The organism is Specibacter sp. AOP5-B1-6 (assembly GCF_052376555.1).
GTDB lineage: Bacteria > Actinomycetota > Actinomycetes > Actinomycetales > Micrococcaceae > Specibacter.
Map to the genome: position 1 here is coordinate 1 of NZ_JBQSVT010000019.1, position 57,671 is coordinate 57,671.

The window sequence follows — 57,671 nt, forward strand, 5'->3', positions numbered from 1 at the left end:
ATGTTACTGCTGCTGTAGGAGTTGTTATGGAAACTAATGATGTGATCTATCAACGTGTGGCGGGGATGGATGTCTCGAAAAGGGATGTGAAGGTCTGCATCCGTGTGCCCTCGGTCCAGAGCAACCGGTACCATTCCGAAGTCACCACCTGGGGTGCGACGGTGCCGGAGATCATGGAGCTCAAGGAGTTCCTGGAAGCCGCCGAGCTTGAGTTGGTGGTGATGGAATCGACCAGTGATTACTGGAAGCCGTTCTTCTACCTGCTGGAGGAAACGGTCCCGGTGCAGCTGGTCAACGCCCGCCAGGCCAGGAACCTCCCCGGACACAAGACCGACGTCTCCGACGCCTCCTGGCTGGCCAAGACAGCGTCGTGGGGGCTGCTGGCACCGTCGTTCGTGCCGCCACCGCCCATTCGGGAGTTGCGGGATTTGACCCGTGCCCGCTCGACCGTCACCCACGATCACACCCGGGAAGTACAGCGGCTGGAAAAGTATTTGGAGAACACCGGCATCAAAATCAGCAGTGTCGCGAGCAAACTTGAATCGGTCACCTGCACCCGCATCCTGCGCGCACTGATTGCCGGGGAACGCGACCCGAAGGTCCTGGCCGAACTGGCCCGCGGGAAACTGCGGAACAAGTTCGCGGAACTTGAACAGGCCCTGACCAATGTCCGCTTCACTGACCATGATGCGTTCATGGTTGGCTTCTACATGGACCACCTCGATGCCCAGCGGGCCCGCCTTGCGGCCGTGGAAGAACAGATCAACGAGGCGTTCAAATCCTTAGAGGGAAAGATTGAGCTGCTCTCCTCGATCCCGGGAGTGAAGACCGCGATCGCTCAGGTCATCATCGCCGAAACCGGTGGCGACATGCGCGTGTTCCCGACCTCGGCCCAACTCGCCGCCTGGTCCGGAGTCGCCCCGGGCAACAACGAGTCCGCGGGCCGGCACAAACCAGCCTCCGTCAGGAAAGGCAACGTCTACCTGAAGGGAGCCCTCGGCCAGACAGCACTGAACATCGCCAAGCAAAAGCACGGGTTTCTGAACGATCGATACCGGCGCCTGGCCAACCGCAGAGGCAAATCCCGCGCCATCGTTGCCATGGAACACACCGTCATCACCGCCGCCTGGAACATGCTCACAGACGGTGCCTTCTACGAGGAACCAACGATCAAGCGCTTCACCGAAGCCAACAAGGACCGCACACGCCAACGAGCCATTAAAGAGCTTAGGCAGCAAGGATACGAGGTCACCCTCACCCTTGCTGCCTAACTCGCCCTATTTACGTATCAGATGAAGCGGGCTGGTTACTCGCCGGCGGAGTTGGAGCGGCCCATGAACGTCATGGGAACCCACAACGACAGGAAGCACAATCCGATGCCCAGGCCGGCCGGCACGAAGGCGTGCGCAAAGCTCTCCAGGCTCCAGAACGAGAAGGAAAAGATTCCGCCAAGGAACAATGCGAAGAACACGACGAACAAAACGACTGACTGCACCAGGCTGTTCTCGCGACGGTAACTGCTGTTGGACACGGTTCCTCCTTGCCCCATGGTGGGGAGCTGAGTGGGGGCACCGGGTGACCGGCGCGATGATCTACCCACAATCCTAGTACGGATTAGTAGGCAGCCGTGCCTGCGCCGCCTGTGACGATGGCGATGCCCGAGCTGGTGCCGATCCGGGTTGCCCCGGCCGCGATCATTTCCAATGCCTTTTCGCGGGTGCGCACGCCGCCCGAGGCCTTCACACCAATGTCGGGCCCCACGGTTTCGCGCATCAAGGCCACATCCTGGGCTGTCGCGCCGCCGCCGTTGAAGCCGGTGGAGGTCTTCACATAGTCGGCGCCGGCCTCGACAGCGGCCTGGCAGGCCAGGACCTTTTCGGCGTCGCTGAGCAGCGCGGTTTCGATAATGACCTTCAACAGCGACTCTTCACCGTGGACCACCTCGGCCACGGCGGAAATGTCCGACAGTAGCGCGTCCTTGTCCAGTGCGCGGGCCGAGGCGATGTTGATGACCATGTCCACCTCGTCGGCGCCGTCCATCGTGGCGCCGCGGGCCTCAAAAACCTTCACATCCGTGTTGTGTGTGCCCAACGGGAAGCCAACCACCGTGCACGTCAGCACACCGGTTCCCAGCAGCGCCTTCTTGGCGGTTTCCACCCAGACCGGATTGACGCAGACGGACTTGAAGTGGTGCTCGGCGGCTTCCTTGCACAGTTTCAAGATGTCGTCCCGGCTGGCCTGGGGTGCCAAAAGGGTGTGGTCAATGTAGGCGGCAAGTCCGGCGGTGTCATCCTGGGGTGTGGATGTGGGCTGTGGCGTCATGGTGTGGCCTTTCTGTGTGGTTCCGGATCTGTGTGGTTCCAGAGCGTTCGGTCCGTCAGCCAATCGTCCCATACACGTTGGGCTGACTGCGCAGCCGGTAGCCGCGCTTGAGCACCGTTTCGACAATGGCAGGGTCGGGCAGCGCTGCCCGCAGGCGGCTGATGGCCATGTGCAGCGCGTGGTCGGTGTCGCCCATGCCCAGCGCAGCGGACAGCTCGCCGTGAGAACTGATGGCCCCGTCTCCGGCCATCAGCACCTTCAGCAGCTGCAACGGGGCGGGTGCCAGCGGCACCGGCAGGCCGTTGACGCTCAGCGACTGCCCGCGGACCTCCAACACGGCACCGGCACTTTCCGCCCGCAGCGACCCGGTGCTTTCGAGGTGCTCGCACACCAACCTGATCAAGGCGCCCATGCGAAACCGTTCCGGGACCAGCGGGGTGATTCCGGCATGCAGGAGCGGGGCTGCCGTGACAGGTCCGACGGCGGCACTCACCACAGCGCCGAGGCCGTCCTTCCGCGCGGGGTCCCGACGCAGCGCCCGGCGAAACTCGGTGCCGCGGCCCAAGGCATCCGCGGTGCTCAGCACCGCGTCGACGGCCGGGGCACTGGTGAACGTGAGGACATCGAGCTCGCGGTTGATGACGGCCTCAACCAGCTGGGGCAGTTTGTCCGCGTCCTCCGCGGTGACCCAGCGGTACGGAGTCACCGTCAACACCCGGGCACCGGCGGCGCGCAGCCGCTCCAACGCAGCAACGTCCGTGTAGCCGTGCACCTGCACGGCCACGGTTTTGCCCTGGACACCGGCTTTGATGACGAGCTCCGTCAGGGTGGCGGTGGTTTCGTCGGCACTGATGCCGGCATCGTCCAGCCCGGCGGCCCGGACGGCGCCGCGGGCCTTGGGCCCGCGCACATAAATGGCGGAGGCGGCCAACGTGGCCAGCAGCTGTTCGCCTTGGCCGGCGGCATCGGCGGCCTCGATCCAGCGGCGCATCCCGTAGGCGGTGGTGACCAGGACGACGTCGGGACCGGCGGCAAGCACGGCTGCCGTTTCGGCACGCAGGGCGTCGTCGTCCGCCACGGGTGCGATCTTCAGTGCGGGTGCGTGCAGCACTTGGGCGCCTCGGCGTTCCAGCGCCTCGATCAAGTCGCCGGCCCGGCGGTGGGCCGTGACGCCGATCCGGAATCCTCGCAGCGGCGGGGCAGGCTGGGACGCCGGAGACTGAGACGCCGCGTGCTCGGGTGCCGCAGGCTCCGCAGGCGTGGCCGGCAGATGCCCGGACGGTGGTGTCGCTTGGTTCATGGAATCCTTCACGCTGATTGCAAACCGGCATCCGCGAGGAAGTTCGGGATGGCCAGGTCGTTCCCGCCGGCCAGGTTCACCACATCCCCGATGACGATGACGGCGGGGTTGCGGCACGTGGACGACGCGTCCACAATGCTATCGAGAGTGGCGGTGGTGGTGCGCTGCGCATGACTAAAACCGTTCTCCACGACAGCAATCGGCGTAACATTCGCCAGCCCGGCCAGGCGCAGCCCGGCAATGAGCGCGGGCAGGGTGCCGATTCCCATGAGCACCACGATGGTGCCGCCCAGGCCCGCCAGATGCGTGTATTCGTGGGCGGCCAGCGGGGCGTGGCCGGAGACAACCGTGAACAGGTGGCTGACGTTGCGGTGCGTGACGGGAATGCCCGCCGCACCCGGGACCGAGATGGCGCTGGAAATTCCGGGGACCACCGTGACGGGGATGCGGGCGGCCACGGCACCGGCCATCTCCTCGCCGCCGCGGCCAAACACGAAAGGGTCCCCGCCCTTGAGCCGCACGACGTGCAGGCCGTTCCGGGCGCCGTCGATCATCCTGGCCGTGATCTCTTCCTGCGCCACCTTGTGGTGTCCGGGCGTCTTGCCCACATCGACAAAGGTGGCGCGGGGTGCCAGTGCGGCCAAATCTTCGGTGGGGCCGAGCCGGTCAAAATACACCACATCGGCCGCAGCCAGGGCCTTGGCCGCGCGCAGGGTGAGCAAGTCGGCGGGGCCGGGCCCGCCACCGACGAGCGTGATGTGTCCGGAGCGTCGTGTGCGTCGGGTGGGCAGCATGGGTGTCACCTTTGCTTGTTGTGCGCGTCGGCGCCGCGGACGGGGATGTGGGTGGCGATCAGCACGGGGCCGCCGGAAGTGTCCGGACCGGACTTTTCAAGCTCCGTGGCCGGACGGATCTGGCCGCGTTCGGGGACAAACACGATCGAGTCGTCCACGGTGTCCGGGGCATTGACGAAGGAACGGAACCGGCGCAGGCGCTCGGGGTCCGCCAGGGTGGCGGCCCATTCGTCCTCGTAGTTTCCAACGTGCGCATTCATGGCCGCCTCCAACTCTGCGGCGATGCCGAGGGAATCGTTGACGACCACATCGACCACGTGGGACAGGCCGCCGTCGAGCTCTTCCTGCCAGCGGGCCGTGCGCTGCAGCCGATCGGCCGTGCGGATGTAGTACATCAGGTAGCGGTCGATGTAGCTGATGAGCGTGGCGTCATCGAGGTCCTTGGCCAGCAGCTGCGCGTGGGCAGGGGTGGCGCCGCCGTTCCCGCCAACATAGACGTTCCACCCGTCGGCGGTGGCGATGACGCCCACGTCCTTGCCGCGCGCCTCGGCGCACTCGCGGGCGCAGCCGGAAACGCCCAGCTTGAACTTGTGCGGACTGCGCAGACCCCGGTACCGCAGTTCCAGCTTGATGGCCATGGCCACCGAGTCCTGGACACCGTAGCGGCACCAGGAGGAACCAACACAGGACTTCACGGTGCGCAGCGACTTCCCGTACGCCTGCCCGGATTCCATGCCGGCGTCCACCAGAATCTTCCAGATCTCCGGCAGTTGTTCCAGCCGGGCGCCGAAGAGGTCGATCCGCTGCCCGCCGGTGATCTTGGTGTACAGGCCGTAATCCTGGGCCACCTTGGCGATCACGGCCAGTTTGTCGGGGGTGATCTCCCCGCCCGGGATGCGCGGCACCACCGAGTAGGTGCCGTCCTTTTGCATGTTGGCCAGCGCGCGGTCATTGGTGTCCTGCAGGGTGCCGCGGCCCTCGTCCAGGACGTAGGCGCTGTTTTGGCTGGCCAGGATGTTGGCAACAGTTGGCTTGCAAATATCGCAGCCGCGCCCGGCCCTGGCCGTCTCATCGGCACCGAAACGGGCCAGGATGTCGGGGAAACTGCTCAGCTCCAACGCCCGCACTGCCTCGAAGAGCTCCGGACGGGACATGTCAAAGTGTTCACACAGTGCCTTGGAGACGGTGATGCCCGATTTCGCGAGCTCGGCCTCCATGAGCTTCTTGAGCAGCGGCACGCAGGATCCGCACTGGGTTCCGGCCCGGGTGCAGGCCTTCAGGCCGGGCAGATCCTGGACGGGTGCGGCGCCATCGCAGCTGCCGCAGCCGTTGACGGCGTCGCGGATGGAGCCGGCGGAGACGTTGTTGCAGGAACACAGGATGGCGTCGTCGGGAAGTTCGACGGCGGGAGCGTCACCTCCGCCGGCTGCCGACAGGAACGCGCCCGGTCCGGCCGGCAATTCGCGGCCCAGCAGCGGGCGCAGGCTCGTGTACGGGGAAGCATCCCCAACGAAGATGCCGCCCAGAAGGGTCTTGGCATCGGGGCTCGTGACGATCTTTTGGTAGACGCCGCGGGCCGGATCGGCATAGACAACTTCGAGGCTGTCTTCCGTGCGGGCAAACGCGTCGCCGAAGCTGGCCACATCGACGCCGGAGAGCTTGAGCTTGGTGGCCGTGTCGAACCCGGGGAACGTGGCGTTTCCGCCGTGGAGGCGATCGGCGACGATCTCGGCCATGGTGTTCGCAGGCGCCACCAGGCCCAGGCACATGCCGTCAAAGCTGGCCACTTCACCAATGGCCCACACGCCGGGAACCGTGGTGGCGCAGCCGTCGGTGATGACTAGGCCGCCGCGGGCGCCCAGCTCGAAACCATGGCAGGCCACACCGTCGCCGTCCCTGGCCAATTCATCCCGGGGACGCACACCAACGGAGACAACCACTAGGTCAGCGGCAACCACGGAGTCGTCGGCCATCAACACCCCGGTGACCTGGCCGGCGTCGTCCGTCTGGACCGCGGCGGGGTACACACCGATGGCGGCGGCCATGCCCTTGGCCGCCACGAGACGGCCCAGCGCCTGGCCGGCACCCTCATCGAGCTGGGCATTCATGAGCCAGTTGCCGCCGTTGATGACCACAGATTCGGCGCCGAGCTTGATGAGTCCGGCGGCGGCCTCCAAGCCGAGCAAACCGCCACCGATCACGGCCGTCTTCACCGTGCGGCCGAGTTTCCCGGTCAGGGCCGCAACCTGCTGGTTGAGCGTCCACACATCCTCCAGGGTGCGGTACACATGGGTGTGCTCGGCCCCCGGAATGCTCAACCGGGTGGCGTCGGAGCCCGTGGCCAGGACCAGTTCGTCGTAGGGGTAATGGGACACCGCGCCGTCGTTCATGGTCAGGACGGTGCCATTGGCCGGATCGATGCCGGCCACTTCGGCGCCGCGAACAAGGGTGATGGAAGGGTGCTCCCACATCGAAAGATCGCCAAGTGTCAGATCGACATCAACGTCCGTGAGCGCCTGGCTCAAGGCAACACGGTCATAGGGATGGTGGATTTCCTCGGTGAGAACCGTGATGTGCCAGTTGTCCAGACCGCGGGAATGCATGGCCTCGACAAAGCGGTGGGCGGCGGGTCCGCCGCCGGCCACCACTACCTTGCGGGGGCCCGCAGCGGCGGGCGGCGTCGTGGTTTCCTGCGGGTGTGGCTGGTTCATGGCGTTCATGGCGTTCATGGCGTTCATGGCGGGGCCTTTCACTGAGTGGGCCTGGTGCCGGCGCCAACGTGTGCTTCCATGCTAGGAAAGCTGCGTTGCCCCGCTGTTTCGCTTATGTTTCGGCGTGTTAACTTTCACCTCACCGGCCCCGGCGCCAGGGTGGTGAGCCGGGATTAACCTCGCCGTCACATGGGCGGCCGGTGAGCGAAACATGCGCCGCTTAGTGTGGGATTCACGCCAACGGGCCCACGAATCGACGGGCCCGCAAGAGTAAGGAACGCCCATGGAAAAGCTGCTGGAAAAGCCCCGCACAGCCCACCAGTCAGGTACGGCCCCAACGCCCCGCACCGTCAGGCGCGCCGGTGCCGAATGGTTCAGGGTGTGTGAACTCCGGGACCTGGAGGATTCCTGGGGCGAGGCGGCGCTGGTCAACGGTCACCAGCTCGCGCTGTTCCGGGTGGGGGACAGGGACGTTTTTGCCGTCGCCCACGCCGACCCTGCCACCCGCTCCCACGTCATGGCACGGGGCATGGTGGGTTCGCGCGGAATCACCCACACGATCGCCTCGCCGCTGCACAAGGAGGTCTACTCGCTGGCCACGGGGGAGTGCTTCGGCAACCCCGCATTGCGCCTGGGCACGTACCCGGTGCGCGTGGTCGATGGTGCCGTTGAGGTGTCGCTCTAGGCGCTTTCCAGCCCCAGCGCGGCCTTTACGTCAAGCACGACGGCGGCCAGCGCCCGTTGCGCTTCAGCCCGGGCAGCGGTGAGTTGCTCCGGTCCGCCCACGGGCACAATCACCTCGAGGTAGCACTTGAGCTTGGGTTCGGTGCCGCTGGGCCGGACGATGACCCGGGTGCCGTTGTCGGTCAGGAACGCCACCCCGTCGGTGGCCGGCAGCTCGGCTGAACCCACCGACAAATCGGTGAACTGCGCCACGGCCGATCCGTCAAAACCGGCAGGAGGCTGGGCCCGGAGCCCGGCCATCATGGCTGCAATGCCTTGGGGGTCCTCGACCCGGATGCTGACCTGGGTGCTGGAGTGCAGGCCGTGGGCCAGTGCGAGGTCGTCAAGCATGTCGAAGAGGGTCCGCCCGGCAGCCTTGAGCCCTGCGGCCAGCTCCGCAATGAGCAGTCCCGCCGAGATGCCGTCCTTGTCCCGGACCAGCTCCGGAGCCACGCAGTAACCCAACGCCTCTTCGTAGCCGAAGGTCAGCTGCGGCACGCGGGAAATCCACTTGAAGCCTGTCAGCGTCTGGACGTGGTCGTACCCTGCGGCCGCAGCAATCCTGGCCAGCAGTCGCGACGAGACGATGGAGTTGGCGAACACGGGTGTGCTCGTGTTCGCCCCGCCTTCACGTGTGCCGGCCCGGTCTCCGCCAACCAGGTGTCCGCCGGCCCTGTCTCCGCCTGCGGCGCTGCGGCCCCTGGCCACCACGTGCGCGCCGAGCAGGGCACCCACTTCGTCGCCGTGCAGCTGGCGCCACTGACCGGTCGCGGGATCCAGGGCTCCCACTGCGGCCCTGTCGGCGTCGGGATCATTGGCCAGGACGACGTCGGCCCCCACCTGCTGCGCCAACGCGAACGCCAGGTCCATGGCGCCAGGCTCTTCCGGGTTGGGGAACGTGACTGTGGGAAATTCAGGGTCGGGGGCGGACTGCTCCGCCACGGCGTGGATGTCGGTGAAGCCCGCGTCGCGCAGCACGGCCAAAGCCGTCTCGTGCCCAACGCCGTGGAGGGAAGTGTGCACGATGCGCAGCTCCCTGTCGGGGAAAAGGGCGGGGTCGGCAAGGGCGGCCACTGCGAGCTTGTAGCCCGCAAGAAGCTCCTCGCCGGGGACCGTCCAGCCGTCGGCTGCCAGTGCGATGGCGGTGGTGTCGCCCAGCTCGGCGGTGTCGGCCGCGGTGGCGATGTGTCCGGCGATGAGCGAGTCGTGCGGGGCGACAATTTGCACGCCCCGGGCCTCTGCAGCCACGGCCCGGCCGCCAAGGTACACCTTGTAGCCGTTGTCCCGCGCCGGGTTGTGGCTGGCCGTGACCATCACCCCGGCCTCACAGCCAAGGGACCGCACGGCAAACGCGAGCACGGGTGTTGGCAGGGGCGCAGGCAACAGGAAAGTCTCGATCCCTGCCGCGGAAAAGATGGCTGCCGTCTCCCGGGCGAAGGCCTGGGAGTTGTGGCGGGCGTCGTATCCCACGACTGCCCTGGGCTGGTAGGCGGGGGAGGTTCCGGCGTCGCCCGTTTCCTGCAAGCCGGATCTTGACGGGTCCGTTTCCGGCGAGCCTCCCGCGGCCAGGGCCAGCAGGTGGGCAGCCACTCCCGCCGCTGCGCGCCGCACCACGACCCGGTTCATCCGGTTCGGGCCCGGGCCCATGGCGGCGCGGAGCCCGGCGGTGCCAAATTGCAGGTCGCCGGCAAAACTGTCCGCCAGCTCGGCCGCATCCGCAGGGTCGGTGCCGGCGATCAAGGCCTGCAGCTGCGCGGCAGTGGCAGGGTCGGGGTCGTTGGCGGCCCATTGCCCGGCCGCCGCCTTCAAGGCTTGGGCCTCGAGTGCGGCATTGGACTCGGAACGGCTCTCTTCAAGATGTCTCACCAGACCAATGTAGCCGCACGGGTGGCCAGTGCGCCGGACGTGCGTTAAAGTTTCGCGATGACGTTCGCCAGCAGTGACGAAATCCGGGGGCCGGCGGCCTGTCCGGCGGCAATGACTTCCTCATGGCTGAGCGGGGTGGGGCTGATGCCGGCCGCGAGGTTCGTGACGAGGGAGATGCCGAAGACCTCCATGCCGGCGGCACGGGCGGCAATGGCCTCCAACGCCGTGGACATGCCCACCAAATCCGCGCCGATGCGCTTGGCGTACTGCACCTCCGCGGGGGTTTCATAGTGCGGTCCGGTGAACTGGGCGTACACGCCTTCATCCAGGGTCGGGTCGACCTCGCGGGCCACCGCCCGCAGCCGGGCGGAATACAGATCTGTCAGGTCCACGAAGGTGGCGCCCTCCAGCGGCGAGGCGGCCGTGAGGTTGATGTGGTCGCTGATCAGCACGGGAGTGCCCGGCGCCCACGCCTCGTTGAGCCCGCCGCAACCGTTGGTCAGCACAAGGGTGCGTGCCCCGGCAGCGGCTGCCGTGCGCACGCCGTGGACAACTGCGCGCACGCCGCGGCCCTCATAAAAGTGTGTTCGGGCGCCGAGCACCAGCACGTTTTTTCCTGCCGGGGTGCGGATGGACGTGAGGGATCCGGTGTGTCCCACGACGGCCGGGGCGGAGAACCCTGGCACGTCGGCGGCGTCGAGCACTGCCGTGACCTCACCAATGAGACCGGCCGCTTCACCCCATCCCGAACCCAGCACCACGGCCAGGTCGTGGCTGGGCACTCCGGTGTGCCGGGCAATGTGGGCTGCCGCCTCGCGGGCCAGCTCGGTGGGATCGGTCTCGGCTTGGGATTCAAAGTTAGTCACGAAACCAACATACCGGCACCGGGTGCCGCTGCGCATCGGCCACGCGCAGCGGCCGGACGTTCCCGCCCACTTCGGCCGGGCAAGTTGGTGCAAAGTGCGAGCTAGGGAAGAATGAATGATTGTGACGAGCCAACAAGAATCTTCCAGCCCCTTTGCCCTTCCCAGCCTTGCCATCCTCGGTGGCGGACCCGGCGGTTATGAAGCCGCCATGGTGGCTGCCTCCATGGGGGCCAAGGTGACCATCGTGGAACGTGCCGGCGTGGGCGGCGCGGCCGTGCTGACCGACGTCGTTCCGTCAAAGACGCTCATCGCCGTGGCGGAAGCCATGAACCGCAGCGTCGATTCCACCGCAATGGGTGTGAATTTCAACGCCGAGGACGGCAACCCCAAAACCGTCATGCAGGCCGACCTCAAGCACATCAACGAGCGCGTGCTGCTGCTGGCCAAGGAGCAGTCAACCGACATCCGCCGCGGACTCGAGGCCGTCGGCGTGAAAATTGTGATTGGCACCGGCCGGCTGCTGGACAACCGGACCATCGAGGTGGACCGCGGCGAATCCAAGGAAATCATCAAGGCCGACGCCATCCTGGTCTCCGTTGGTGCCCACCCGCGTGAGCTTGCCACAGCCCAGCCCGACGGCGAACGCATCCTGAACTGGACCCAGATTTATGATCTTGACGAGCTTCCCGAGGAGCTCATTGTGGTGGGCTCGGGCGTTACCGGCGCCGAGTTCGCCTCCGCATTCAACGGCCTGGGCTCGAAGGTCACCTTGATTTCCAGTCGCGACCAGGTGCTGCCCGGCGAAGACTCCGACGCCGCCGCCGTGCTGGAGGACGTCTTCGCCCGCCGCGGCCTGCGCGTGCTGTCCCAGTCGCGCGCCGAGGCCGTCGAGCGCACGGCCGACGGCGTCATCGTCACCCTGGGCGACGGCAGCAAGGTCACCGGCACGCACTGCCTGGTCTGCGTGGGTTCCATCCCCAACACCACCGACATTGGCCTGGAAGCCGCAGGGGTTGAGGTCACGTCCAGCGGCCACATCAAGGTCGACGGCGTTTCACGCACCAGTGCGCCGAATGTTTACGCCGCGGGCGACTGCACCGGCGTGTTTGCCCTCGCCTCCGTGGCCGCCATGCAGGGGCGCATCGCCGTGGCTCATCTGGGCGGCGACGGTGTGCGCCCGTTGAAGCTCATGCAGGTTTCCTCCAACATCTTCACCTCCCCGGAGATTGCCTCGGTGGGCGTTTCCGAAGCCGACCTCGCCTCCGGCAAATACCAGGGCGACGTCATCAAGCTCTCGCTGCAAACAAATGCCCGGGCCAAGATGCGAAACGTCAACGACGGCTTCATCAAGATCATCGCCCGTAAGGGCTCAGGGACGGTCATTGGCGGCGTGGTCGTGGGTGCCGGCGCCTGTGAATTGATCTTCTCGATCGCACTGGCCGTGACCCAGAAACTGCACGTCGACGACGTCGCCAACACCTTCACCGTGTACCCGTCCCTGTCGGGGTCCATTTCCGAGGCAGCCCGGCGCCTCCACGTCCACATGTAACTAATTTGGACCGTGGGGCGCCACGTTGCCCCGTGGGGGACGCATGCGTGGACAGTGCGGGTGGGTGCACCTTTTGGCAGGATTTCCACCGCACTGGGACACTGTCAATTGGTTACTCGCTTCCCCCAGGCCACAACTGCGGCGATCCGCACAGCCGAAGTTGGTGTTGACGAATATGCTCCCTGGGCACTGCCGCTCGAGAATTTGTGACCCTGACCCGGGAACCAAGGATCCTTGGGGCGGTTCACATCTTGTTCGTTCAGACGAAAGGTAAGATTCGTTGGCAGTGCCCCGGATCTGAGTGAGCGTCGGGGAAGTTCGCCACAGCGGAGACGGCCATTCAGCGCACGGCGGGGTCCCGCCGTCGTGCGTGGGCGGCAAATGAAGAGATGTGTATCACAAGTAGGTTAGCGTTGACTGTATGAGCACATCACCCGCAGGCCGCGGCCGAACAGCTGCCCCGGCCCGTCGAGAGACCTTCTCCTCGCGAAAACTTTTTATACTCTCAGCAATCGGCTCCGCAGTCGGCCTGGGCAACATCTGGCGATTCCCGTATGTCGCCTACGAAAACGGCGGCGGCGCCTTCCTGATTCCCTATTTGGTCGCACTGCTGTGCGCCGGCATCCCGCTGCTGTTCCTCGACTACTCGATCGGCCACCGCTTCCGCGGCTCCGCACCGCTGTCGTATCGCCGCCTGCACCGCGCAGCCGAACCGATTGGCTGGTGGCAGGTCTTGATCTGCTTCATCATCGCCATCTACTATGCCGCGATCATCGCCTGGGCGGCGATGTACACGTGGTTCTCGATCACGAAGGCCTGGGGCGACGACGCCGAAGGCTTTTTCTTCAACAACTATCTGCACAGCGCCGACCAGGCAGGCTTGTCCTTCGACTTCGTCTCCAGTGTCTTCTTCCCCATGCTGGCAGTGTGGATCGTGGCCATCGTGATCATGGTGGCTGGTGTGAACAAGGGCATCTCGCGCGCCAACGCGGTGTTCCTGCCGCTGTTGGTGGTCATGTTCGTGATTCTGGTGGTGCAGTCGCTGTTCCTTGACGGTGCCATGGTGGGTTTGAACGCGTTCTTCACCCCGAACTGGGAATCCCTGCAGAACCCGAGCGTGTGGGCTGCAGCCTTCGGCCACATCTTCTTCTCACTCTCCGTCGCCTTTGGCATCATGGTCACCTACTCCTCATACCTCAAGCGCAAGACCGACCTGACCGGTTCCGGCATGGTTGTCGCGTTTGCTAACTCGGGCTTTGAGATTCTCGCCGGCATCGGCGTCTTCGCCGCCCTTGGCTTCATGTCGGTGACCTCCGGACAAGCAGTGGATGAGGTTGCCTCCGGCGGCATCGGGCTGGCCTTCGTGGCCTTCCCGACCATCGTCTCCGAGGCGCCCTTTGGTGCGGTGCTCGGCGTCTTGTTCTTCGGGTCGCTGGTCTTTGCCGGCCTGACCTCCCTGATCTCCATCCTGGAAGTCATCGTGGCCGCGTTCCAGGACAAGCTGGGGTGGAGCCGCAAGGGGGCCACCCTGGTGGTCACCATCCCCATCGCCTTGATCTCCATGATCCTGTTCCCAACCACCACGGGCATCCACCTGCTGGACACCTCGGATGCGTTCGTGAACCAGTTCGGCATCCTTGCCTGTGCCTTGGTGACGGTCATTGTGGTCTCGGCCGGGCTCAGCAGCCTGCCGCGCCTGCAGAAACACCTGAACCGGACCTCCAGCGTGAAGATGGGCGTAGGGTGGCGCATCCTCGTCGGCGGCATTGCGCCGGTGGCGTTGGGCTACATGCTCATCAACGAAATCCAGACCAAGAGCACCGAGCAATATTCGGGCTATCCGGCCTGGTTCAACGGGGTCTTTGGCTGGGGCATGGCCGGTGCGCTCATTGTGGGCGCCCTGCTGCTCTCGCTGATTCCGTGGAGCGAGAAGTCCAAGCTCAAGGATGAAGAGTACGACGAATTCAACGCCGCCGAAGAGCTCGATGGCGACGTGGACAACAACCGTGAAGAGGTGAAGTCATGACCCCGGTAGCAATCGCAATGATGATCATCGCCATGGTGACGGTGTGGGGCGGTCTGGGCCTGGCCCTGTGGAATCTCGCCCGCCACCCGGAAGACGAAGATGAGCTTCCCGGCCCCGACGAGATGCCGCACGAGCTCTAGCCCGTTTTTGCTTTTCATCTGACCCGCAAAAGTGGTTGCTGAATCAACGGTTATCGACTGATTCAGCAACCACTTCTGCGGGTCACTTCCATGACTGGGCGGTGTGGCTGGGTGGGTGCTGGTGGCGTCCTGCCTGTTGGCCTGGGCGCCCGCCTCAGGCCGCTGCCGGGGCGAAATGGGACTCGATCAGTGCCTTGAGGTCCCCGTGGCAGCCTCCGCAACCGGTGCCCGCGCGCGTGGCGGCCGAAATGTCAGGCACGGTTGAGCAGCCTCCGGCCACCGCCGCTGTGATGGTTTCCTCGGTGACGCCGGCGCAGCGGCACACGGTCCTGGCCGGGTCGGGCTGCGCCACCACCGGCCCGTCCGGGCCGTCCAGGCGAAGCAGTGCCGACCGGTCCGCCGGAAGTTCCGCCCCGCGTTCAAACAACAACGTCAGTTCCGCTCCCGTGCGCGGCATGCCGACGCTGACGAAACCGGCCAGAACACCCCCGCGGGTGCTCATCTTCACGTATTTCCCGTGCCCGGGATCGGCCCACAGGCTCACCGCCAGCCCCGGCACGTCGTCGAACGGACCGGCCGCAACATCCCCGGCGGCCGCCACGTCAACGCCCCGCGCCTTGAGCATCATGACAGGTGCCCGTTCGCGCGGCAGGGGGGCCGCCGCCGTCGTGCCGCCGGCCAGGTGCGCGATCAGGTGTGCCGCCAGCCATTCGGCCTGCCGCCAGCCCGGGCCGATCAAGCCCAGCGGCCCGGTGCTTCCAGCGCAGTCGGGGCAGGATGCGTCCAGGCAGCGGACTTGCGCACAATCGCCGATGGCAAAGATGTTTGGATCGTGGTGGGCTCTCAGCTGGTGGTCCACCAGAATCCCGCGATCAGCGGACAGGCCGGCCCCGACCGCCACGTCCACCCGCGGCCGCACACCGCAGGAAAGCACCAACAGCCCGCCCTCAACGGCGCCGCCGCCATCCTGCAGCAGGGCCGAAAACGCCCGAACACCGTCAGCTCCCGGACGCAGCCCGACGCCGACGGCACGGGCATTGGGAACCACGTCGATGCCCCGGGCGCGCAGGGCTGCTGCCACCGTGTGCCCGGCCCCTGCGTCAATGCTGCGCCCCAGCGCATGCGGCCCGTGATGGACAACGGCAACGTCGGCGCCCTGGTCGCGGGCGGCCAGTGCGGCCTCCAGGCCCAGGATTCCGCCGCCCAGCACCACAACCCGCTGCCGGCGTTCGACGGCGTTGCGCAGCACCGCGGCATCGGTCAGGTCGCGCAGGGCCGTGACACCGCGGGGCAGCGGAACCCGGGCGGCCGGGTCCGGGTTGAGCCCGTGCAGGGGCGGCACCACGGGACGGGCGCCGGTGGCAAAGACCAGTTTGCTGTAGTTGATCCACGCGCCGCCCGCCAGAAGGACGCCCTGGCGGGCCCGGTCAATGCGAAGCACCCGTGCGTTCAGGCGGACGGACACCCCAGCGGCTGAGAGCTCGGCGGCGTCGGACACTGAGATGGCTGCGGCCGTCGTCCGGCCCACGCCAACATCGGCCACCAGGACCCGGTTGTAGGCGGCGGAACTCTCCTCGCCAATGATGGTCAGCGCCAAGTCTCCGCGTCGCACACCGGGCAGCAGTTCGTCAGCGAATCTGGCGGCCACGGGTCCGTAGCCCACGACAACAACATGCGGGGCTGTGCCTGTCATAACGACTCCTCACATGCGACGGATGCGGGAGGGGCTGCCGTGACGGTGACGGAGCTCGTCTTGAATTCGGGCATGCCGGAGATCGGGTCCACGGCCGCACTGGTGAGCAGATTGGCGTTCTCGTCTCCGGGAAAATGAAACGGCAGGAACACCGTGTCGGTCCGCACCGTGGTGCTGAGTTTTGCGGTGCACCGGACCGTGCCGCACGCATTGGCGATGGTGACCGGTCCGCCGTCGACTATTCCCCGCGACGCTGCAGCCAAGGGATGAATGAGCAACTGTGCATGCGGAACGGCGTCGTGCAGAGCCTGGACACGCCGCGTCTGGGCGCCCGACTGGTAGTGCTCCAACAGCCTGCCGGTGGCCAGGGCGAGCGTGGCGCCGGCAAAAAGCGGGTCCCGTGCCGGGGCCGCGGCGGGGGAGACGGGGGTCAGCACGGCCCGGCCGTCCGCGTGGGCAAAGGCGTCAACGAACAGCCGGGGGGTGCCGCGGCTCCCGGCCGGGTAGGGCCAGTAGGCCTCGGCCCCGGCGTCGAGCAGCGCGTAGTCAATGCCGGAGTAGTCGGCCAGACCGCCGGCGGAGGCGGCCCGCAGCTCGGTGAAGACGGCTTCCGGGTCGGGGCTGAAAGTGCCGGGGGCATCGAGGCGCCGGGCCAGTTCGGCCATGATCCACAGTTCCGAGCGCGCCCCCTCGGGAGGCGCGACGGCGGCCCGGCGGCGCAGCACCCGGCCCTCAAGGTTCGTCATGGTCCCCTCCTCCTCGGCCCATTGCAGGACGGGCAGCACCAGATCAGCCTCCCGCGCCGTTTCCGACATGAAGAAATCACACACCACCAAAAAATCGAGCCGCCGCAGCCCCTTGACCACTTCTGCGGCGTTGGGTGCCGAGATGGCCACATTGGCCCCATGGATGAAGAAGGTGCGCACGCCGTCCGGCCGGCCCAGGGAGGCCAGCAGTTCGACGGCGGGCACTCCGGGACCGGGGATGGCGTCCGGTTCCACACCCCACACCTTGGCAACGTGGGCGCGGGCGGCGGGATCTGTGATTTTGCGGTAGCCGGGCAGCTGGTCGGCTTTTTGGCCGTGTTCCCGGCCGCCCTGGCCGTTGCCCTGACCTGTCAGGGTGCCGCAGCCGCTGGTGGCGGAGCCCGGCAGGCCCAGCAGGAGGGCCAGATTGATGGCAGCGGTGGCGGTGTCCGTGCCGTCCACATGCTGTTCCACGCCACGGCCGGTCAGGATGTAGCTGCCGCCGCGCTGTGCCCCTTCCGCCAGCAGGCGGACTGTTTCCCGCAGCAGGTGCACGGGAACACCTGTCACCGTTTGCACGCGCTCGGGCCACCAGGGCGCCACGCTGCGGGCCAGGGCCTCGTAGCCGCGGGTGCGGTTGGTGATGAAGTCCTTGTCCGCCCATCCGTCGTGGATGGCGATGTGGCACAGGCCCAGCAACAGGACCAGATCGGTGGCGGGTACTGGCTGCAGGTGCAGCCCGGCGCCGTCGGCCGTGAATTCCGCGGTGGCGGTGCGCCGGGGATCCACCACGACCAGGCCCCCGGCTGCCCGCGCCCCCTGAAGATGCTGGACAAACGGCGGCATGGTCTCGGCAACGTTGGAACCCAGCAGGAGCACGGTGTGGGCGGTGTCCAGGTCGGCAACGGGGAATGGCAGGCCACGGTCCACGCCGAATGCCCGGTTGCCGGCGGCCGCCGCCGAGGACATGCAGAACCGGCCGTTGTAATCGATGCGGGAGGTGCCCAGCGCCAATCGGGCAAACTTGCCCAGCTGGTAGGCCTTCTCATTCGTCAGGCCACCGCTGCCAAAGACGCCGACGGCGTCCGGGCCGTGCGCGGCGCGGGTTCGTTGGACCTGCGCTGCGATCAGCTCCAGAGCCTCCTCCCAAGCCACCGGGCGGTGCAGGCCGTCCGCACCGCGACGCAGGGGAGTCGTGACGCGGCCGGGGTGGCCCAACAGCGCGGCCGAGGTCCAGCCTTTCCGGCACAAGCCGCCGCGATTGGTGGGAAAGTCGCGGCCGCTGATGACGGGTTCGGGGGCTGGTGCCGCCGCACCGGTGGCCGCCGGGGTCACCGTCATTGCGCATTGCAGGGCGCAATAAGGGCAGTGCGTGTCAGTGCCTGCAGCCTTGGCAGCTGCTTCGCCCGGGGCCCCTGCTGGGACTGTGCCCGGCCGAGGTTCGGCGGGACCCGCCGCCCCGGCTGGGAGGGGCGGCACCGGCGTCGTGCCTGGCATTCTCTGTGAAGTGCTCACTAGACCCGCCCCAACGATGCGGCGGACGAGGGCCGCAGGTACACGGCCCAGGTGAGGGCCATGAGCGCCAGATAGGCAACGACGAAGCCGGTGAACGCGCCCTCGTAGCCGCCGGAAGCCTGCCGGGAGGCGTTCAGGACCTGCGGCACCACGAATCCGCCATACGCGCCAATGGCCGAGATGATGCCCAGAGCTGCGGAGCCCTTTCGGGTGGCGCTCATCTGGCCGCCATCACCGGAACTGGAACCGGAACCGGAGCTGGAACCGGAACCGGAACCGGATCTGGAACCGGAACCGCCGGGGCCCTTGGCCCGCAGTGCAAACACCATGGGGATCATGCGGTACGTGGAGCCGTTTCCGGCGCCGGCGGCCGCGAACAGCACCAGGAACAGGACCAGGAAGAGCGGAAAGCTGCCCAACGGCAGGGTCAGGAGCTGCGCCATTGCGGCCAGCGCCAGCACGCCGAAGCTGGCGACGGTGACCCGGGCGCCGCCCCACCGGTCGGCCAGCCTGCCGCCAAGGGGACGGGCCAGCGAGCCGACCAGCGCGCCCAGGAACGCCAGCGAGATCACTGCCGGGCCCAGCGCGATGCCCACGCCGGCGCCAAAGGAATCCATGATCAGCTTGGGAAACACCGCGGAGAAGCCAATGAACGATCCGAAGGTGCCGATGTAGAGCAGCGCCAGGAGCCACAGGTGCGGCTCGCGCAGGGACGCCAGCGAACCGGCAAGGTCGGACCTCGCGCTGGCCAGATTGTCCATGTAACGCCACGCGCCCCACGCCGCGATGAGGATCAGCGGCACCCACATGAGCCCGGCCAATGGCAGGCCCACCGTGCCGGCCGCCAGCAACGCGACGGCGAGCGGCACCATGAACTGTGCGACGGCGGCACCCAGGTTTCCACCCGCGGCATTCAGCCCCAGCGCCCAGCCCTTCTCGCGGGCCGGGTAGAAGTAGGTGATGTTGGCCATGGAGGAGGCGAAGTTGCCGCCGCCCAGACCGGCCAGGGCTGCGACCGCCAGCATGGTGCTGAATGGTGTGTCCGGGTTGCCAACGCACCACGCCATGCCAAAGGTGGGGATGAGCAACAGCAGGGCCGAGATGATGGTCCAGTTGCGTCCGCCAAACCTGGCCACCATGAATGTGTAGGGGATCCGCAGCGTTGCGCCCACAAGGGACGGGATCGAAATCAGCCAAAACAGTTCCGCTGAACTAAACGAGAAGCCTGCGCCCGGCAGAAACACCACAACGATCGACCACAGCTGCCACACCACGAATCCGAGGAATTCGCAGACGATCGACCAGGCGAGGTTGCGCTTGGCGATGGCCCGCCCGGTGCTTGCCCACTGTGCCGGATCCTCTGCATTCCAGTGATGCAGCCACCGCCCGCGCGTGCTCGTTATGGTGGCCCCGCCATTTACGGGTGTGGCTTCCCTCGTGGACGCCGGTGTGGTGTCAACCGTGCCGCCCGTACTGTCCGCAGTCATGAAAACCTCCCGGTTGCTTCGCCGTGTTGGCACCCTCCGGTGCCGCTGTGTGCAGACACTGTGTGGAGGCGCTGTGCGGTGTCTCCACGGTGTTTGTCTGTTGCACCTTCAACGGTAGGGACGTGGCGTTTCGGGGCCGGTCACGAGGTGTGAAATCGCGGTGACGTTTCCCTAACCGCGCCGCGGAAGCGCTGTTAGGTGGCTGCGAGACAGCTCCGTGCGTCCATATGCCAAGACGATTGTCCAGTAGGTGGACATTGGGGTAATCTTGAAAACCGCAGAGTGAAGAGAAAACGCCTTGTCGCAGCTGTTTGACAGTCATTTGTCTGTTAGGTTGACTGTTTGTGCGTGAGACACAGATCACGTACACGCGGACCGTTCGACAAAGAGCGGCAGGGCCCCAAGAGAAAGCCACCCCATGAGCACCTCCCAAAAAGTGGAGCCGGCAGCCAAAGCCAACACCAAGGGCCGCGTCATTGTCGCCAGCCTCATTGGCACCACCATCGAGTTTTACGATTTTTATGTTTACGCAACCGCGGCCGTCCTGGTCTTCCCGGCATTGTTCTTCCCGAACGCCGACGCCGCCACCGCGCTGCTGAGCTCATTCGCGATCTTCGGTGTGGCATTTGTTGCCCGCCCGCTGGGTTCGATCGTGTTTGGCCACTTTGGTGACAAGGTGGGCCGCAAGGGAACACTGGTGGCGTCCCTGCTGACCATGGGCATTGCCACGTTCCTGATCGGCTGCCTGCCGACGGCGCTTGTGCCCGGCTGGGTGTTTTGGGCCCCGGCGCTGCTGGTTGTCATGCGGTTCCTGCAGGGTCTCGCCCTGGGTGGGGAGTGGAGCGGCGCCGCGCTGCTGGCCACCGAAAATGCTCCCGACGGCAAGCGGGCCATCTGGGGAACCTTCCCGCAGCTGGGTGCCCCCATCGGGTTCATCCTGGCCAACGGCATCTTCCTGGCCATGAGCTTTGGCCTGTCAACCCAACAGTTCCAGGCCTGGGGCTGGCGCATCCCGTTCCTGCTCAGCGCCGTCATGGTGATGGTGGGCCTGTACGTTCGCCTGAAGCTGGTTGAAACCCCCGCGTTCCAGAAGGTTGTGGACCAGGGTGAAGTGTCCAAGCTGCCGGTCGGCCGCGTGTTCAAGACCAGCTGGCGCCCCTTGATTCTTGGCACCTTCGTCATGCTCGCCACGTACGTGTTGTTCTACTTGATGACGACGTTCACGCTGTCCTACGGCACCGCGGCATCGTCCCTGGAGTCCGCCAAGGCCAAGGCGGAAGCCGGAGGGAAGCCAATGACCGCCGATGCCATCGCGGAATGGGTTCCAGGCCTGGGCTACACCCGCAACGAATTCCTGATCATGCTCATCATCGGCGTCGTGTTCTTCGGCATCTTCACGCTGGTCTCCGGGCCGCTGGCCGAAAAGTACGGCCGACGCAAGACGCTGCTGTGGGTGACCGGAGGCATCATCGTGTTCGGCCTGACGTTCGTGCCGTTGTTTGGTGCCGGTCTGGCCGGCGTCATGACGCTGCTCATCCTGGGCTTCAGCTTGATGGGACTGACGTTTGGCCCCATGGGCGCGTTGCTGCCTGAACTGTTCCCGACCAACGTCCGCTACACCGGATCCGCCATCAGCTACAACATGTCCAGCATCCTGGGTGCCGCTGTTGCCCCGTTCATCGCCGTGGCCCTCTGGCAGTCCGCCAACGGCAGCCCGGTGCTGGTCGGCGTCTACCTCTCAGCCATGGCGGTGCTGACCTTGATCGCCCTGGTCATCATGAAGGAAACCCGCGACCTGGAATACACCTCCAACGTCAGCTGACCCCTTAAGGAACTGTGTCGCAGTTGTTGGACGTGGAAAGCGCTTTCGAGCGATTTTTCATCCAACAACTGCGACACAGTTGTTTAATCAGGCGGTAGACCCATGCAGGGGCGGGCCGGTCAGTCTTCGATGGTGGCCAGCACGGCACCCGCGGAGACGGTGTCGCCGGCTGCCGCGCTCAGGCCCGCGACGGTGCCTGCGCGGTGGGCCGTGAGCGGCTGTTCCATCTTCATGGCCTCAAGCACCACGATCAAATCACCCTCTGACACCACATCGCCGTCGGCCACGGCCACCTTGACGATGGTGCCCTGCATGGGGGAGGTCAGCGCGTTGCCGTTGGCGGCGGCCGTTCCTGTGCTGCGGTTGCGCCCGGCCTTCTTGGCCTTCTTTGCGCCGCCGTTGGCTGAGCCATTGCCAACCGAGAACGACGACGGCAGCGTCACCTCAAGCCGTTTGCCGCCCACCTCGACGGTCACGCTCTGGCGCGTTCCGGCGTCGTCCATGGAACCGGAAACCCCGGCGAGGTCGAAGGCCGGGATGGTGTTGTTGAACTCGGTCTCGATCCAGCGGGTGTGGGTGCTGAAGGGTTTGCCGCCGGTGGGGGCGAAGGCGGGGTCGACGACGACGGCGCGGTGGAACGGCAGGACGGTGGGCAGACCGCCGATCTGCATTTCTTCCAGTGCACGGCTGGAGCGCTGGAGCGCCTGCTCGCGGGTGGCGCCGGTGACGATGAGCTTGGCCAGCATGGAATCGAAGTTTCCGCCGATGACCTCGCCCGCCGTGATGCCGGAGTCGACGCGGACGCCGGGGCCGGTGGGCAGGGTCAGCGTGGTGACGGTGCCGGGTGCTGGCATGAAGCCACGGCCCGGATCCTCGCCGTTGATGCGGAACTCGAAGGAGTGGCCGCGGACCTCGGGGTCGCCGTAGCCGAGTTCCTCGCCGCGGGCGATCCGGAACTGCTCGCGGACCAGGTCAATGCCCGTCACTTCCTCGGAGATGGTGTGCTCCACCTGCAGGCGCGTGTTCACCTCGAGGAAGGAGATGGTGCCGTCGGTGCCCACGAGGAATTCGCAAGTGCCGGCGCCAACGTAGTTCGCTTCCTTCATGATGGCCTTGGAGGCTTCGTAGAGCCGGGCGTTCTGGTCCGCGCTCAGGAACGGGGCGGGGGCTTCCTCGACCAGTTTCTGGTTGCGGCGCTGCAGGGAGCAGTCCCTTGTTGACACGACGACGACGTTGCCGGCCGCGTCGGCCAGGCACTGGGTTTCCACGTGGCGGGGAGCGTCGAGGAAGCGCTCCACGAAGCACTCTCCGCGGCCAAAAGCAGCGACGGCTTCACGGACTGCGGACTCGTACAGTTCGGGGATTTCCTCGCGGGTGCGGACCACCTTGATGCCGCGGCCGCCGCCGCCGTAGGCTGCCTTGATGGCCAGCGGGAGGCCGAATTCGTCGGCAAAGGCGAGGACTTCCTCGGTGGATTCCACCGGGTTCTTGGTGCCGGGAACGAGCGGGGCACCAACCTTTTCGGCGATGTGCCGTGCCTGGACCTTGTCGCCCAATGCGGCGATGGCCGCGGGGGACGGGCCGATCCAGATCAATCTGGCGTCGATGACCAGCTGCGCAAATTCGGCGTTTTCGGCCAGGAAGCCGTAGCCGGGGTGCACCGAATCGGCGCCTGACCGGCGTGCGGCGTCGATGATTTTTTCCATGACGAGGTAGGAGTCCGCTGCCGTGGCGCCGCCCAGGGCGAAGGCTTCATCGGCCATGCGCACGTGGAGGGCTTCGCGGTCCGGCTCGGCGTATACGGCCACGGAGGCGATGCCTTCATCGCGGGCGGCCCGGATGATGCGGACGGCAATTTCGCCGCGGTTGGCGATCAGGACTTTGCTCAGCTTTTGTGCCGGGGCAGATGGTGAAATGCTCACTGACGGACTCCTTCTATTCTCAAGAGAGCCTAGCGTGAATATGTGGATTTTCCTCACACATCATGGCGTTTATGCGTGTGCACGACGATTACTTTGTGGGGTTCCTACAATATTCGCCGGTGCTACCCGCCGGCGATGAGGCGCAGGGTTGCCATGTGGTGTTCCCATGCCTGATGTCCGACGGCGGTCAGCCTCACCGAGGTGCGCGGGAACTTGCCAACAAAGGCCTTCTTGATCTCAACGAATCCGGCCTTTTCAAGGGTTGAGAGCTGCTTGCTGAGCACCGAATCGCTCACCTGGATGGTGTTGCGCAGGTCCTTGAAATCCATGGTTTCCGTTTTGGCCAGGGCTGCGGCGATGGAAAACCGGACGGGCTGGTGCAGTACTTCGCTGAGTTCATGGCGGGGGTGCTGTTCCTGCGGGGCTGGCTGTTCTTCCGGGGCTGGCTGTTTGCTCATGCGCGCAACTCCCTGAAGGCGGCGGCCACGCCAACGGCTGCCAGAACGACGGCTGCGCTGATGTAGAACTCCAGACTGCCGTTGGGGAAGGCCAGGGCACCTGTGGTGATGGCCGCGCCGTACAGCACAAAGTAGGCGATGAGCGATGTGGCGAACCGCTTGGAGAAGCCCGTTTTGGTCGTACGCATCATGAACGTCCAGGTGAGGGCCGTGATCATCGCCCAGGCGGCGACGCTCATGGCCATCAGCTGTGCGCCGTAACCCGTGTGCGCAACGATGTGAAATCCGATCATCATCATGGAGCCGATGATGGCCAGGGAGTTGAAGACCATGGCTGTGGGCCAGCCGGCGGCATTGGTGGCTGTGGTGCCGATGCCTTCGGCCCGGGCGAGGAGCTCGCGGGCTTCTTCTGCGGAGGGGGAGGTGCCGTGCTGGCTCATGGTGCGCCTTTCGGTTGGGTCATGCTGTTTGATGACTCAACTATACGAAACTACTTTCCATGCCGTCAAGTACTTTCTTTGACTATGAGGTTTGGAGGCGTCGGTTTTGCGGTGGATGCATGGAGGCGTCGGTTTGGCGGACGATTGCCGGTATCGGAATGACGCTTGAAATTGAAGGCCCGGGGAGGCGATGACCCTGACTGCGCCCACAATTCGGTCGGACTACGCCCACAAGTCGGTGATTGCCACTCCGTGCTTGGCCAAAAGCCGGCGCAGCGTCGAAATGGACAGTCCCACCACCGTGTGGGGGTCACCCTCGACGCCCGTGATGAATGCGCCGGCAAGTCCGTCAATCGTGAACGCGCCGGCCACCTGCAGCGGTTCCCCCGTGGCCACATAGGCGTCGATCTCGGCGTCGGACACGTCCTCAAAGGTGACCACGGCGCTGGTAACTTCGCCGTACCCGACGGGAGAGCCGCCGTCGGCCGTGGAATTGGCGGAAACAAGCCAGTGGCCGGTGTGCAGCACGCCGGACCGGCCGCGCATCAGCCGCCAGCGTTCCCGTGCCACAGCGGGCTCCCACGGTTTGCCGTAGGGAACGCCGTCCAGCTCGAAGACTGAGTCGCAGCCAATGGCCAGCGATCCGGACGGGATGGACGCGGCGACGGATTCGGCCTTCGCCCGGGCCAGCAGCAGCGCCGTTTCACTCGGGGTTACTGGGCCGGCCGCGGCGGTGGCGGCGTCCTCGTCGACGTCGGACACCTGGACTGTGTGGGCGATCCCCGCATCGGCCAAGAGCTTGGTGCGGGCGGGGGAGGCGGAGGCCAGGATCAAGGATGGGGTCATGGTTCAAGCCTAAGTGGCCTTGCTCTCTTCTGCCGCCAGAGGCGCAGGCAGCCTTGACGCGAGATGGTGAACGGTGGTTCACTAGATGAGGTGAATGAGCGTTCACCCTTTGATTTTTGCGTGCAGAGAGAAGCCAGTGTCGTTGCAATCCCGTGTCCACCAAGCCACCCAGAGCGCCAGTAAACCCAAGCGGACGTCGCTGGTCATAGCCATCCTCTGCCTGGCCGGAACCGTGGTGTCGCTGCAGCAAACCATGGTGGTGCCGCTGCTGCCGGACTTCCCGCAGATCCTCAACACCTCCGCCGGCAACACCTCCTGGCTGGTGACCGTGACGCTGCTGACCGGCGCCGTCGCGACGCCGATCATTTCCCGGCTCGCGGACATGTTCGGCAAACGCCGGATGATGGTGGTCGCGATGGTCGCGATGGTGATTGGTTCGCTCATCGCCGCGGCGGGCGGAAACCTCGTCACGCTGCTCGTGGGCCGCGCGTTCCAGGGCCTGGCCGTGTCGCTGATTCCGGTGGGCATCAGCATCATGCGCGATGAACTGCCGCGCGAAAAAGTTGCCTCCGCCGTGGCCCTGATGAGTGCCACACTGGGCATCGGCAGCGCGTTGGGACTGCCGATGGCCGGGGTCATTTACGAACACTTGGGTTGGCAGGCGATCTTCTGGATTTCCGCCGGGATTGGGGTGCTGCTGATCATTGGCGTGCTGCTGGTTGTGCCGGAATCCGCGCTGCGCACCAAGGGAAAGTTCGACGGCGTGGGTGCAGTGTTGCTGACAGCGGCACTGACAGCGTTGTTGCTCGCCATTTCCAAGGGCGGCGAGTGGGGTTGGACCAGCGAACCGGTGATCCTGCTGTTCATCGGGACGGTGGTGTTCCTTGCCGTGTGGTTCCCCTGGGAGCTTCGGGTCAGCCAGCCGATGGTGGACCTGCGCACCTCGGCCCGCAGGCCGGTGCTGCTGACCAACATCGCCTCCATCCTGGTGGGCTTCTCCATGTATGCCAACATGCTCAGCACCACCCAGCAGCTGCAACTGCCCAACGTTGGCGGCTATGGCTTTGGGCTCAGCATTGTGATTGCCGGGCTGTGCATGGTGCCCTCCGGGCTCGCCATGGTGGCTTTTGCGCCGATTTCCGCAGGGATCACCAAGCGGTACGGCGCCAAGATGACCTTGATCGCCGGTTCGTTGATCCTGGCCGTGGCCTATGTGGCGCGTGTCTTCCTCACCGGTGAGGTGTGGATGGTGATCCTGGGTGCGACGCTGGTCAGTGTCGGCACTGCGATTGCCTATGCGGCGATGCCGACGCTGATCATGCGGTCGGTGCCGATCACCGAGACCGCGTCGGCAAATGGGCTGAACTCACTGTTGCGGGCCGTGGGCACCTCGACCATGTCAGCGGTTGTCGCCGTCGTCCTGACCTCCAAGGTGGTCCATGTCGGAGGTATTGCGCTGCCCACGGAGGACGCCTTCCAAACGGTCTTCTGGGTTGCGGCCATCGCGGCCCTGCTCTCCATCGGGATTGCCGTGTTCATCCCGCGCATCCAGACGGCCCCCGGGACTACTGCCGGCAGCGTCAGCGGTGTGTATGTTCCCGGACGCAAGGAAGTTGGCAGCGCCGGACCCCGGGTCGGTGCCCCAGCCACCCAATCTGTGCCAGCCACACCTGTCCCAGCCACCTCCGCGCCAGCCACCGCCGCGCCGGCCACCGAAGCCGTGGCAGCGGGCGCACACGGCACGCGAGGCAGACACAGCGCTGAGTATGCTGAGCACATCAAAGGCACCGAAGGCGAGATCGTGGTCAGCGGCACCGTTGCCGGCACCGGACGGAAACCGATTCGGCAGGCCGTGGTCAACGCCCTGCACATCAACGGGGAGCCTGCGGACTGGAGCCGGGCCGACAATGACGGGCGCTACTCCCTGATCCTGCCTGATTCGGGCAGATACCTGCTGGTGTCCAGCGCCGACGGCTGGTCGCCCACATCCCAGGTCCTGGAATTCGCTGAAGCTGCCAGCACACACGACATCCGGCTCACCCAGCGGCTGACGCTCTCGGGTAAGGTCGGTGATGGCGCCCACGCCATGGACGGCGCCCTCGTGACTTTGACCAAAACGACAGGGGAGTTTGTCATGTCGACCTTCAGCGGCAGCGACGGCCGGTACGAGGTGCCGCTCCCTGCTGTGGGGCGCTACATCCTGACCGGCCTCGATCCGGAGGGGCGCAGTGCCGAATCCCTGCCCCTGGTCCTTTCGGCACGGTCGGCTGTCATCGACATCGTGCTCCCGCACCGCGGTGAAACGGCCGACACTCCCGCGCCGGTGCTTGTCTGATGGCCCGGCCCAGCACCCGTGAGGCCGTCATTGACGCAGCCCGCAAACTCTTTGGCGAGCGCGGCTATACGGCCGTGACCGTCAAGGATGTTGCCGCGCTGGCCGGATATTCCCCTGCAATGGTCATGAAGGTGATGGGCAGCAAGGCCAAGCTCTATGCGGCGGCAGCCCCGGAAGTGCCTAGTTTTGACCTGGTTCAGGAGCGCGAGGAGCCGCTGGGCTTTTCCGTGGTCCGCAGGATCCTGCGCCGCCGCCGCGAGGGCGAGCCCGAGCCTTGGTCCATGGTGTCGTTGCTCGTCCAGGACGCCCCTGACCAGGAGGCGGCCCGCACTGAATTGCGCGGCAGGTACGTGCGCTGGGTGGCTGGGCAGATCGGCGATGACTCTTCGGAGAAACTAAAGTCCCAGCTCGTGGTGTGTGTGATCCTGGGTTTGGGTGCGGGCACACGGGTGCTGGGCCTGCTGGAACCGGATGTAATGCCCGACGAGCAGCTCATTCAGCAATACGGCGCGCTGGTTCAGGGCATCATCGACGACCCGGGCGGAGCGTGACGGGACCGCGCTGTCCCGCACCTGTATAGGCTGGACCGATGCGTCGATCGTTTGAAGAACTTGTGGCTGAGGCAAACTCGGTGTCCGTGGCCGGTTGGGACTTTTCCTGGCTCGAGGGCAGGGCCACCGAGGAGCGCCCGCCGTGGGGATATCAGGGGGTCATGGCCGCCAGGATGTCGGCGGCCAGGGCGTCGCTGGACTTGCAGACAGGCGGCGGAGAAGTGCTCGCCGGTGCGGCCGTGGTTCCGCCGCTGGCTGTGGCCACCGAGGCCTGGCCGCCCAATATCCCCGTGGCCACATCCCGACTGCACCCGCGCGGCATTGCGGTGGTTTCCGACAATGACCAACCGCCGCTGCCCTTTGCCGACAACGCCTTCGACCTGGTCACCAGCCGGCACCCGGTCAAGGCGTGGTGGTCCGAAATTTACCGGGTGCTGGCTCCCGGCGGGACCTATGTGTCGCAGCAGGTGGGCCCCGCGAGCGTCTTTGAACTGGTCGAACTCTTCCGCGGGACCCAGCCCGAGCACGTGCGCCGCAGCCGGCACTGGGACGACGCCGTCACGGCAGCCACTGATGCCGGGCTGGAAATTGTCAGTGTGCAGACGGCTTCGTTGCGCACCGAGTTTTACGACATTGGCGCCGTCATCTACTTCTTGCGCAAGGTCATCTGGATGGTCCCGGGCTTCACCGTGGAAGCACACGAAGGCAAGTTGCGGGAACTGCACGGCATCATTGAACGCGACGGCAAGTTCTCCGCCACCACCACCCGCTTCCTGATCCAGGCGCGCAAACCCTGACTTCTACATGCCAAGCACGACGCCGGCCCGTCTCGCCTATGCTGGGGGCTGGCTTACCGTTGGAATCAAGGAAAGGATGCGATATGGAAATCGCCATGGCCGGGGCCATCGTTGTGGCCGTAGTGGCTGTCATTGTGCAGAAGCGGCAGCAGTCAAAGCGTAACCGGAAGTGACACCCCTGCCCGAGTCTTGGGGTTTTCGCAGGCGGACCTAGCCGGCAGCAGGAACAAACCCGTCCACCAGCCGGGAACGGATCAAAAACCGTTTTCCTTCCGGGGACTCGACGGAGAAGCCGCTGCCGCGCCCGTCAACAACATCCACTGTCAGGTGGGTGTGCGACCAATAGTTGAATTGTTCCCTGGACATCCAAAAATCAAGCGGACCGCAGCCTGGCAGCTCAAAGCGTCCCAGCAGGATGTCGGCCTCCGCGGTGATGAAATCGCCCGCCGGGTAGCACATGGGCGAGGACCCGTCGCAGCAGCCGCCCGACTGGTGGAACATCAGCGGGCCGTGCCTGTCCCACATTTTTTGCAGCAGTTCCACGGCCGTGGCAGATAACGCCACCCGGGACTGTGTCTCGCCCGGGATGGTGATGGCGGCGTCCAAGGCATCGGGAATGGCGTCCATGGAAGTGCTCCTTATTAAAGGGTGGATCCCGGTTCCGGGCCGAAAGGGAGTACGGCCCGGAACCGGGGAGTTGTTGGCGCTCGGCAGGTGGTGGGAACGCTGGGCCCACGCCCGCGAGGGGCCCCTGCCGAGGAACGAGGCTGGGGAGCGGCGGGGGTTAGAAGAAGCCGAGCTTGTCCTCGCTGTAGCTGACCAGCAGGTTCTTGGTCTGCTGGTAGTGGTCGAGCATCATGGCGTGGTTCTCGCGCCCGATGCCGGAGGACTTGTAGCCGCCAAACGCCGCTCCCGCGGGGTAGGCGTGGTAATTGTTGACCCACACGCGGCCGGCCTGGATCTCCCGGCCGGCACGGTAGGCGACGTTGCCGTTGCGGGACCACACGCCGGCGCCGAGGCCGTAGAGGGTGTCGTTGGCGATGTGGAGGGCGTCGGCGTAGTCGTCAAACTTCGTCACCGCGAGGACGGGGCCGAAGATCTCCTCCTGGAAGATGCGCATGTCATTGGTGCCCTCGAAGATGGTGGGCTTGACGTAGTAGCCGCCGGCCAAATCCCCGGGGAGGATGTTGCGCTCGCCGCCGGTGAGCAGCTTGGCGCCTTCCTGCTTGCCGATGTCCATGTAGGATAGGATTTTTTCGAGCTGGTCATTTGAAGCCTGCGCCCCAATCTGGGTGTCGGTGTCGAGCGGGTTGCCCTGGATGATGGCCTCGGTGCGGGCGATCGCGTCGGCCATGAACTTTTCGTAAATGCCTGCCTGCACGACGGCGCGCGACGGGCAGGTGCACACCTCGCCCTGGTTGAAGGCGTAGAGGGTGAAGCCCTCGAGCGCCTTGTCGTAGAACGAGTCGTCCATGTCCATGACGTCGTCGAAGAAGATGTTGGGGCTTTTGCCGCCGAGCTCCAGCGTGACCGGAATCAGGTTCTGCGACGCGTATTGGCTGATGAGCCGGCCCGTGGTGGTCTCGCCGGTGAAGGCAATCTTGCGGATCCGCTTGCTGGAGGCGAGCGGCTTGCCTGCCTCCACGCCGAAGCCGTTCACGATGTTGATGACGCCTGCCGGCAGAATGTCGGCGAGCAGTTCCATGAGGACCAAGATGGAGGCCGGTGTTTGTTCCGCCGGTTTAAGCACGACGGCGTTGCCCGCCGCCAGCGCCGGGGCCAGCTTCCACACGGCCATCAGGATGGGGAAGTTCCAGGGGATGATCTGTCCGACCACACCGAGCGGCTCGTGGTAGTGGTAGGCCGTGGTGTTCTCGTCGATCTGGGTCAGGCTGCCTTCCTGGGCCCGGACCACCGAGGCGAAGTAGCGGAAGTGGTCTGCCGCGAGGGGGATGTCCGCGTTGAGTGTTTCGCGGATGGCCTTGCCGTTGTCCCACGTTTCGGCGACGGCGAGCAGTTCGACGTTCTCATCGATCCTGTCGGCGATTTTGTTCAGGACGGCTGCGCGTTCCGTGGCTGAGGTCGCGCCCCAGCTCGGTGCCACCTTGTGTGCGGCGTCGAGAGCAAGCTCGATGTCCTCTGCCGTGCCGCGGGCCACCTCGCAGAAAACCTTCCCGGTGACGGGCGTGATGTTCTCAAAGTATTCGCCCTTGACGGGGGCGACCCATTCTCCGCCGATCCAGTTTTCGTAGCGGTCCTTGAACGTGACCTTTGAACCGTCGGTTCCGGGTTGTGCATAAACAGCCATTGTTTAAACTCCTTTGCGGTGGGGGACATCTGCGTCCTTGGTTGGAAGCGTACGGGGAGCTACGTTGCAACCACGTTGCATGAGCTGGATCACACTTTCGTTAATGGGCGGGCCGGCGGGCTACAGCGTCAATGGGTCATTGCGTCGGTGCCTGGGGTGGGCGCCGGAATGCTCCTCTGCTTAAGTCCCGTGATGGTTGGCTCCCGGAAGTTTCCCGTTGCGGCACTGACTCAGGCGTTTGATATGTGGCCAAGGTGGCGTTTCTGGCGCAGACTGAGAACATGAGTAGAGACGCCGAGCTTTCTGTCAGCCAAGCGCGGAACCACTTTTCCGATGCCGTGAACCGAGCTGCGTTCGGTGGTGAGATCACCTACGTGACGCGCGGGCGCGGTCAGAAGCGCGCTGCTGCGATCGTGCCAGCCGAATTCGTTGAACACTACGAGGCGATGATCGACAGTGAGGACGGTCGAATCGCGTTGGCGCGATGGGCCGATCTCGACGCCGGCCACACCAAGGCTGTCCCTGCGGATGAGGCGGCCCGGGCCCTCGGATTGTGAGCGCCGACCGCGTCCACTCGGTGTCCGCCCTCTCGTTGGATTTCCAAATCTCTAACGAGTCCGCGTCGGCGAGTATCGCGTGGTTTACACGATCAAAGACACTGAACTCGTGGTTCTGGCCTTGCGAGTGGCCCACCGCAGCAGCGTCTATCGCCGACTCTGATGATTGCAGAGTGAGAACGCGGCAACATCGCCGCAACTCGTGGATGGACCTGTGAGTACTTGACTCGGCGTGGCGTGCCGACCAGGCAATCAAGGACAGCGCCACTACACCTGACGCCGCAAGGTTGTGACCCGGCCTGCGCTCCACCCCACAAACGGGCATGGTTAGGATGAAGGCATGGAATTTGTAGTTATTGCCTTGCTCATTGTGGCCGCAGTTTCCCTGATCTGGGCACAGTGGCTCCGGCCAAGGGACGGCAAAACCAAGCGTCAGACCAGGCCGGCCAAGGGAAACCAGGCCGCAGCCAAGTCGACCTACCAGCCCACCTTTGACACTCCCCGCGGGGATGCTGGAGGCCCGACGGCGTCACCTTCCGTCACGCTCACCGGCACCATCCCCGGAGGCAGCGAAGCAGCGGAACGCCTGGCCCGCGACATGTCCGCCCTGGTGAACGAGCACGCCCACGGGCAGCTGAGCGTTTCGCAGAGCTTCGAGGAAGTCACCACAACGCCCCTTTGGTCAGCAACCACACGCACCGGCGGTCCTGCCGGAACCACCGATTCCGGTCATGTCGGGACGACCCGGTCGGATGGGTCGGCAGTTCCCGTTGGGGCCACCTACACGGAAAGCTCCACGACACTTTCAGCGGAATTGACGGAGCGGGTCAGTGCCTTGGCGTCTGCCGGGAAAAGGGACGAAGCAGTCGAACTGCTGGCCAATGAAATCGGAGTGGACCGGAAAACTGCAGACCAAGTCTTGGAATTCATCGTCGGGAAATCCAACTAGCTGGTCAATGCCAGTCAGCCAGACCGACTCCCACCCCATGAACTAGACCTCCAGCGCCTCCACGTGGGCCACCACCGCGGACCGCTTGGGTGAGCGCGGCGGCAGGAGACGCAGAGCTGTGCGCCAGGCTTCGACGTCGTCCGCGGCCTCCGGCAGGCGCAGGTAGCCCAGCAGCACCTCGGGGCTGGCGTCGTTGAGGATGGCTTCACGGAGCTGGACCGCCACGCGGTTGCGGAGGCCCTCAATGGCAGGGGCCAGGGAGCGGGGCATGACCTCGCCGCGGTAAATGTTCAGGGCCAGGCGGTGCGCACCCCGGTCAAGGTAGTTGCGCACCTGCTCGGCATCAACCACGAGCGCGCGGGGCAGCCTGTACGGGCGGGAGTCGGGGACCAGCGTGGGTGCGACGGACAGCAACAGCTTGCGCAGCCGCACCATCTCGGCCCGGATGCTCGTCAGCGAGGTGCCCTCCGGGTAGACCTTGTCGGTGAGCTCCCCGGCGCTGAGGCCGTCGGGATGCAGGGCCAGGACGGCAAGGATTTCGGTGTGCCGTTCGCTGAGCGTCACAGCTTCTCCGGCAACATGCAGCAAGCCTTGGTCGCGGCCCAGGATCTGCAGGCTGTCGCGGTACAGCGGCTTGCCGGCAGCCGCCGGAACCCGGCCGGCCTTGCCCGAAACGCTCCGAAGGTCCGCGCGGCGCTCCAGGCGTTGAATGTGCAGATGGGCCTCCGCGGCAGCAACCGAGGCCTGCACCAGGGAGAGCGTGTTGGCGCCAACGGCGTCGGGACCGCCGGTGATGTCCACGATGCCCAGGACCGAGCCGGAGTCGGGGTCGTGCACCGGAACCGCAGTGCAACTCCACGAGTGGACGGCGGGGTTGAAGTGTTCCTGTCCCACAATTTGCACGCTCTTGCCCAGGACCAGTGCCGTGCCCGGCGCGCTGGTGCCCACGACGGCTTCAGACCAGTCGGCGCCCGTGGTGAAGTTGATGTTCTCACCGTCGCGGCGGGCAGCAGAGTCGCCCTCAACCCACAGCAGCCGGCCGTGTTCGTCGCCGACGGCAACCAGCAGGCCGGTGTCGTGGCTGGGCTGGACAAGCAATTTCGTGATGACAGGCATGATGGCGGCCAGGGGGTGGTCGCGCCGCAATTGTGCCAGTTCACGGCTCTCCCACACGACCGGCGGGGCGAGGCTGCTCGACGTGAGCCCGGCCGGCGTTGCCAGCGCCTTCAGCGACCGCTGCCATGAATCACGCACAAGAGGGCGCATCGCCGGGAGACTGTCAAGAAGCGGATGTGTCGGCGTGATGGCTTCTCCTTAACCTCGGCTCGGGTGCTGGCGGCGCAGTTGCCCAACTGTGTGCCGTGGCTCACCAGTCTAGTGCAACCCGCCGAAGCAACCTTAAACGCCGGGAGGCGGGCAATGCCGAAGCACTGCCCGCCTCCCGGTGTTACCGAACAGCAGGTGAAACAGCCGATGATTCCCGGCTAGATGGCGGGTTCCGGCTCCCTGACCGGAGCTGCCGCATCAGCCGGTGTAGACAAGGTTTCCAGCTTGGCGCCTTCAACGTCGACATCCGGCAGGATCTTGTCCAGCCACTTGGGAATCCACCAGGCCGACTTGCCGAGCAGGTGCATGGCTGCCGGAACGATGGTCATGCGCACAACGAACGCGTCGACAAGCACGCCAAACGCCAGCGCAAAGCCGAGCGGCCGCACCATTGTCAGGTGGGAGAAGATGAAGCCGGAGAACACGCTGATCATGATGATCGCGGCCGCCGTGACAACCGGTGCGGCATGCTTGAACCCGGTCCGCACCGCCTGCTTGGCCTCCTGCCCGTGGGCGTAAGCCTCCCGCATGCCCGAGGCAATGAACACCTGGTAATCCATCGCCAGGCCAAACAGCACGCCGATCAAAATGATGGGCAGGAAACTGAGCACGGCCGCCGGATTCGCAACATCGAAGATCCCGCCGAGCCAGCCCCACTGGTACACGGCAACCACGCCGCCAAACGCAGCAACCAGCGAAAGCAGGAAGCCCGCAGTGGCCAGCAACGGCACCAGGATGGAGCGGAACACCAGGATCAGCAGCAGCAATGAAAGTCCGACGACGATGGCCAGGTACGGGGGCAGCGCCGCTCCCAGCTTTTCAGAGACATCGACGTTCGCGGCCGTTTGGCCGGTCAGGCCGATGGCCACGTGGTGCTCAGCTTCGATGGCCGAGCCTTCCGAGCGCAGGTCATGGATCACCTGGACGGTGCTTTCACTGGCCGGGCCCTCGGTGGGGATGACCTGGTACACGGCGGTGCGAAGGTCCTTGCTGAGCGTAACGGGAATGGCCGCCTTGACGTTGTGGACCCCGCGCAGCTGGTCGGCCACATCCAGGTTCAACGCCGTGGCGCCGGCCTCGTCCAGCCCGGCGGGCAGCGAACCAACCACAATGATGGGTCCGTTCATGCCCTCGCCGAAGTTCTTTCCGGTGATGGAGTACGCCTGGTAGGCACTGGAATCGACAGGTTCGGAGCCGCCGTCGGGCAGTGCAAGCCGCAGGCCGGTGGCCGGAATGGCAATGACGACCAGGGCCAGGACCGCAGTGATGAGGGAAACGACCGGGTGCTTCGTGACGAGTCCGCCCCAGCCGCGGGCGCTGCGGGCAACGTCGGCGGCGTCGTCCGCTGCGGCCCGCTCGCCGTCGTTCATGCCCACGAGGGTGGCCTCGTGCTTCGCGGTTGCCAGGGAGTTCTTGGCCCACGCCTTTTTGGAGATGATCTTGGTGCCGATCAGCGACAGCAGGGCCGGGGTCAGTGTCAGGGCAATCAATACCGAGATGGCAACAGTTGCCGCGGCTGCAAGGCCAAGGATGGCAAGGAACGGCAGCCCGGTGACTGAGAGGGCCGCGAGGGCGATGACAACTGTCAGCCCGGCAAAGGTGACGGCGTTGCCGGAGGTGCCGGTGGCCTTGGCAACGGATTCGCGGATCTCCATGCCTGCCAGCAGTTGCTGCCGGTGCCTGTTGACGATGAACAGCGAGTAGTCAATGCCCACGGCAAGGCCCAGCATCAAGGCCAGCATGGGTGAGATGGAGGACATTTCAATGACGGTGGTCAATGCCATGGTGCCGCCCACACCGACACCAACGCCCACAATGGCCATCAGCAGGGGCAGGCCGGCGGCGACAAACGTCCCCAACATGATCAACAGCACTGCGGCTGCCACGGCAATGCCCACCACTTCGGAAATACCGAACAAGGAGGAAACGTCCTCGACGATTTCCTTGCTGTAGGAAACGGTCACGCCACTGGAATCCAAGGTGTTCAGCTTGTCCTGGACCCGCTGGCGGTTCTCCGGGGTCACAGCGTTCATCGACTCGGTGAACTGGATCTGGCCGATGGCCGCCTTGTTGTTTTCCGAGACAAAGAGGACCCCGGCAGCGGCGTCGGAGGCGCGCTGGCCAGCCACGAGCTCGGCCTTCTTCGCAGCCAAAGTGGCCTGCCCGGCGTCGAACTTGGCCTTGCCTGCCTCATACTGGTCCTGGCCGGCCTGCCACTGGGCCTTCTGGGCATCCAGCTGTTGCTGCGCCGCCGCGATCTGGGCGGTGGCCGCCGCGGCCTGCGGCGAAGCTGCCGGCAGTCCGGCGATCTGGGCCTTTTGGGTGTCGATCTGTGCCTGGCCGGCGTCGAGCTGGGTCTTCCCGGCGGCCAGTTCCTTGGCTGCGGCTTCCAGCGCCGGCGCTCCCGCGGCGGCCTGTTCCTCTCCGGCGGCCAACTGCTTGGCGCCGTCGGCCAGCTGGGTGGCGCCCGCTTCCTTCTGCGCCGTGGTCACGAACGGGTCGATGACGCCCTTGACAGTGGGAACCGTGGTCACAGTTTCCAGTGCGGCCGTGATGTCCTTCTTCTGGGTTGCCGTGAACGGTTCGCCGTTGGTGCTGGTGAACACCACAGCTCCCGTGCCGCCGGATGCCTCAGGCAAGTCGGCCTGGAGCTTGTCCGCCATCTGCTGGGTTTCGGTGCCGGGGATCTCGAAGTTGTTGGACATGGGGCCCATGAACAATGCTGCCGCGCCGCCCACCAGGCCCACAATGACGGCCCAGGCGGCAACCACCAGCCATGCGCGTCGGGCGGAGAACCGTCCCAGTTTATAGAGCCAAAGGGCCATGATGAATCCATTCTGTAAGAAGCCTGAGCGGGCGGGCGCAGGCAGGAAAAAATCTAGTTGTTGAAACCGTTGCGGATGTGGGAGATGGTGCGTTCGAGGAAGTCGCGCAAATCAACCAACGACTCGGGTGTGATGGTCGTTCCATGTGTCTGGAACCAAACCTGGAATGCGGCACGGCAGCTGCCGGTCACGGCACCAACCAGCGCATAAAGATACAGCTCGTCGGTGTCCGGGGGGAGACGCTGCCTGGCAACTTCGGTGATCTTGAGGCTGCACTCCTCCCAGGCCTGGAGCTGGAAACGACCCAATTGAGGGTCCTGGGTCAGGGCGAAGGTTTCGGCCAGAACGGCCAGGTCGCGGGCGCTGCCAACGGCAGAAAGGGCGATCTGGGCGGACACGAGCACAGGCTCGTCGGCCGGCCGTGCTTCCAACTCGATAATGACCTGGTCAAGGTAGTTCTGGGTGAAGCTGGCCACAGCCGCTTCAACGGAGGAAAAGTAGTTGAAAAAGGTGCGCCGGGAGACGCCCGCGGCGGCAGCAACGTCGTCGACCGTGAACGAGTTCAGGTCACCGGTGCGCAGGTAGTCCAAGGCGGCCGAGGCGATCGCCTCGCGGGTGGCGGCCTTGTTCAGCTCGCGGCGGGACGGCTGTGCTGCCGAAGCCGGTGCTGTAGAGGCAGGTGCTGGTGTGCCCGGATGCGGGGAGGGGGTATTTGCGGAAAAGCTCACATGACTACACTAAGTGCAAGTTTGCACTTAGTGCAAATTGATCGGCAGGGCTTCCGCGAGGGGTGCGGTTCTGCACGCTGTCCGGGTTCGCCGCTGCAGGATACGCCGCTGCTTGCCGCTAAACGCGCTGTCTCCTCTGCTCTCGGCCTGACCTAATGGGAGGCCCAAATAAACCTTCACCGGGACAGCGATATCCAGTGGAGCCATAAGCGGGCAACCCGTCAATCGCCCGCGCTCGGCGGCAGGTCATCGCGATCAGCTCTCACCGACACAGTGTCGAGTCGGGGATCGTTTATCAGTTGCCGAAAGATGGGCAGCTCGGCGGCCACGATTAACGAGTCCGGGTATAGCCGACCGCCCCATGCGAGACGCAGTTCGGCATCCCACGCGAACTCAGGGACCCTTCGTCCGGCCCTCACGTCGCCAGGACCGAGGCGTGCCTCGAAGTATTCCTCCCCGAACACTCGCCTTGGCGAGCTGGTGTGCGGTGCTTCGGCGTAGCCCGTCCAACGGAGACATTGGAGCCCGACAACGCCAATCGCATCACGAAGGGCGTTTGCGGTTTCTTCATCCAACTCGCCCATGCAGGAGACAAGACCGCGAACGGAAGGCTGTTCCTCGGCTATGTCTGCGGTCGCTTCAAACCAATCCAGCGAGGCAGAATGATCTTCTACCGCGACGTACCTGGACCATCGCACAATGTCTTTGCCATCATCGACAGTCGGATCTCGAAAAGGAAGGTAAAGGCGCAGCATCGGTAGGCCACGATGCGTTGCCGGGATGAAATCGCGCGCCTGAGTGGCCCATCCTGACTCTGCCAGACCCGCGGTCTCCTCGCCCATCCTGACATCATAGCTGGGCGGGTGTGTCATGTTCAGAAGTCGAGTCCATGGATGTCAGGAGTCGTGGTCACTTATCTGATTCGTCAGACGTGCTCTGCTGAGAATTTCAGAAGGTGTCAGCTCAGACGGCTCTGTTCGTGGGGTGAATCTTTGCCGGGACACTGACCGGGCAGGATCAGGCTTGCGGGCTGCCCGGAGTCTCGGTCACCGCGGCAAGGAAGATCGCCAAGGTGTCTGCTGCATCCGCGAGACAGTATGGGCGGATGGCAACGACTGGCCCAAGGGTGTTTATTTTCAAGTCCCCAGAAGCAGCATCCCACCTCGACTGGCCATGACCGCCCGATGCTTACGGTGTCCCGTACCCAACGCTCTGCGGGACATTTGGAATAGGGCCGATGTGCCCAGCTCGGCAAGGGCTGGCCCTTAGAGTGGAGTGATGACGGCACGTGCAAATGAAGCCCGAAGTATCTCCGATGTGCTCGCCGGGCTCGATGACGAAGGCGTGCGAAAGCTCATCGATGCTGCCGGGCCCGTTGGCGTAGGCATCGGGGGAACAACCAAGACAGCCTGCGTTGGTGAAACGACCGTCTTCGTGAAACAGCTCCCACTCACAAGCATTGAAGAGGCGGATCCAACCACTACTTCCAGTCGAGTCCAGCTTCCCTTTGTCAGCCACTACGGGATCGGAAGCCCTACCCACGGAGCCGGGCGAGAATTGGCGGCACACCAGGTGACCACCGAGTGGGTTCAGGCAGGAGCTGCGGATTTCTTCCCGCTATTGCTCGGGTGGCGGGTCGTTGATCTGAAGTGCGAGGCAGACCTCCGTGAATTTGATGGCGATGTTCCGCAACGCCAGTGGGGGATCCATTGGCCTCAAGTCAAGACCAAACTCACCGCGATGAAGGACGCATCCAAGAGCATGGTGCTCTTCCTGGAATACGTGCCCGAGACGCTGGGCGCGTGGCTGCGCAGGAGCCTGAACGACGGCGACGGGGAGGTCGTCTTCGCTGACGTGCTCGATCAGATCATCGAGGCCACGGCATGGATGAAGACGAAAGGGTTCCAGCACTTCGATGTGCATCCGGGAAACATCCTCGTACGGGAGGGCAGGCTGCTCCTCACTGACTTCGGACTTGCGCTCTACCGCGAGTTCGACCTCACACCGGCGGAAAGAGCCTCCATGGCCGAGCACGAAAGCTTCGACCGTGACACTGCCCTTATGCATCTGTTCCACTGGGTGCTGTTCGAGCTCGGATACACCTCCGGGCCACAGCGCCTGGCACTGCTGCGTGCTGCCGCTGCCGACCCCGATACGCCAGCCATGGATCCAGTGCGCGTGGCACTCGGCGGGAGCACCGACCTGATTGCCCAACATGCGAGTGCCGCTGTCTACATAACCGAGATGTTCGGTGCCCTGATGCACGATGCGTCCGCCACGCGGTACGACAGCGCCCACGACAGGAGCATTCAGCCATAGCTGCCAAATTGGTGGATTCGATCCTTCATGTCGGTGGCATTCCAAATAGAAACGCTGAGCGGGCATCGTCTGGCGGCAAGGACCTTCCTAGCTGGCGACAGCGGGGGTTGGGGCGTCGAACGCGAGCTTCACTCCGATTCCACCCAGGAGGGAGCCTGTCACCCGTTTTTGCCAGCGGATCCATTGCGGCTTGCGTTGCAGGAAAGCCGCGATTGAACCTGCGGCGAGGATGATTGCCCCATTCACGGCAACACCCACGCCGATCTGGATGGCTCCGAGCTGGAATCCCTGGGCAACGACGTGGCCCAAGGCTGGATCAATGAACTGCGGAATCACAGCCAGGTACAAAATTGCCACCTTGGGATTCAACAAATTCGTCACGAGCCCCATGCGAAACAGTTTCCCGACGGAGTCACGCGGCAGCTCGTTTGATTCAAAGAGTGATTTGCCGCTTGGACGGAGTGTCCTATAGGCCAGCCAGAGCAGGTAAAGGGCGCCCAGGACCTTGAGCGCAATGAATAACCACGGAACCACCAAGAAAACCGTCGCAAGTCCCAAGTTGGCCATGGCCATATAGACGACGAATCCAACGGCAGTGCCAGCCAGAGATGCCATGCCGGCACGCCGTCCCTGGCTGATGCTGCGCGAAACGAGGTAAACCATATTCGGCCCTGGCGTGAGTGCCATCCCGAATTCGATGAGGGCGATACCGAGCGCAGCGGTTAGCGAGATCACGTGATTCCCTTGCGAGATCGATGAGAGGTGCATCCTCATCGACGCTGGGTCATTAGAGTATGTCACGGTAGCGAGAACCCGTGAAGGTGAGCCATGCCAGCCCATCTCTGTCCTGTAGCCGGTCCCGCGCCGGCGCAAGCGCAACCAAAATTCTCCCCGATTGGGAATCCGCGTTGGCCCACCGCCCTCGGATTCCCGTATACCCGCCGGCGAAAAGCACGGTCAACGGGCGGGCTGTGTGCGGGACAGAACATCAGGGCCCACCCGGCGCATTCCTCTGACTCCGCCAGGCCTCAGTGATGATGCGCGCAACTGGGAAAGTGACACGAATGTGAGTATTCCGTGGATCCAGCTTGGACCATCGTCGCAGGTCACAGGAGTTCGCTGGTGACTAATAGCGTGGGAACCTACACGCGCCGGGCACATGTGCTGCCGGGCCGTGGCCCGCGCGCGCCGTGGCCCGAGTGTCAGCCCTGCGGGTTTTGCGCCAGATAGATGGACTGGCCGGTGGCTCCGGGCTGTCCTTCGCCCAGCGGGATTGCGAAGACGGCGGTGCCGTAGGCGCAGACCTCTGTCCAGTTTCCGCCCATTTCCGAGGTGTCGAAGCGGGTGGCCACAATGGCGTTGGCGCCCTTGGTCTGTGCTTCGGTGACCATGCGGGCCATCACTTCCTGCCGGCTCTCGTAAAGCGCCTGGGTCATTTCGGGCAGTTCACCGCCGCCAAGGGAACGAAAGCTGGCGGTGAACTGGGCGCCGATGTGTCGTGAGCGGACGGTCAAGCCCATGACCTCGCCGAAAATGGCATCAATCTTGTAGCCGGGGAGGTCATTGGTGGTAACGATGATCATTGCTGTCCTTTTCTCATGGCGGCTCGGGCATGCCATTTTCCGGGGGCCCGACGCTTTTGCTTCTGTCCTAGGCATCATACGGCGCAGAGGTTGCGGCGGGCTGGGTTTCGAGATGGATTTGGGAGCTGACAACACGGGCTGACAACACAAAGTCCCGCCCCGGTGGCTTTTGGCCACCCCGGGACGGGACTTGTCATGAGCTTCCGAAGCGTCGGGATCTGCCGGTTGGGGCAGCTTCAGTGGTCAGGCGTTGGCGGGTTCCCGGTTCGGGTCCACTGCGTTGGTGCCGCCCCCGCCGTCTACGTCCGCGCCGCCTGCGTCACTGGCGTCGTCGGCCGGGGTCAAGCCGGCGAGGAGCTCGTCGGCGTCGTCCGCGAACGGGTCGCCATTGCGGGGAGCGTTGTACAGGTCTTCGTCCAGGATGCCCTGGCGCTTGGCCACAATGGTGGGCACCAGCGCCTGGCCGGCCACGTTCAGGGCGGTGCGGCCCATGTCTATGATCGGGTCAACGGCAAGCAGAAGTCCGACGCCGGCCAGCGGCAGTCCCAGCGTCGACAGCGTCAAGGTGAGCATGACGACGGCGCCCGTTGTTCCGGCAGTGGCGGCGGAACCCAACACGGAGACCAGGACGATGAGCAGGTACTGGCCAAGGTCCAGCTGGATGCCGAAGAACTGTGCCACGAAGATGGCTGCGACGGCCGGGTAGATGGCGGCGCAACCGTCCATCTTGGTTGTTGCACCCAACGGCACAGCAAAGGAGGCGTAGGCGCGGGGCACGCCCAGATTGCGTTCGGTGACGCGTTGGGTCAGCGGCAGGGTGCCGATGGAGGAACGGGAGACGAAGCCCAGCTGAACTGCCGGCCAAACGCCGGAGAAGTACTGCTTGATGGACAGGCCGTGGCTCTTGACGAGCACGGGGTACACGATGAACATGACCAGGGCCAGACCAAGGTAGATGGCCACCGTGAACTTGCCCAGCGAGCCAATCGTGGTCCAGCCGTAGCTGGCCACGGCGTTGCCGATCAAACCGACCGTGCCGATCGGAGCGAGGCGGATGATCCACCACAGCACCTTTTGGATGACTGCCAGGGCTGAACCATTGAGCTTGAGGAACGGATCGGCCGCCTTGCCGATCTTCAGCGCCGCAATGCCAACCACAATGGCGATGACCAGGATCTGCAGCACGTTGAAGCTGACGCTCGTGGACAGTGCGCCCGAATCGGCGGTCTTCGTGGAGGCGCTCAGGCCCAGGAAGTTGGACGGGAACAAGCCGATCAGGAACGACCACCAGTCACCTGACTTGCCCGTGTATTCCGTCGGTGTTGCCGTTCCCGTGCCAGCTCCGGGCTGGAACACGGTACCCAGCACGATGCCAATGGTCACGGCGATCAGTGACGTGATGGCGAACCACAACAGGGTGTTCCACGCCAGTCGCGCGGCGTTGGTGACCTCACGGAGGTTGGCGATTGAGGAGACCACTGCGGTGAAAATCAGCGGCACAACGGCCGCCTTCAAAATTGACACGTAGCTGGAACCGATGGTGTCCAGCGTGGTGACCAGGCCGTTGGGGTCGGTCTCGGGATCGCCGCCGAGTTGGCGGGCGAGCAGGCCGAGAGCAAGCCCGGCGATGAGGGCGACAATGATTTGAACGCCAAAGGAGCTTGCCCACTTGGGCAGCTTCGACACTTTGGGAGTGGTTGCTGAGGAAGTCATTTCTCAACGGTAGGCGGGGGACAATAGCACCCGGAAATTTAGATTTCCTTGTATTACGCGGCATAAATTCAATTGTTACGGGCTTTGGTGCAAAGTCGGGGCAGTTGCCCATGCCTGCCGTCTGCAGGGTGTCCGGTCCCACAGCCCCGCCGGGCGGTGTCCGCCTCATCATCCCGGCCGGAAAGCGGGAAGTCAGGCCGTTTCGCCGTCCCGGCGTCCGGCCGGTCAGTCCAGCAGTGCCATCTTCAGGGAGTCCAGGCCCACGGAGCCGACGTTGAGTGCCCGGGTGTGGAAGTCACGCAGGGAAAACTCGGAGCCGTCCCGCGTGGCCAGTGCGTCCCGGATCTCTTCCCAGAGCCGCTGGCCAATCTTGTACGACGGCGCCTGGCCCGGCCAGCCAAGGTAACGGTGGAACTCAAAGTCCAGCTGCCCGGCGGACAGATCCAGGTTTTGGGCCAGGAAGTCGCGGCCCTTCCCGGCTGTCCAGGTCCCGGTTCCCCAGCGGGCCGGCACCGGCAGTTCCAGGTGCACTCCAATGTCAAAGACCACACGTGCTGCCCTGATGCGCTGCCCGTCAAGCATGCCCATTTTGTCGCCGGGATCGGACAAATAGCCCAGTTCGTCCATGAGCCGCTCCGCGTACAGGGCCCAACCCTCGCCGTGCCCGGAGACCCAGCAGACATTGCGCCGCCAGTCGTTCAACAGGGCCGATTGGTAGGTGGCGGTGGCAACCTGCAGATGGTGGCCCGGCACACCCTCGTGGTAGACAGTGGTGGTTTCGGCCCATGTGGTGAACGCGTCTTCGCCCTCGGGGACAGACCACCACATGCGGCCCGGCCGGGAGAAATCCTCCGACGGGCCTGTGTAGTAGATGCCGCCGTCCTGGGTGGGTGCGATGCGGCATTCAAGCCGGCGCATGATGTCCGGGATGTCGAACTGGGCGCCTGCCAGTTCGGCCATGGCGGCATCTGAGAGTTGCTGCATCCACTGCGTCAACGCCTCGGTGCCCTGCAATTGGCGGGCCGGGTCTGCATTCAGCAGGGCCTTGGCCTCTTCAACTGAGGCGCCGGGCTTGATGGCCGAGGCCACGGCCTCCTGCTCGGCGATGACGCGGTCAAGCTCGGCCACGCCCCATGCGTACGTTTCCTCCAGGTCCACTGCGGCGCCCAGGAACAGCCTCGACGCGAGCGCATAGCGTTCCCGGCCCACGGCATCGGCAGCGGGTGCCAAAGGCAGCAGCTCCGTGCGCAAAAACTCCACCAGCGAGGCGTAGGCGGCCCTCGCCAGCTCGGCATTGGTGAGCAGCGCAGTGGTGAGTGCGGCTGGCAGTGAGGTGTCGGCGTCGTGCGTGGCAACAGCGTCAGGAGCGTCAGGCGTGGCCGGAGCGTCGGGAGTGTCGGGAGCATCAAGGGCGGCATCGCGGGCCAGGGAAACAAAGAATCCGCCCGGGCTGGCATGCCGTTCGCACTGCTCGATGACGGTCAGGACCTGCCGGCGTGCCGCCACGAGCCCGCGCGCCGCACCGGCCCGCAACGAGGCGATGTAACCCTCGACGGCGCCCGGCACGTTGGCCAGCCGGGTGGCGACATGCTCCCAGTCCTGGACTGTGGCGCTGGGCATGAGATCGAAAATGGCCCGAATTTCCTGGGCGGGAGAGGCGATGTTGTTTAAATCCGCTAGCGGCCAGCCGCTCGCGTGCAGCTCAACGTCAACGCCGAGCCGCTCGTTCATGGCATGTTTGGTGACCTTGTCGACGTCGTCGGCGGGCTCGAGCGCGGCCAGGGCCGCGAGGGTGTCGGCGGTTGCCTGCGCCATCGCAGCCAAGCCCGCGGGGGAGTGGTCGCGGTACTCGCCCTCGTGCCCTGTTCGTCCCAGTTCTGTGGCAAAAGCGGGATCCAGCGCCAGCAACGTCTCGGTGTAGTCGTTGGCAACCCGGTCGATGGCAGTGGTGGCCCGAATGGGCTGCGCAGGCAAAGTCATGGTCCCGAGCCTACTCGGCCCACCCGGCCCCATGTCCATGCCCCGTGTCCAGAGGGAGCCTGTGCCATGGCCGGGCCGGGACCAATAACGCGCGTGCAGGCGAAGGTGCAGGCGAAGTCTAGTGTCCCGAACGCCGCCAGGAACCGGCACCGGGTTTCGGTGGCAGGTTCAGCTGCGACCGCCGGGCCCAATGCCGAGACGGTGCCTGGATGCTTTCGCCGCCGGCACCAGATTGCAGCGCAAGTACGACGGCGGTCACAGCGGCAAGTTCCTCGGCGCTGGGATTGCCCCGGGTCACGTTGAGCAACGATGCTTGGGGTTCGGCCGCAGGGGACTGGGAGTCAATGGGGGTCACAGCGGGATGTTCCCATGTTTTTTGGCGGGCAGGCTGGCTCGCTTGTCGCGCAGTGCCCGCAGGCCCTTGATCAGCTGGATGCGGGTGTCGGACGGTGCGATGACGGCGTCGATGTAGCCCAGCTCGGCCGCCTGGTAAGGGTTCAGGAGCTCGTCTTCGTAATTGCGGACGATCTCTGCACGACGGGCTTCAACATCGCCGCCCTCCGCCGCGACCGCGGCAAGGTCGCGCCGGTACAAGATGTTGACGGCTCCCTGGGCGCCCATGACACCGATCTGGGCTGTGGGCCACGCCAGGTTCAAGTCGGCGCCGAGCTTCTTGGAGCCCATGACGATGTACGCGCCGCCGTAGGCCTTGCGGGTGATGACTGTCAGCTTCGGCACCGTGGCCTCGGCGTAGGCATACAGCAGCTTGGCACCGCGGCGGATGATGCCCTGGAATTCCTGGTCCTTGCCGGGCAGGAACCCCGGCACGTCAACCAGGGTGACGATGGGGATGTTGAAGGCGTCGCAGTTGCGCACAAAGCGGGCGGCCTTTTCGGAGGCGTTGATGTCCAGGGTGCCGGCGAACTGCATCGGCTGGTTGGCCACGATGCCCACGGTGTGGCCTTCAATGCGGCCGTAGCCGATCATGACGTTGGGTGCGTAGAGGGCCTGCATCTCGAGGAAGTGTCCGTCGTCGAGGATCTGCTCAATCACGGCGCGCATGGTGTACGGCTGGTTGGCCGAGTCCGGGATCAACGTGTCCAGGGCGAGGTCGGCGTCGTCGACCTCCAACTCCTGTTCATGCTCGGTGACGGGAGGCTCGGCAAGGTTATTGGAGGGCAGGAAGTCAAGGAGTTCGCGGACAAACTCAATCGCGTCGCCCTCGTCGGTGGCCAAATAGGTGGAGGTTCCCGTGGTGCTGTTGTGCTGGCGGGCGCCGCCGAGGGTCTCCATGTCCACGTCCTCGCCCGTGACGGTCTTGATGACGTCGGGGCCGGTGATGAACATGTGTGAGGTCTTGTCGACCATGACGACGTAGTCAGTCAGTGCGGGGGAGTAGGCGGCACCGCCGGCGCAGGGGCCCATGATGAGCGAGATCTGCGGGACCACGCCCGAGGCGTGCACGTTGTTGCGGAAGATGTCGGCGAACATCGCCAGCGACGCCACGCCTTCCTGGATGCGTGCGCCGCCGCCGTCATTGATGCCGACGACCGGGCAGCCGTTGCGCAGCGCGAACTCCTGGACCTTGACGATCTTTTCGCCGTTGACCTGGCTCAGGGACCCGCCGTACACGCTGAAGTCCTGGCTGTAGATGCCGATGAGGCGCCCGTCCACCGTGCCGTAGCCGGAGACGACCCCGTCACCGAGCGGCTGCTTCTTCTCCATGCCAAATGCGTGCGAACGGTGCACGGCAAGGGCGTCAAACTCCACAAAGGAATCGGGATCGACGAGCATGTCAATGCGCTCGCGGGCGGTGTTGCGGCCCTTGGCGTGCTGCTTCTCAATGGCCGCCTCACCTGACGGCATTTTCGACTGAGCCGAACGGTCGCGGAAATCGGCAATTTTGCCTGCTGTCGTTGAAAGGTCGTGGCTCATTGATACTCCGGCTCAGTAGTGTGGAAGCTGGCGACCCTTCATAGGAACCGCACAAAAGGGCAAACTCTCCTCACAGTCTAATAACGAAAATAGCCGTTGCGTGTGTAGGAAACCTACAAAGTCGTCAGTTAAGTGTCTGAGGTTCCTCCACCGCCGCAGTGGCGGCTGCGCAGCGGCGTCGTGTACTGCTGCGCCGGATAGGATTGAAACATGAACGGCGCCCCACTTGATCTGAACCGGCCCGGCCTCGACGGCCCTGTCCTCAAGGCTGCCCTGACGCACCCCCAGGGCAGCTTTGCCCGGGTGCAGGTGGTTGCTTCAAGCGGGTCCACCAACACCGACCTGGCCGCGGGGGCGGCAAATGTCGATGAATACTGGCCGGACCTGAGCGTGTTGATCGCGGACGCCCAGCCGGCCGGAAAAGGCCGCATGGGCAGGAGCTGGGAAGTGCCGGCCGGGGCTGCCATGATTTCAAGCGTGTTCGTGCGCCCGGCGGAGCAGGCCGCAGCGGCGGCCCGCGCCGATGCGGTCGACACCGATGTGTTCGCGCCAACCGGCTACGGCTGGCTGTCAATTCTGGCCGGCGTGGCACTGTGCGGAGCCGTGCGCTCGCTGACGGGCGTGCCCGCCGAACTAAAGTGGCCCAACGACGTCGTGGTCCGGGGGCGCAAGTTGGCCGGCATTCTGGCGCAGCTGGTTCCGGCCAAAGTCGTGACCGCCAACGACGTGTCCGGTGCGGCGGGCCCGGGCGTGTCCGGCACCCACGGTGCCCGTGGTGCGGTCGGCACCCACGGCGGGCTGCGCGTCCAGGCCGGGCCCGGCGTCGTGGTTGGGGCAGGGGTCAATGTCAGCCTGCAAGCCGGTGAGCTGCCGACCGACCGGGCCACATCACTGCTGCTCGAGAACGCCACAACCCTGGACCGGAATCTGCTTCTTCCCGCGTACCTGAACCATTTTGCCGAGCTGTACCGCGACTTTGTGGCTGTTGGCGGGGACGCGCTGCGCCCGCTGGCCGGGGGGCGGGCGCAGGGGCGCAGCGTCATGGAGCTCGCGCAGGAATGCATGAGCACGCTGGGCCAGGAAGTGCGCGCCGAACTGCCCGGCGGAGCCATGCTGCACGGCACCGCCACAGCCTTGGGGCCCGACGGCGGATTGCTGCTGCGCGACGCGGCCGGGACAGTTCATGCCGTCAGCGCCGGGGACGTGATCCACCTGCGCCGCACCGGGCCCGATGGCGCGGTGAAATATGCGTAATTGGTTGCTGGAGGATGAGCAGGTTGTCATCCGCTGCCGGCCGCATTCCCGGATCCTGGTCTGGCCCATCACGGTGGGGCTGCTGCTGGTGCTTGTCGGATCGGCGGCGCTTGCCAAATTGCAGCCGGTCCCTTTTGCCGGGTGGGCTCCGGGTGCCGATCCCTGGCGGGAGCCGGCCATCGTGCTGCTGGTTGCCGTGGTGGTCATTCTTGAACTGGCTTATCCGGTGCGGCGCGTGCTGCGCTGGGCCTGGACCCGCTACATCCTGAGCAACCAGCGGCTGCTTGTCCGCCGCGGGCCGTGGGGCCGCATCGAGGAGATCCACGTGCTGGAGCAGGTCCAGGAGGTGCGGCCGGTGCAGAATTGGCGGCAGCGAATGGTCGGTTCCGGGGACCTGCAGCTGCACATGTACAGGGGAGCCATGCGCACGGTGGCGGAAGTTCCCGTGCTGAACCGCTTTAATGGTGAAACCCAACATGTTTGGACCAGGGTGTTCCGGGCGTCCATTCAGCAAACACCCCATCAGGGGGACTACGCTGGTGAAGTTGGCATGACAGAGAAGGAGCGGCGCAAGCTTGGAAGAAACAACTGATCCACCCGAGCCGCTGTCCCCTCTTGCCGCACGCAACCTCCTCCCGCCTGCCTCGCGGAACCAAACCCGGGACCTGGAAACACAGCTTCTTGGCGGGGAACGGACGCTCAAGCGCCGTGACGTTGCCGCCGGGGTTGGCGTTTCGCTGTTGTCGGCACGCAAAATTTGGCGCGCCATGGGCTTCCCCAACCTGGGGGACGACGACGTCGCCTTCACCCAGCGCGACCAGGAAGCCCTGCAGACCGTCGTCACCATGGTCCGGGAAGGCCTCCTGACCGAGGAAACTGCCATCTCCGTCACCCGTTCCATCGGCCAAATGACCGACAGGATGGCTGTCTGGCAGATCGAGGCGCTCGTTGAGGACCTGGTGGTGGAGCACGGTGTCAGCGATGCCGAGGCCCGCCGCGCAGTGGTGTCGGAGCTGCCCAACCTCATTGCCCCGCTTGAGGAACTTTTGGTGTACTCCTACCGGCGCCAGCTCAACGCCGGCATCCAGCGCCTGGCCGTGCGGGCCTCCGAAGGCCTCGCCTCCAGTGAACTGGGGCGTGACGGCGGCGAGGACGACGCACCGCTTCCGCTGGCCCGGGCCGTTGGCTTTGCCGACCTGGTCAGCTACACGTCCCTGTCCCGGCGCATGAACGAAAAAACCCTGGCCCGCCTGGTCCAGCGGTTTGAGAACGTCTGCGCCGAGATCATCAGTGTTGGCGGCGGCCGCCTGGTCAAGACCATCGGCGATGAAGTGCTGTTCAACTGTGAAACCCCCGTGGCCGGCGCCCAGATTTCCCTGTCCCTGGCCGAGGCCATGGCGGCCGACGATTTCCTTCCCGAGGCCAGGGTGGCCATGGTGTGGGGCCGGGTGCTCTCACGCCTCGGCGACATTTACGGGCCCACGGTGAACCTGGCCGCACGCCTGACCTCGCTGGCGGAACCGGGCACGGTGCTCATCGACTCGGTCACGGCCTCCGCGCTGCGAAACGACGACAGGTTCATCCTCACCCAGCTGCCGGTTGAAAATGTGCGCGGCTTTGGCGAGATCGCCCCGGTGCTGCTCAAACGCGGCACGGGCACGGGCCTGGTCATCGACTGACTGCTGCGGTTTGCCGGCGCCGCCGGCTCACCCCCGGGTCCGGGTGGCAAGCCGGGACAGGTCAATGCGGTTTGACGCGCCGGTTTTGTGCAGCAGGTTTGAGATGTGGGTGCTGACTGTTTTCTCGCTGATCACCAGTGACGCGGCAATCTCGGCGTAGCTTCGTCCGGCGACGACGAATTCAAGAATCTCCCGCTCACGCGGCGTGAGCCCGGGCAATCGCACGAGGACCGGGCCTGCAGCGCCTGCCGCGGGGTTGGTTGTGGTGATCCGGGCGTCCATGGCGAGTTTGCGCAAGTGTTCCTGGATGGGGCCGGCCTGCAGCTCGTCGGCGAGCGCGAGTCCGCGGCGGAGCACCCTGGCTGCCAGCGGACGCAGGGAGTGACCGTGCAGCAGCAGTGACTCCGCAGCCCGCCAGCAGGAGTAGGCCTCCTCCCATCTCAGGGTTGCTGCCTGGCAGGCGTCGGCTGTCCGGATCCATTCCTTGGCATTGCCTGCACTCCCGCGGGCCCGGCCAACCTCCGCCTCGTACAGCATGTTGAAGGCCGCCACCTGTCCGATATATAGTTCCGTGTCATTGCCGAAATCCCGGAACACGTGGGGAAAGCCACTGACCAGCTCGTCGACGCGGGCAAGGTCATCCACGGTGGGCCGGCCGTCGTCCCTGGCCGCCTGGACCAAATCCGCCAGGGCACGGGCTGCCCAGGGAATCAGCCATTCACACATGGTGGGCGGCTGTCCCTGCGTGTTCACCCCGGCCATGGCCGCGGCGTAGGCGGTTGCCGGCTGGTCAGCTGCGAGCAAGACTTCGGTGCGGACCGCGGCGAAGCAGAGATTGTTGAATTCGGAGGTCTGCGAGAAAAGTTCCTCGGCGCGGGCCAGGTGCGCCTCCGCTTCTCCTTGCCGTCCCTGCCAGGCCGCCAGCCTGGCAGCCGTCAGCCGGGCTGTAACGTCCCCCATGGCTCCGGGGTCCGAACCCAGTGCCACACGAAGCGCCTGACCACACTCCCGCCAGCGCCCGATCGCCAAGTAGCTGCCTGCCTCCTCGGCAGCCATTTTGGCCAGATACAGATGTGGCGCTCCGAGCCTGGCCAATCGCTCCCTGCCGGCACGCATCAGCTCGGCGAAAGACTGGCTGTTCCACGCCTCCGTTGCATTGGCCCGCCACACAGTAGCGTGGACCAGTGCCCAGAAGTCACGTGCCTGTGCGGCGGCGTCTGCTCCCTCGGTGGCCAGGATCCGGGCCTCTTCCGGGCGCCCGTCCAGCAGCGCCGCCATGGAGTTGGCCGTCAGGGCGTAGGAAAGTGCCCTGGGATTTCCTGCCGCCCGGGCAATTGTGAGCGCTTCGGCGGCCTTGGTTGGGGCCTCGGGGTCATCATTCCACAGCCCACTGTGGGCCAGTTCGGCCAGGGCATAGGCGTATTGCCAGCTCACCGGGTCCACCCCGGCAAGTTGCAGGGCACGGTCCAGCTGGCTGTGGGAGATGAATACCCGCCCGGTGGCAAAGCGCAAAAGTGCGCGCCGCACCAGCAGTTCGGCGGCATCCAACGGCTGTTTCGCGCTGTCCGTCCCCACCAGCAGTGCCTCGACAGCTTCCAGCTCAACTTCCGGGGCGCCCGTCTCCTCAGCAGCAATCCGCAGCCTGGACCACAGCTCCTGCAGGCTCTCCGGCACGTGCGGAAGTCCACTGCGCAGGGCCACAGCACGCCGCAGCAGACGCAGCATCTCGGCACCCCCGCCCGCGCGCCCGGCAGCGGCTGATGCCCGCAGGGACCAGCGGTAGGCCTCGGCCGCGTGGCCGGATGTGTCATGGTGGTGGGCCAGCGCCGCAAGCAACTGAAAATCCGGGTCTTCCTGGCTATCCAGAAGGGTTTGCGCATGGGTGGCAAAAAGGGCATGCCAGCGTGCCCGTTCGTCACCGTCCAAACCCTGTTGAAGGACCTCGGCGATCAGTGGATGGTGGAACCACCAGCGGTTCCCGTCGGTGCTGCACTCCACAATTCCAGCTTCGGAGGCCTCATGCAGCAGCGCCGGGACGCCGTCCGGTCCGCCGTCGAGCCGCACGACGGCGCCGAGGTCCGCCGAGGACAGTGGCCGTCCGGCCACAGCCATGACTTGGGTCAGCCGCCGCGCCCGATCGGAAAGACTGTGCCAGGACCGCAGAACCGCGCCCTTCAAGTCAGCGGGCAGTTCAGCCGGCAAGTGGCGGGCCGCGGGCTCCAGGCCCGCAACGACCAGCCGGTTGAGGTAGGCATTTCCGGCGGTGTGGTGGAAGACTTCCTGCAGCAGCGACTGGTGCGGGGGAGCCCCCAAAAGGTGCGCCAATTGGGCCTCTGTGTCGAGTCGGTCCAAGGGCCCCAGCCCCAGCCAGCCCGTTCGGGGCATGCGCCGGACGTCGGCAAGCCAGCTTTGGAGCGGGTGCTCGTCGCCCATCTCGCCGGTGCGCAGGGTGGCAATGATGGCCAGGCGTCTGTCGGCCGGGCCCGCGATGAGGTACATCAGTACGTCCAAGGTGCTTTGGTCGGCCCATTGCAGGTCGTCGATGACCAGCACCACGGGGCGGCGCCGGGCGAGTTCTTCCAACCAGTCGTCGACCGCAACGGGGACGTCGTGCGGTGGCTCACCTGCCTTTGGCAGCGTCGGGCGCGCGTCGCCGTCGAACCTTGGAGCCGAACGGAAGGCCGAACGCAGCGCCAGAAACGGGACGGTGGTCGAAGACAGGGGCAGGGCGGCACCGGCGAAGATCCAGCCGGTAAAGGTGGAGGACGCGCAGGCATGCTGAACAAGGGCAGTCTTCCCGACACCGGCGTCGCCGGAGACCACAAGGGTTCCGGCCGTGCCTGCAACGGCACCGGCCAACAGCGAGCCAAGGGAGTCCAGCTCCGTTGCCCGCCCCACGATGTCCGCGCCATGGGCGCCCGCGTTCTCGACCACCCTACAAGTTTCGCACCGGTGGCGGCGGAATGGGCGGGAAGGGGACCATAAATATCAGGGTCTTGGGCCGCCATCTCAGGTGCTGATCCCGATGCCGGATGAGGCGGCCCGGAGGACTGTGGAGATATCAGTTCAGCCGTCGTCGAAAGGCAAGACAATGAATGCCTCACATCATGCAGCACGGTGGGCGGCCCCGGCCGCCGTCGCACTGTTTTTCGTGGTTGCCGTCCCGTCCCCGGCCGCTGCAATGCAGGACCCGGGCACGTTGGGGGGAATCGTGCAGCAATCAACTGATCAGCAATGTCCGTTGACCAGGATCGGAAACCAATTTGTCCGTTGTGACAGCCTCACGGGTGCAGGGGCGGCCGCACCGTCCTGGGTGCCCGAGCGCTGACGCATCTGGTTGCCCGGGTCGGAACCTCCACCATCAAGGTCCGGACCCGGGTCGCCTGCCGCCCGCGAGAAATGTTTTGACCATCAACTGGAGCAATCCGGTAAGATGCCAATGGCGACTTTTTCCAAAGTCCCGACATTTTTCGTAGGCGATTCTCCTGGCTGGTGGGGAAGCAAGGGCTAGTCATGGCATTGAGCGGTTTCTTCGGCACATTTTCAAACAAGAAACAGCTGTTTACGGCCTCCGCGGCAGTGGTCCTGTCCGCTGCTGTTGTGACAGGTGCCGTCGTGTACCCCGGCTTCGCCACAGCCGACGTCGACCTCAACGACGGCAGCGTGTGGGTGACGAACCGCGCGGACGGGCTCGTGGGCCACCTCAACGACCAATCGAAGGTCCTCGACGGCGGCTTCACCGCCACGACAACAAATTTTGATGTCGTCCAAAACGCCGGCAACGTGTTCATGAGCGGCGACGGCGGCAGCCTGCTGAACCCCGTGAACGTGTCCATGATGGCCATGGAGTCCGAAACCAGCCTCGGCGGCGGCAAACAAGTCTCGCAGGGCACCCGGCTGGTCACCCTGACCGATTCGGGCGCCGGAAAAGTCTGGGCCGTCTCCAACGCCGACGTGCCCGGCTTCAACGACAAAAGCACCGTCCCCATCCTGACCGGGATGCACAGCGCCGTCTCCGTGACCGCCCCCGACGACACCGTCTACAGCGTGGACAGCGAGGCCGGGGAACTGGTCACCACCGTCATGAACGACGCCGGCAAGGTCGCCTCCCAGGAGCGGGCGGAGGTTGCGGGGCTGGCCGGCCCTGGCGACGTCCAGGTCACGGTTGCCGGCGGCAAGCCCGTCGTTTTCGCGCCCGAATCGGGGACGATGTTCCTGCCCGGCGGCAAATCCGTGGTGATCCCCAACTCCCAAGGTGCGCTGCTGGCCCAGCCAACGGCCGAGGGCAGTTTTGCGGCCTTGGAAACCGCCACGGCGCTGTTCACCCAACCGCTCGACGGCTCGGCCGCCAAGGTGCAGGAACTGGGCGGCACCGGAAAAGCCGTCGCCCCCGTGGTGCAAAACGGCTGCGTCCACGCGGCCTGGTCGGGCGCGAACAAGTACGTGCTGGCCTGCGACGGCAGCGGCGAGCTTGTTGACATCCCCAAGGCCGGCGGCACCTCCGAGTTTGTGTTCCGGAAGAACCGCGACGTGGTAGTCCTCAACGACATCAACAGCGGCAACGTCTGGCTGGTCAATCAAAACATGCTGCTCGTCAACAACTGGGACGACCTGAAAACAGACCTGAAAAAGGCCGACAACGCCGAGAAGGATTCGGCCGACCCCAACGTCGTCAGCACCCTGCCCGACAGGACGAAGCCCAACCGACCGCCGGAAGCCGTTGCGGACTCATTCGGCGTCCGCGCGGGGAAGACCACCATCCTGCCCGTCCTGTTCAACGACTCCGATCCGGACGGTGACGTGCTCACGGTGGAGCCTCCCGCCGTCGACCCTGCCAACGGGGCCGTGCAGTCCATCTACGGAGGCACGGGCCTGCAGGTCAATGTGCCGGCGGAGAAAACCGGCGCCGGAAACTTTGGCTACGTCGTCAACGACGGCCGCGGGGCCACCTCCCGGGCGGACGTGAAGGTCAATGTGGTCCCGCCGAGTGAAAATTCGGCACCTGTGTGGCTGCGGGACTCGACCATGGTGGTTGAGCAGGGCCGGACGATGAGCCAGAACGTGCTCACGGACTGGATTGACCCCGACGGCGACGACATCTTCCTGACCGGTGCGGTTTCCGACGATGACAGCGCCGTGATCAAGACGAGCCCCGACGGCGAACTCAAATACACCGACGACGGCGAAAATGTGGCCCTGAAGTCGATGACCATCACGGTTTCAGACGGCCAGGAAAGCACCGACCACAAGGTCAAGGTCAACGTCAAGGCCGGCAGCACGGTGCCTCCCGCGGCCAATGCAGACTTCTTCCGCGCCGTCGCCGGCCAGCCCATTGTGCTTGAACCGCTGAAAAATGACCAGGACCCGGCCGGCGGCAAGTTGCGCCTGGCCAGCGTCTCCAAGCCCGCCAACGCCACGGTGTCAAAAATTGCCGACGACGGCACCGTGACGTTCACGGCGGACGCGCCCGGAGCGGTCTACCTGGAATACCAGGTGACCAACGGGCCCATGAGCACCACCGGGCTGATCCGCGTTGACGTGGTGGCGGCCAACAATCCCGGGCTGCCCGTCGCGGTCAAGGACCTCGCCATGCTGCCGGCCGGCGGCTCGGTGCTGGTCGACGTCCTGGGCAACGACATGGACCCGGCCGGCGGCGTGCTTGTCATCCAGTCCGTCGACGTCCCCGAGGGCTCGCCCGCGACCGCAACGATCATCGAACGCAACGTCATCAAACTCACCGACGTGCGCGGCATCACCGGCCCCCTGAGCATCAAATACACCATCTCCAACGGCGCGGGCAGCGCCGTGGGCGAAATTTCCGTCATCCGGATCCCCGCACCGGACAAGGTGCTGCCGCCGCGCGTTGAGCCGGACACGGCCATCGTGCGGGCGGGGGACATTGTCAGCATTCCCGTCTTGGCGAACGACGTCGACCCCAACGGCGAGGTGCTGAAGTCACCCGAGGTGGTGGAAGCCGGGGATCCGGAAACCGGCAAGCTGTTTGCCGACCAAAACCAGCTCCGCTTCATCGCCGGCCAGACACCCGGCAAGCTCACCGGCGTCTACAAGGTCACCAACAGCTCGGGGCAGTTTGATTCCGCCAATGTGGACATCACGATCATTGCCGCCGACCCCGAACACAACCTGCCGCCGGCCCCGGAGAACCTGACCGGCCGCGTCATTGCGGGGGACCAGATCAAGATCCCCGTGCCGCTGGCCGGCACCGACCCCGAGGGCGATTCGGTGGAATTGGTCGGCATCGACAAGGCGCCGGCCCTTGGCACGGCGGAAACCGGCAACGGCTACATTTTCTACACCGCCGGCGGCAGCTCGGCCGGCACCGACTCCTTCACCTACCGGGTCCGGGACAGGCTCGGCGCCGAGGCCATCGCCCGCGTGGATGTGGGCGTTGCCCCGCCGCTGACGATGAACCACCCGCCCGTCACCGAGGACGATTTCATCACCATCCGGCCCGGACGCAAGGTGGGCCTCGACGTGCTCCTAAACGATTCCGATCCCGACGGCGGCCAGCTCGGCCTGGTGAAGGACGGCTTTACGGGACCCGAGGAAATGCTCCCCTCGGTCACCGACAAGGGCCTGGTCCTGGTGACCGCCCCGGTGGAGCCGGGCATCGCGACCATGATGTACACGGTGGTCGACAAATTTGGGGCCAAGGCCACGGCCAACATCCGCATGACGGTCACCCCGGATGCGCTGCTGAAGTCGCCCATCGCCCGCGACGACCGTGTCACCGTCAAGCAAATGCTGGGCAAAAATACTGTTGACGTCCCGGTGTTGGACAACGACGCCGACCCCGACGGCGTTACCGACGCGCTTGAGGTGAGTGTCGAAGCGGCCCCCGGCGCGCCGTCGTCGACCGCCACCGTTACCTCCGAAGGTGCCGTGAGGGTGGTGCTGGAAGCAGGGGAGCAGATGATTCCCTACACAGTCACCGACCAGGACGGACTGCAGGCCACGGCCGTGATCTGGGTGCCGGGGCTGGACAAGCAGTACCCGGTGCTCAAGAGCAACAAGGTCATCCGCATGACGGCCGGTGAAAGCGCCGTCATGAAGCTGGCCGACTATGTGCAGGTCCGGGAGGGGCGCACGCCGCGTCTGACGGAAGCAGCCAAGATTTCCCTGTTGGGCGCCTCAAACGAGAACGTCATCACCGGCGACGGCGCCGGCATCAACTATGCCTCCGACATCAAGTTTTACGGCCCGGGGTCCATCACCTTTGAGGTCACCGACGGTGCGGGCCCGGACGATCCCGACGGTTTGAAGTCAACCCTGACGGTCATGACGCTGGTGGATCCGGCCCCGGCAGCGCCCAAGGCCCCGGACAAGGAAGACAAGAAAGAGGAGAAGAAGAACACTCCGCCGACTTTCACCGGGTCAACACTTGAGGTGGCCCAGCAGGAAAGTGCCACCTTGGATGTGGGCCCCCTGGCCTTCGACATTGATCCGGGCGACAAGGAGAAGTTCAAATACTCCATGGTGGGCGGTGCGCCGGCAGGTTTCAAGGCGTCACTCGACGGCACGGTGTTGACGGTGTCGCCAGCGGACAACACCAAGGTGGGTGCCACCGGCACGGTCAAGCTGCAGG

The 57,671-nt window shown here is 65.2% G+C and carries 43 protein-coding genes and 1 pseudogene (1 of these 44 running past the window's edge); 17 read left to right on the forward strand and 27 right to left on the reverse strand.

What is annotated here, in order from left to right:
• Window positions 1–26 precede the first annotated feature (26 nt).
• Window positions 27–1,271, forward strand: coding sequence for an IS110 family transposase (locus ACT3TS_RS11230; protein WP_444531598.1), 1,245 nt, complete (start codon window positions 27–29; stop codon window positions 1,269–1,271).
• Between the two features lie 35 nt (window positions 1,272–1,306).
• On the opposite strand, the gene ACT3TS_RS11235 is transcribed toward ACT3TS_RS11230, so the two are convergent.
• The 5 genes from ACT3TS_RS11235 to nirB form a co-directional block, all read right to left on the reverse strand.
• On the reverse strand, window positions 1,307–1,531 hold the full coding sequence (locus ACT3TS_RS11235) for a hypothetical protein (RefSeq protein WP_444531599.1): 225 nt from the start codon (window positions 1,529–1,531) through the stop codon (window positions 1,307–1,309).
• 83 nt (window positions 1,532–1,614) lie between these two features.
• The gene (gene deoC / locus ACT3TS_RS11240; protein WP_444531600.1) at window positions 1,615–2,322 is read right to left on the reverse strand and encodes a deoxyribose-phosphate aldolase; all 708 of its coding nucleotides are present in this window, start codon (window positions 2,320–2,322) and stop codon (window positions 1,615–1,617) included.
• A 55-nt stretch (window positions 2,323–2,377) separates the two neighbouring features.
• The gene (locus tag ACT3TS_RS11245; RefSeq protein WP_444531601.1) at window positions 2,378–3,622 is read right to left on the reverse strand and encodes a uroporphyrinogen-III synthase; all 1,245 of its coding nucleotides are present in this window, start codon (window positions 3,620–3,622) and stop codon (window positions 2,378–2,380) included.
• 8 nt (window positions 3,623–3,630) lie between these two features.
• Entirely contained in the window at window positions 3,631–4,416 is a 786-nt protein-coding gene (cobA, locus tag ACT3TS_RS11250; protein WP_444531602.1) for a uroporphyrinogen-III C-methyltransferase, read from the reverse strand.
• 5 nt (window positions 4,417–4,421) lie between these two features.
• Window positions 4,422–7,127, reverse strand: a complete 2,706-nt coding sequence (gene nirB / locus ACT3TS_RS11255) for a nitrite reductase large subunit NirB (protein WP_444531643.1) — start codon at window positions 7,125–7,127, stop codon at window positions 4,422–4,424.
• Between the two features lie 283 nt (window positions 7,128–7,410).
• Here nirB and nirD point away from each other — a divergent pair, with 283 nt between their 5' ends.
• Window positions 7,411–7,812, forward strand: a complete 402-nt coding sequence (gene nirD / locus ACT3TS_RS11260) for a nitrite reductase small subunit NirD (RefSeq protein ID WP_444531603.1) — start codon at window positions 7,411–7,413, stop codon at window positions 7,810–7,812.
• Here nirD and ACT3TS_RS11265 read toward each other — a convergent pair.
• Complete coding sequence (locus ACT3TS_RS11265; RefSeq protein ID WP_444531604.1) at window positions 7,809–9,716, reverse strand: phospho-sugar mutase; 1,908 nt, start codon at window positions 9,714–9,716, stop codon at window positions 7,809–7,811. The two genes, nirD and ACT3TS_RS11265, sit on opposite strands and share 4 nt — an antisense overlap.
• 44 nt (window positions 9,717–9,760) lie before the next feature.
• The gene (locus tag ACT3TS_RS11270) at window positions 9,761–10,582 is read right to left on the reverse strand and encodes a purine-nucleoside phosphorylase (RefSeq protein ID WP_444531605.1); all 822 of its coding nucleotides are present in this window, start codon (window positions 10,580–10,582) and stop codon (window positions 9,761–9,763) included.
• A gap of 208 nt (window positions 10,583–10,790) precedes the next feature.
• Between ACT3TS_RS11270 and ACT3TS_RS11275 the strand changes: the two genes are divergently transcribed.
• From ACT3TS_RS11275 to ACT3TS_RS11285, 3 genes are all read left to right on the forward strand, one after another.
• On the forward strand, window positions 10,791–12,131 hold the full coding sequence (locus ACT3TS_RS11275; protein ID WP_444531644.1) for an NAD(P)H-quinone dehydrogenase: 1,341 nt from the start codon (window positions 10,791–10,793) through the stop codon (window positions 12,129–12,131).
• A gap of 421 nt (window positions 12,132–12,552) precedes the next feature.
• Window positions 12,553–14,157, forward strand: a complete 1,605-nt coding sequence (locus tag ACT3TS_RS11280; protein ID WP_444531606.1) for a sodium-dependent transporter — start codon at window positions 12,553–12,555, stop codon at window positions 14,155–14,157.
• Entirely contained in the window at window positions 14,154–14,297 is a 144-nt protein-coding gene (locus tag ACT3TS_RS11285) for a methionine/alanine import family NSS transporter small subunit (RefSeq protein ID WP_444531607.1), read from the forward strand. Before ACT3TS_RS11280 ends, ACT3TS_RS11285 begins: the two co-directional genes overlap by 4 nt.
• Window positions 14,298–14,451: 154 nt before the next feature.
• Here ACT3TS_RS11285 and ACT3TS_RS11290 read toward each other — a convergent pair whose 3' ends face one another.
• Genes ACT3TS_RS11290 through ACT3TS_RS11300 form a run of 3 tightly spaced genes read right to left on the reverse strand, consistent with a single transcriptional unit; the run spans window position 14,452 to window position 19,738 of the window.
• Window positions 14,452–15,990, reverse strand: coding sequence for an FAD-dependent oxidoreductase (locus ACT3TS_RS11290; protein WP_444531608.1), 1,539 nt, complete (start codon window positions 15,988–15,990; stop codon window positions 14,452–14,454).
• A complete protein-coding gene (locus ACT3TS_RS11295; RefSeq protein ID WP_444531645.1) occupies window positions 15,987–18,233 on the reverse strand; it encodes a molybdopterin oxidoreductase family protein in 2,247 nt (748 codons plus the stop codon). Before ACT3TS_RS11295 ends, ACT3TS_RS11290 begins: the two co-directional genes overlap by 4 nt.
• Before the next feature lie 17 nt (window positions 18,234–18,250).
• On the reverse strand, window positions 18,251–19,738 hold the full coding sequence (locus ACT3TS_RS11300) for an MFS transporter (protein WP_444531609.1): 1,488 nt from the start codon (window positions 19,736–19,738) through the stop codon (window positions 18,251–18,253).
• A gap of 418 nt (window positions 19,739–20,156) precedes the next feature.
• Here ACT3TS_RS11300 and ACT3TS_RS11305 point away from each other — a divergent pair, with 418 nt between their 5' ends.
• Window positions 20,157–21,560: an MFS transporter gene (locus ACT3TS_RS11305; protein WP_444531610.1), complete on the forward strand. Its 1,404-nt coding sequence runs from the start codon at window positions 20,157–20,159 to the stop codon at window positions 21,558–21,560.
• A 119-nt stretch (window positions 21,561–21,679) separates the two neighbouring features.
• Here the strand turns inward: ACT3TS_RS11305 and ACT3TS_RS11310 are convergent, their stop codons facing one another.
• The 4 genes from ACT3TS_RS11310 to ACT3TS_RS11325 all read right to left on the reverse strand — a co-directional run bounded on the left by ACT3TS_RS11310 (window position 21,680) and on the right by ACT3TS_RS11325 (window position 25,226).
• A complete protein-coding gene (locus ACT3TS_RS11310) occupies window positions 21,680–23,482 on the reverse strand; it encodes an acetyl/propionyl/methylcrotonyl-CoA carboxylase subunit alpha (RefSeq protein ID WP_444531611.1) in 1,803 nt (600 codons plus the stop codon).
• 122 nt (window positions 23,483–23,604) lie between these two features.
• Window positions 23,605–23,940, reverse strand: coding sequence for a winged helix-turn-helix domain-containing protein (locus ACT3TS_RS11315; RefSeq protein WP_444531612.1), 336 nt, complete (start codon window positions 23,938–23,940; stop codon window positions 23,605–23,607).
• Window positions 23,937–24,380: a hypothetical protein gene (locus ACT3TS_RS11320; RefSeq protein ID WP_444531613.1), complete on the reverse strand. Its 444-nt coding sequence runs from the start codon at window positions 24,378–24,380 to the stop codon at window positions 23,937–23,939. The genes ACT3TS_RS11315 and ACT3TS_RS11320 overlap by 4 nt, the downstream gene beginning before the upstream one ends.
• Window positions 24,381–24,602: 222 nt before the next feature.
• Window positions 24,603–25,226: a Maf family protein gene (locus ACT3TS_RS11325; RefSeq protein WP_444531614.1), complete on the reverse strand. Its 624-nt coding sequence runs from the start codon at window positions 25,224–25,226 to the stop codon at window positions 24,603–24,605.
• 136 nt (window positions 25,227–25,362) lie between these two features.
• Between ACT3TS_RS11325 and ACT3TS_RS11330 the strand changes: the two genes are divergently transcribed.
• The 3 genes from ACT3TS_RS11330 to ACT3TS_RS11340 are packed head-to-tail and all read left to right on the forward strand — an operon-like array spanning window position 25,363 to window position 28,909.
• Window positions 25,363–27,561: an MFS transporter gene (locus ACT3TS_RS11330; protein ID WP_444531615.1), complete on the forward strand. Its 2,199-nt coding sequence runs from the start codon at window positions 25,363–25,365 to the stop codon at window positions 27,559–27,561.
• Window positions 27,561–28,112, forward strand: a complete 552-nt coding sequence (locus ACT3TS_RS11335; RefSeq protein WP_444531616.1) for a TetR/AcrR family transcriptional regulator — start codon at window positions 27,561–27,563, stop codon at window positions 28,110–28,112. The genes ACT3TS_RS11330 and ACT3TS_RS11335 overlap by 1 nt, the downstream gene beginning before the upstream one ends.
• Window positions 28,113–28,150: 38 nt before the next feature.
• A complete protein-coding gene (locus ACT3TS_RS11340; protein WP_444531617.1) occupies window positions 28,151–28,909 on the forward strand; it encodes a methyltransferase domain-containing protein in 759 nt (252 codons plus the stop codon).
• Window positions 28,910–29,119: 210 nt separating this feature from the next.
• Here ACT3TS_RS11340 and ACT3TS_RS11345 read toward each other — a convergent pair whose 3' ends face one another.
• Both ACT3TS_RS11345 and exaC read right to left on the reverse strand, forming a co-directional pair.
• Window positions 29,120–29,536: a DUF779 domain-containing protein gene (locus tag ACT3TS_RS11345; protein ID WP_444531618.1), complete on the reverse strand. Its 417-nt coding sequence runs from the start codon at window positions 29,534–29,536 to the stop codon at window positions 29,120–29,122.
• A 157-nt stretch (window positions 29,537–29,693) separates the two neighbouring features.
• Window positions 29,694–31,217 (reverse strand): acetaldehyde dehydrogenase ExaC, encoded by a 1,524-nt coding sequence (gene exaC, locus ACT3TS_RS11350; RefSeq protein WP_444531619.1) that lies wholly within the window; start codon window positions 31,215–31,217, stop codon window positions 29,694–29,696.
• Between the two features lie 281 nt (window positions 31,218–31,498).
• Here exaC and ACT3TS_RS11355 point away from each other — a divergent pair, with 281 nt between their 5' ends.
• The 3 genes and pseudogenes from ACT3TS_RS11355 (at window position 31,499) to ACT3TS_RS11365 (ending at window position 32,723) form a co-directional block, all read left to right on the forward strand.
• Complete coding sequence (locus tag ACT3TS_RS11355) at window positions 31,499–31,774, forward strand: hypothetical protein (protein ID WP_444531620.1); 276 nt, start codon at window positions 31,499–31,501, stop codon at window positions 31,772–31,774.
• Window positions 31,775–31,841: 67 nt separating this feature from the next.
• Window positions 31,842–31,937: pseudogene (locus tag ACT3TS_RS11360) on the forward strand (type II toxin-antitoxin system RelE family toxin); the annotation flags it as partial.
• A gap of 177 nt (window positions 31,938–32,114) precedes the next feature.
• The gene (locus ACT3TS_RS11365; RefSeq protein WP_444531621.1) at window positions 32,115–32,723 is read left to right on the forward strand and encodes a hypothetical protein; all 609 of its coding nucleotides are present in this window, start codon (window positions 32,115–32,117) and stop codon (window positions 32,721–32,723) included.
• A gap of 42 nt (window positions 32,724–32,765) precedes the next feature.
• On the opposite strand, the gene ACT3TS_RS11370 is transcribed toward ACT3TS_RS11365, so the two are convergent.
• The 4 genes from ACT3TS_RS11370 to ACT3TS_RS11385 form a co-directional block, all read right to left on the reverse strand.
• Window positions 32,766–33,989, reverse strand: a complete 1,224-nt coding sequence (locus ACT3TS_RS11370; RefSeq protein ID WP_444531622.1) for a transcriptional regulator — start codon at window positions 33,987–33,989, stop codon at window positions 32,766–32,768.
• Window positions 33,990–34,207: 218 nt separating this feature from the next.
• Complete coding sequence (locus tag ACT3TS_RS11375; RefSeq protein ID WP_444531623.1) at window positions 34,208–36,874, reverse strand: MMPL family transporter; 2,667 nt, start codon at window positions 36,872–36,874, stop codon at window positions 34,208–34,210.
• Between the two features lie 53 nt (window positions 36,875–36,927).
• Window positions 36,928–37,602 carry a TetR/AcrR family transcriptional regulator gene (locus ACT3TS_RS11380; RefSeq protein WP_444531624.1) on the reverse strand — a complete coding sequence of 225 codons (675 nt, stop codon included), beginning with the start codon at window positions 37,600–37,602 and terminating at the stop codon, window positions 36,928–36,930.
• A gap of 221 nt (window positions 37,603–37,823) precedes the next feature.
• Complete coding sequence (locus tag ACT3TS_RS11385) at window positions 37,824–38,444, reverse strand: hypothetical protein (protein ID WP_444531625.1); 621 nt, start codon at window positions 38,442–38,444, stop codon at window positions 37,824–37,826.
• 436 nt (window positions 38,445–38,880) lie between these two features.
• Between ACT3TS_RS11385 and ACT3TS_RS11390 the strand changes: the two genes are divergently transcribed.
• Window positions 38,881–39,921: a protein kinase domain-containing protein gene (locus tag ACT3TS_RS11390; RefSeq protein WP_444531626.1), complete on the forward strand. Its 1,041-nt coding sequence runs from the start codon at window positions 38,881–38,883 to the stop codon at window positions 39,919–39,921.
• An 87-nt stretch (window positions 39,922–40,008) separates the two neighbouring features.
• Here ACT3TS_RS11390 and ACT3TS_RS11395 read toward each other — a convergent pair whose 3' ends face one another.
• The 6 genes from ACT3TS_RS11395 to ACT3TS_RS11420 all read right to left on the reverse strand — a co-directional run bounded on the left by ACT3TS_RS11395 (window position 40,009) and on the right by ACT3TS_RS11420 (window position 47,132).
• A complete protein-coding gene (locus tag ACT3TS_RS11395; protein WP_444531627.1) occupies window positions 40,009–40,656 on the reverse strand; it encodes a LysE family translocator in 648 nt (215 codons plus the stop codon).
• 467 nt (window positions 40,657–41,123) lie between these two features.
• Window positions 41,124–41,504: a YbjQ family protein gene (locus tag ACT3TS_RS11400; protein ID WP_444531628.1), complete on the reverse strand. Its 381-nt coding sequence runs from the start codon at window positions 41,502–41,504 to the stop codon at window positions 41,124–41,126.
• 243 nt (window positions 41,505–41,747) lie between these two features.
• The gene (locus ACT3TS_RS11405) at window positions 41,748–43,217 is read right to left on the reverse strand and encodes a dicarboxylate/amino acid:cation symporter (protein ID WP_444531629.1); all 1,470 of its coding nucleotides are present in this window, start codon (window positions 43,215–43,217) and stop codon (window positions 41,748–41,750) included.
• Window positions 43,218–43,442: 225 nt separating this feature from the next.
• A complete protein-coding gene (locus ACT3TS_RS11410) occupies window positions 43,443–45,197 on the reverse strand; it encodes a DUF885 domain-containing protein (protein ID WP_444531630.1) in 1,755 nt (584 codons plus the stop codon).
• A 118-nt stretch (window positions 45,198–45,315) separates the two neighbouring features.
• Window positions 45,316–45,552: an acyl-CoA carboxylase subunit epsilon gene (locus ACT3TS_RS11415; protein ID WP_444531631.1), complete on the reverse strand. Its 237-nt coding sequence runs from the start codon at window positions 45,550–45,552 to the stop codon at window positions 45,316–45,318.
• The gene (locus tag ACT3TS_RS11420) at window positions 45,549–47,132 is read right to left on the reverse strand and encodes an acyl-CoA carboxylase subunit beta (RefSeq protein WP_444531632.1); all 1,584 of its coding nucleotides are present in this window, start codon (window positions 47,130–47,132) and stop codon (window positions 45,549–45,551) included. Before ACT3TS_RS11420 ends, ACT3TS_RS11415 begins: the two co-directional genes overlap by 4 nt.
• A 210-nt stretch (window positions 47,133–47,342) precedes the next feature.
• Between ACT3TS_RS11420 and ACT3TS_RS11425 the strand changes: the two genes are divergently transcribed.
• From ACT3TS_RS11425 to ACT3TS_RS11435, 3 genes are read left to right on the forward strand one after another with little or no spacing between them, the layout of a single operon-like run.
• The gene (locus tag ACT3TS_RS11425) at window positions 47,343–48,386 is read left to right on the forward strand and encodes a biotin--[acetyl-CoA-carboxylase] ligase (RefSeq protein WP_444531633.1); all 1,044 of its coding nucleotides are present in this window, start codon (window positions 47,343–47,345) and stop codon (window positions 48,384–48,386) included.
• Complete coding sequence (locus ACT3TS_RS11430) at window positions 48,379–48,978, forward strand: PH domain-containing protein (protein ID WP_444531634.1); 600 nt, start codon at window positions 48,379–48,381, stop codon at window positions 48,976–48,978. Before ACT3TS_RS11425 ends, ACT3TS_RS11430 begins: the two co-directional genes overlap by 8 nt.
• Window positions 48,979–48,991: 13 nt before the next feature.
• On the forward strand, window positions 48,992–50,065 hold the full coding sequence (locus ACT3TS_RS11435) for an adenylate/guanylate cyclase domain-containing protein (RefSeq protein WP_444531646.1): 1,074 nt from the start codon (window positions 48,992–48,994) through the stop codon (window positions 50,063–50,065).
• A 27-nt stretch (window positions 50,066–50,092) separates the two neighbouring features.
• On the opposite strand, the gene ACT3TS_RS11440 is transcribed toward ACT3TS_RS11435, so the two are convergent.
• On the reverse strand, window positions 50,093–52,999 hold the full coding sequence (locus ACT3TS_RS11440) for a helix-turn-helix transcriptional regulator (RefSeq protein WP_444531635.1): 2,907 nt from the start codon (window positions 52,997–52,999) through the stop codon (window positions 50,093–50,095).
• Window positions 53,000–53,578: 579 nt separating this feature from the next.
• On the opposite strand from ACT3TS_RS11440, the gene ACT3TS_RS11445 reads away from it, so the two are divergent.
• On the forward strand, window positions 53,579–57,671 hold the 5' portion of the coding sequence (locus ACT3TS_RS11445; RefSeq protein WP_444531636.1) for an Ig-like domain-containing protein. It continues 2,111 nt past the right edge of the window; the window shows 4,093 of its 6,204 coding nt (coding positions 1–4,093); its start codon is at window positions 53,579–53,581; the stop codon falls past the right edge of the window.

What these genes read in the sequence shown, in the direction of transcription:
- ACT3TS_RS11410 (WP_444531630.1), bottom strand. Translation starts at nt 45,197, where the DNA reads ATGACTTTGCCTGCGCAGCCCATTCGGGCCACCACTGCCATCGACCGG.
- ACT3TS_RS11390 (WP_444531626.1), top strand. Translation starts at nt 38,881, where the DNA reads ATGACGGCACGTGCAAATGAAGCCCGAAGTATCTCCGATGTGCTCGCC.
- ACT3TS_RS11370 (WP_444531622.1), bottom strand. Translation starts at nt 33,989, where the DNA reads ATGCGCCCTCTTGTGCGTGATTCATGGCAGCGGTCGCTGAAGGCGCTG.
- ACT3TS_RS11305 (WP_444531610.1), top strand. Translation starts at nt 20,157, where the DNA reads ATGAGCACCTCCCAAAAAGTGGAGCCGGCAGCCAAAGCCAACACCAAG.
- ACT3TS_RS11295 (WP_444531645.1), bottom strand. Translation starts at nt 18,233, where the DNA reads ATGCCAGGCACGACGCCGGTGCCGCCCCTCCCAGCCGGGGCGGCGGGT.
- ACT3TS_RS11290 (WP_444531608.1), bottom strand. Translation starts at nt 15,990, where the DNA reads ATGACAGGCACAGCCCCGCATGTTGTTGTCGTGGGCTACGGACCCGTG.
- ACT3TS_RS11365 (WP_444531621.1), top strand. Translation starts at nt 32,115, where the DNA reads ATGGAATTTGTAGTTATTGCCTTGCTCATTGTGGCCGCAGTTTCCCTG.
- ACT3TS_RS11245 (WP_444531601.1), bottom strand. Translation starts at nt 3,622, where the DNA reads ATGAACCAAGCGACACCACCGTCCGGGCATCTGCCGGCCACGCCTGCG.
- ACT3TS_RS11345 (WP_444531618.1), bottom strand. Translation starts at nt 29,536, where the DNA reads ATGGACGCCATTCCCGATGCCTTGGACGCCGCCATCACCATCCCGGGC.
- ACT3TS_RS11300 (WP_444531609.1), bottom strand. Translation starts at nt 19,738, where the DNA reads ATGACTGCGGACAGTACGGGCGGCACGGTTGACACCACACCGGCGTCC.
- nirD (WP_444531603.1), top strand. Translation starts at nt 7,411, where the DNA reads ATGGAAAAGCTGCTGGAAAAGCCCCGCACAGCCCACCAGTCAGGTACG.
- ACT3TS_RS11375 (WP_444531623.1), bottom strand. Translation starts at nt 36,874, where the DNA reads ATGGCCCTTTGGCTCTATAAACTGGGACGGTTCTCCGCCCGACGCGCA.
- ACT3TS_RS11285 (WP_444531607.1), top strand. Translation starts at nt 14,154, where the DNA reads ATGACCCCGGTAGCAATCGCAATGATGATCATCGCCATGGTGACGGTG.
- ACT3TS_RS11315 (WP_444531612.1), bottom strand. Translation starts at nt 23,940, where the DNA reads ATGAGCAAACAGCCAGCCCCGGAAGAACAGCCAGCCCCGCAGGAACAG.
- ACT3TS_RS11275 (WP_444531644.1), top strand. Translation starts at nt 10,791, where the DNA reads ATGGTGGCTGCCTCCATGGGGGCCAAGGTGACCATCGTGGAACGTGCC.
- ACT3TS_RS11340 (WP_444531617.1), top strand. Translation starts at nt 28,151, where the DNA reads ATGCGTCGATCGTTTGAAGAACTTGTGGCTGAGGCAAACTCGGTGTCC.
- cobA (WP_444531602.1), bottom strand. Translation starts at nt 4,416, where the DNA reads ATGCTGCCCACCCGACGCACACGACGCTCCGGACACATCACGCTCGTC.
- ACT3TS_RS11400 (WP_444531628.1), bottom strand. Translation starts at nt 41,504, where the DNA reads ATGATCATCGTTACCACCAATGACCTCCCCGGCTACAAGATTGATGCC.
- ACT3TS_RS11230 (WP_444531598.1), top strand. Translation starts at nt 27, where the DNA reads ATGGAAACTAATGATGTGATCTATCAACGTGTGGCGGGGATGGATGTC.
- ACT3TS_RS11425 (WP_444531633.1), top strand. Translation starts at nt 47,343, where the DNA reads ATGAACGGCGCCCCACTTGATCTGAACCGGCCCGGCCTCGACGGCCCT.
- ACT3TS_RS11280 (WP_444531606.1), top strand. Translation starts at nt 12,553, where the DNA reads ATGAGCACATCACCCGCAGGCCGCGGCCGAACAGCTGCCCCGGCCCGT.
- ACT3TS_RS11420 (WP_444531632.1), bottom strand. Translation starts at nt 47,132, where the DNA reads ATGAGCCACGACCTTTCAACGACAGCAGGCAAAATTGCCGATTTCCGC.
- ACT3TS_RS11325 (WP_444531614.1), bottom strand. Translation starts at nt 25,226, where the DNA reads ATGACCCCATCCTTGATCCTGGCCTCCGCCTCCCCCGCCCGCACCAAG.
- ACT3TS_RS11385 (WP_444531625.1), bottom strand. Translation starts at nt 38,444, where the DNA reads ATGGGCGAGGAGACCGCGGGTCTGGCAGAGTCAGGATGGGCCACTCAG.
- exaC (WP_444531619.1), bottom strand. Translation starts at nt 31,217, where the DNA reads ATGGCTGTTTATGCACAACCCGGAACCGACGGTTCAAAGGTCACGTTC.
- ACT3TS_RS11405 (WP_444531629.1), bottom strand. Translation starts at nt 43,217, where the DNA reads ATGACTTCCTCAGCAACCACTCCCAAAGTGTCGAAGCTGCCCAAGTGG.
- ACT3TS_RS11355 (WP_444531620.1), top strand. Translation starts at nt 31,499, where the DNA reads ATGAGTAGAGACGCCGAGCTTTCTGTCAGCCAAGCGCGGAACCACTTT.
- nirB (WP_444531643.1), bottom strand. Translation starts at nt 7,127, where the DNA reads ATGAACCAGCCACACCCGCAGGAAACCACGACGCCGCCCGCCGCTGCG.
- ACT3TS_RS11320 (WP_444531613.1), bottom strand. Translation starts at nt 24,380, where the DNA reads ATGAGCCAGCACGGCACCTCCCCCTCCGCAGAAGAAGCCCGCGAGCTC.
- ACT3TS_RS11430 (WP_444531634.1), top strand. Translation starts at nt 48,379, where the DNA reads ATGCGTAATTGGTTGCTGGAGGATGAGCAGGTTGTCATCCGCTGCCGG.
- ACT3TS_RS11335 (WP_444531616.1), top strand. Translation starts at nt 27,561, where the DNA reads ATGGCCCGGCCCAGCACCCGTGAGGCCGTCATTGACGCAGCCCGCAAA.
- deoC (WP_444531600.1), bottom strand. Translation starts at nt 2,322, where the DNA reads ATGACGCCACAGCCCACATCCACACCCCAGGATGACACCGCCGGACTT.